At 47.8% G+C, this 57,671-nt stretch carries 47 protein-coding genes and 3 tRNA genes (2 of these 50 only partly in view); 22 read left to right on the top strand and 28 right to left on the bottom strand.

The window, feature by feature from the left end:
• Positions 1–424, top strand: partial view of a DnaJ C-terminal domain-containing protein gene (locus CYJ98_RS01535; protein ID WP_101755021.1) — the end only. Its footprint begins 536 nt before the window's first position; the window shows 424 of its 960 coding nt (coding positions 537–960); its start codon lies off the left edge, out of view; its stop codon occupies positions 422–424.
• A gap of 15 nt (positions 425–439) precedes the next feature.
• A complete protein-coding gene (locus CYJ98_RS01530; protein WP_003747441.1) occupies positions 440–730 on the top strand; it encodes a chaperone modulator CbpM in 291 nt (96 codons plus the stop codon).
• Between the two features lie 117 nt (positions 731–847).
• Here the strand turns inward: CYJ98_RS01530 and CYJ98_RS01525 are convergent, their stop codons facing one another.
• Together CYJ98_RS01525 and CYJ98_RS01520 are read right to left on the bottom strand one after the other, a co-directional pair.
• Positions 848–1,042 (bottom strand): YbdD/YjiX family protein, encoded by a 195-nt coding sequence (locus tag CYJ98_RS01525; RefSeq protein WP_003747442.1) that lies wholly within the window; start codon positions 1,040–1,042, stop codon positions 848–850.
• Positions 1,032–3,113, bottom strand: a complete 2,082-nt coding sequence (locus CYJ98_RS01520) for a carbon starvation CstA family protein (protein WP_101755020.1) — start codon at positions 3,111–3,113, stop codon at positions 1,032–1,034. Before CYJ98_RS01520 ends, CYJ98_RS01525 begins: the two co-directional genes overlap by 11 nt.
• A gap of 332 nt (positions 3,114–3,445) precedes the next feature.
• On the opposite strand from CYJ98_RS01520, the gene CYJ98_RS01515 reads away from it, so the two are divergent.
• On the top strand, positions 3,446–4,189 hold the full coding sequence (locus CYJ98_RS01515; protein ID WP_101755019.1) for a pseudouridine synthase: 744 nt from the start codon (positions 3,446–3,448) through the stop codon (positions 4,187–4,189).
• 59 nt (positions 4,190–4,248) lie between these two features.
• Here the strand turns inward: CYJ98_RS01515 and alr are convergent, their stop codons facing one another.
• Entirely contained in the window at positions 4,249–5,307 is a 1,059-nt protein-coding gene (alr, locus tag CYJ98_RS01510) for an alanine racemase (protein ID WP_003684912.1), read from the bottom strand.
• A gap of 216 nt (positions 5,308–5,523) precedes the next feature.
• Between alr and CYJ98_RS01505 the strand changes: the two genes are divergently transcribed.
• Both CYJ98_RS01505 and CYJ98_RS01500 read left to right on the top strand, forming a co-directional pair.
• The gene (locus tag CYJ98_RS01505) at positions 5,524–5,985 is read left to right on the top strand and encodes a winged helix-turn-helix transcriptional regulator (RefSeq protein WP_003747450.1); all 462 of its coding nucleotides are present in this window, start codon (positions 5,524–5,526) and stop codon (positions 5,983–5,985) included.
• Between the two features lie 574 nt (positions 5,986–6,559).
• Entirely contained in the window at positions 6,560–7,897 is a 1,338-nt protein-coding gene (locus CYJ98_RS01500; protein WP_101755017.1) for a GTPase/DUF3482 domain-containing protein, read from the top strand.
• Positions 7,898–7,967: 70 nt separating this feature from the next.
• On the opposite strand, the gene CYJ98_RS01495 is transcribed toward CYJ98_RS01500, so the two are convergent.
• From CYJ98_RS01495 to CYJ98_RS01485, 3 genes are read right to left on the bottom strand one after another with little or no spacing between them, the layout of a single operon-like run.
• Complete coding sequence (locus tag CYJ98_RS01495; RefSeq protein ID WP_141755478.1) at positions 7,968–9,374, bottom strand: efflux transporter outer membrane subunit; 1,407 nt, start codon at positions 9,372–9,374, stop codon at positions 7,968–7,970.
• 56 nt (positions 9,375–9,430) lie between these two features.
• A complete protein-coding gene (locus CYJ98_RS01490) occupies positions 9,431–12,643 on the bottom strand; it encodes an efflux RND transporter permease subunit (RefSeq protein ID WP_101755016.1) in 3,213 nt (1,070 codons plus the stop codon).
• A gap of 11 nt (positions 12,644–12,654) precedes the next feature.
• Positions 12,655–13,923 (bottom strand): efflux RND transporter periplasmic adaptor subunit, encoded by a 1,269-nt coding sequence (locus CYJ98_RS01485; protein ID WP_101755015.1) that lies wholly within the window; start codon positions 13,921–13,923, stop codon positions 12,655–12,657.
• A 226-nt stretch (positions 13,924–14,149) separates the two neighbouring features.
• Between CYJ98_RS01485 and CYJ98_RS01480 the strand changes: the two genes are divergently transcribed.
• Entirely contained in the window at positions 14,150–14,785 is a 636-nt protein-coding gene (locus CYJ98_RS01480) for a TetR family transcriptional regulator (protein WP_101755014.1), read from the top strand.
• Between the two features lie 65 nt (positions 14,786–14,850).
• Here CYJ98_RS01480 and ettA read toward each other — a convergent pair whose 3' ends face one another.
• Both ettA and CYJ98_RS01470 read right to left on the bottom strand, forming a co-directional pair.
• Positions 14,851–16,527 carry an energy-dependent translational throttle protein EttA gene (gene ettA, locus CYJ98_RS01475; protein WP_101755013.1) on the bottom strand — a complete coding sequence of 559 codons (1,677 nt, stop codon included), beginning with the start codon at positions 16,525–16,527 and terminating at the stop codon, positions 14,851–14,853.
• A 16-nt stretch (positions 16,528–16,543) separates the two neighbouring features.
• Complete coding sequence (locus CYJ98_RS01470) at positions 16,544–16,681, bottom strand: hypothetical protein (protein ID WP_210389879.1); 138 nt, start codon at positions 16,679–16,681, stop codon at positions 16,544–16,546.
• 187 nt (positions 16,682–16,868) lie between these two features.
• On the opposite strand from CYJ98_RS01470, the gene CYJ98_RS01465 reads away from it, so the two are divergent.
• The 3 genes from CYJ98_RS01465 to pgmB all read left to right on the top strand — a co-directional run bounded on the left by CYJ98_RS01465 (position 16,869) and on the right by pgmB (position 21,232).
• The gene (locus CYJ98_RS01465) at positions 16,869–18,221 is read left to right on the top strand and encodes an SLC45 family MFS transporter (RefSeq protein WP_101755012.1); all 1,353 of its coding nucleotides are present in this window, start codon (positions 16,869–16,871) and stop codon (positions 18,219–18,221) included.
• Positions 18,222–18,295: 74 nt separating this feature from the next.
• Complete coding sequence (locus CYJ98_RS01460; RefSeq protein WP_101755011.1) at positions 18,296–20,554, top strand: glycoside hydrolase family 65 protein; 2,259 nt, start codon at positions 18,296–18,298, stop codon at positions 20,552–20,554.
• A gap of 12 nt (positions 20,555–20,566) precedes the next feature.
• Positions 20,567–21,232, top strand: coding sequence for a beta-phosphoglucomutase (gene pgmB / locus CYJ98_RS01455; RefSeq protein ID WP_101755010.1), 666 nt, complete (start codon positions 20,567–20,569; stop codon positions 21,230–21,232).
• A gap of 129 nt (positions 21,233–21,361) precedes the next feature.
• Here the strand turns inward: pgmB and CYJ98_RS01450 are convergent, their stop codons facing one another.
• From CYJ98_RS01450 to CYJ98_RS01410, 9 genes are all read right to left on the bottom strand, one after another.
• Complete coding sequence (locus CYJ98_RS01450) at positions 21,362–22,492, bottom strand: hypothetical protein (protein ID WP_101755009.1); 1,131 nt, start codon at positions 22,490–22,492, stop codon at positions 21,362–21,364.
• Positions 22,489–23,421 (bottom strand): ABC transporter ATP-binding protein, encoded by a 933-nt coding sequence (locus CYJ98_RS01445; RefSeq protein ID WP_101755008.1) that lies wholly within the window; start codon positions 23,419–23,421, stop codon positions 22,489–22,491. Before CYJ98_RS01445 ends, CYJ98_RS01450 begins: the two co-directional genes overlap by 4 nt.
• Positions 23,422–23,835: 414 nt before the next feature.
• Complete coding sequence (locus CYJ98_RS01440; protein ID WP_143485303.1) at positions 23,836–25,758, bottom strand: T6SS phospholipase effector Tle1-like catalytic domain-containing protein; 1,923 nt, start codon at positions 25,756–25,758, stop codon at positions 23,836–23,838.
• The gene (locus CYJ98_RS01435) at positions 25,721–26,683 is read right to left on the bottom strand and encodes a hypothetical protein (protein WP_101755006.1); all 963 of its coding nucleotides are present in this window, start codon (positions 26,681–26,683) and stop codon (positions 25,721–25,723) included. The genes CYJ98_RS01440 and CYJ98_RS01435 overlap by 38 nt, the downstream gene beginning before the upstream one ends.
• A gap of 345 nt (positions 26,684–27,028) precedes the next feature.
• Positions 27,029–28,036, bottom strand: a complete 1,008-nt coding sequence (locus CYJ98_RS01430; RefSeq protein WP_317870012.1) for an IS5 family transposase — start codon at positions 28,034–28,036, stop codon at positions 27,029–27,031.
• A 266-nt stretch (positions 28,037–28,302) separates the two neighbouring features.
• Complete coding sequence (locus CYJ98_RS01425; protein ID WP_101756430.1) at positions 28,303–30,054, bottom strand: T6SS phospholipase effector Tle1-like catalytic domain-containing protein; 1,752 nt, start codon at positions 30,052–30,054, stop codon at positions 28,303–28,305.
• A 70-nt stretch (positions 30,055–30,124) separates the two neighbouring features.
• Positions 30,125–30,595, bottom strand: a complete 471-nt coding sequence (locus tag CYJ98_RS01420) for a hypothetical protein (RefSeq protein ID WP_101756429.1) — start codon at positions 30,593–30,595, stop codon at positions 30,125–30,127.
• A 41-nt stretch (positions 30,596–30,636) separates the two neighbouring features.
• A complete protein-coding gene (locus tag CYJ98_RS01415) occupies positions 30,637–31,512 on the bottom strand; it encodes a hypothetical protein (RefSeq protein WP_101756428.1) in 876 nt (291 codons plus the stop codon).
• Positions 31,513–31,517: 5 nt separating this feature from the next.
• Positions 31,518–33,875, bottom strand: a complete 2,358-nt coding sequence (locus tag CYJ98_RS01410; protein WP_317870011.1) for a type VI secretion system Vgr family protein — start codon at positions 33,873–33,875, stop codon at positions 31,518–31,520.
• 300 nt (positions 33,876–34,175) lie between these two features.
• On the opposite strand from CYJ98_RS01410, the gene CYJ98_RS01405 reads away from it, so the two are divergent.
• Positions 34,176–34,853 carry a TIGR02117 family protein gene (locus CYJ98_RS01405; RefSeq protein ID WP_101756378.1) on the top strand — a complete coding sequence of 226 codons (678 nt, stop codon included), beginning with the start codon at positions 34,176–34,178 and terminating at the stop codon, positions 34,851–34,853.
• Positions 34,854–35,131: 278 nt separating this feature from the next.
• Positions 35,132–36,175, top strand: coding sequence for a 3-deoxy-7-phosphoheptulonate synthase AroG (gene aroG / locus CYJ98_RS01400; protein ID WP_101756380.1), 1,044 nt, complete (start codon positions 35,132–35,134; stop codon positions 36,173–36,175).
• A 189-nt stretch (positions 36,176–36,364) separates the two neighbouring features.
• Here the strand turns inward: aroG and CYJ98_RS01395 are convergent, their stop codons facing one another.
• Both CYJ98_RS01395 and wrbA read right to left on the bottom strand, forming a co-directional pair.
• The gene (locus tag CYJ98_RS01395) at positions 36,365–38,542 is read right to left on the bottom strand and encodes a TonB-dependent siderophore receptor (protein WP_101756381.1); all 2,178 of its coding nucleotides are present in this window, start codon (positions 38,540–38,542) and stop codon (positions 36,365–36,367) included.
• A 211-nt stretch (positions 38,543–38,753) separates the two neighbouring features.
• A complete protein-coding gene (wrbA, locus tag CYJ98_RS01390; RefSeq protein ID WP_101756382.1) occupies positions 38,754–39,359 on the bottom strand; it encodes an NAD(P)H:quinone oxidoreductase in 606 nt (201 codons plus the stop codon).
• 99 nt (positions 39,360–39,458) lie between these two features.
• On the opposite strand from wrbA, the gene CYJ98_RS01385 reads away from it, so the two are divergent.
• The 5 genes from CYJ98_RS01385 (at position 39,459) to CYJ98_RS01365 (ending at position 44,860) form a co-directional block, all read left to right on the top strand.
• The gene (locus CYJ98_RS01385) at positions 39,459–40,661 is read left to right on the top strand and encodes a YihY family inner membrane protein (protein ID WP_101756383.1); all 1,203 of its coding nucleotides are present in this window, start codon (positions 39,459–39,461) and stop codon (positions 40,659–40,661) included.
• Positions 40,662–40,760: 99 nt separating this feature from the next.
• On the top strand, positions 40,761–42,542 hold the full coding sequence (locus tag CYJ98_RS01380; protein WP_101756384.1) for an extracellular solute-binding protein: 1,782 nt from the start codon (positions 40,761–40,763) through the stop codon (positions 42,540–42,542).
• Positions 42,543–42,956: 414 nt separating this feature from the next.
• Positions 42,957–43,235, top strand: a complete 279-nt coding sequence (locus CYJ98_RS01375) for an ArsR/SmtB family transcription factor (RefSeq protein WP_049331758.1) — start codon at positions 42,957–42,959, stop codon at positions 43,233–43,235.
• A 167-nt stretch (positions 43,236–43,402) separates the two neighbouring features.
• Positions 43,403–44,173 carry an exodeoxyribonuclease III gene (gene xth, locus CYJ98_RS01370; protein WP_101756386.1) on the top strand — a complete coding sequence of 257 codons (771 nt, stop codon included), beginning with the start codon at positions 43,403–43,405 and terminating at the stop codon, positions 44,171–44,173.
• A 147-nt stretch (positions 44,174–44,320) separates the two neighbouring features.
• Complete coding sequence (locus tag CYJ98_RS01365; RefSeq protein WP_101756387.1) at positions 44,321–44,860, top strand: hypothetical protein; 540 nt, start codon at positions 44,321–44,323, stop codon at positions 44,858–44,860.
• A 71-nt stretch (positions 44,861–44,931) separates the two neighbouring features.
• Here the strand turns inward: CYJ98_RS01365 and murI are convergent, their stop codons facing one another.
• Both murI and CYJ98_RS01355 read right to left on the bottom strand, forming a co-directional pair.
• Complete coding sequence (gene murI, locus CYJ98_RS01360) at positions 44,932–45,741, bottom strand: glutamate racemase (RefSeq protein ID WP_101756388.1); 810 nt, start codon at positions 45,739–45,741, stop codon at positions 44,932–44,934.
• A gap of 61 nt (positions 45,742–45,802) precedes the next feature.
• Positions 45,803–47,032 (bottom strand): multidrug effflux MFS transporter, encoded by a 1,230-nt coding sequence (locus CYJ98_RS01355; protein ID WP_101756389.1) that lies wholly within the window; start codon positions 47,030–47,032, stop codon positions 45,803–45,805.
• A gap of 241 nt (positions 47,033–47,273) precedes the next feature.
• Between CYJ98_RS01355 and CYJ98_RS01350 the strand changes: the two genes are divergently transcribed.
• The gene (locus CYJ98_RS01350) at positions 47,274–48,803 is read left to right on the top strand and encodes a helicase HerA-like domain-containing protein (RefSeq protein WP_101756390.1); all 1,530 of its coding nucleotides are present in this window, start codon (positions 47,274–47,276) and stop codon (positions 48,801–48,803) included.
• 130 nt (positions 48,804–48,933) lie between these two features.
• Entirely contained in the window at positions 48,934–49,422 is a 489-nt protein-coding gene (locus CYJ98_RS01345; RefSeq protein ID WP_101756391.1) for a GNAT family N-acetyltransferase, read from the top strand.
• A 49-nt stretch (positions 49,423–49,471) separates the two neighbouring features.
• Here the strand turns inward: CYJ98_RS01345 and CYJ98_RS01340 are convergent, their stop codons facing one another.
• From CYJ98_RS01340 to CYJ98_RS01330, 3 genes are all read right to left on the bottom strand, one after another.
• On the bottom strand, positions 49,472–50,827 hold the full coding sequence (locus CYJ98_RS01340; RefSeq protein ID WP_101756392.1) for a PFL family protein: 1,356 nt from the start codon (positions 50,825–50,827) through the stop codon (positions 49,472–49,474).
• 15 nt (positions 50,828–50,842) lie between these two features.
• Positions 50,843–51,115: an ACT domain-containing protein gene (locus CYJ98_RS01335; RefSeq protein ID WP_101756393.1), complete on the bottom strand. Its 273-nt coding sequence runs from the start codon at positions 51,113–51,115 to the stop codon at positions 50,843–50,845.
• Between the two features lie 107 nt (positions 51,116–51,222).
• The gene (locus CYJ98_RS01330; RefSeq protein WP_101756394.1) at positions 51,223–52,368 is read right to left on the bottom strand and encodes a polyamine ABC transporter substrate-binding protein; all 1,146 of its coding nucleotides are present in this window, start codon (positions 52,366–52,368) and stop codon (positions 51,223–51,225) included.
• 328 nt (positions 52,369–52,696) lie between these two features.
• Here CYJ98_RS01330 and CYJ98_RS01325 point away from each other — a divergent pair, with 328 nt between their 5' ends.
• Positions 52,697–53,233 (top strand): RNA pyrophosphohydrolase, encoded by a 537-nt coding sequence (locus CYJ98_RS01325; RefSeq protein ID WP_004520487.1) that lies wholly within the window; start codon positions 52,697–52,699, stop codon positions 53,231–53,233.
• A 68-nt stretch (positions 53,234–53,301) separates the two neighbouring features.
• Positions 53,302–55,287, top strand: coding sequence for a DNA topoisomerase IV subunit B (gene parE / locus CYJ98_RS01320; protein ID WP_101756395.1), 1,986 nt, complete (start codon positions 53,302–53,304; stop codon positions 55,285–55,287).
• A gap of 192 nt (positions 55,288–55,479) precedes the next feature.
• Here parE and CYJ98_RS01315 read toward each other — a convergent pair.
• The 4 genes from CYJ98_RS01315 to CYJ98_RS01300 all read right to left on the bottom strand — a co-directional run bounded on the left by CYJ98_RS01315 (position 55,480) and on the right by CYJ98_RS01300 (position 57,041).
• Positions 55,480–55,556: transfer RNA gene (locus tag CYJ98_RS01315), tRNA-Asp, on the bottom strand.
• Positions 55,557–55,588: 32 nt separating this feature from the next.
• Positions 55,589–55,664, bottom strand: a tRNA-Val gene (locus CYJ98_RS01310).
• Positions 55,665–55,789: 125 nt separating this feature from the next.
• The gene (gene ribA / locus CYJ98_RS01305) at positions 55,790–56,383 is read right to left on the bottom strand and encodes a GTP cyclohydrolase II (RefSeq protein ID WP_003685106.1); all 594 of its coding nucleotides are present in this window, start codon (positions 56,381–56,383) and stop codon (positions 55,790–55,792) included.
• Positions 56,376–57,041: a hypothetical protein gene (locus tag CYJ98_RS01300; protein WP_167382875.1), complete on the bottom strand. Its 666-nt coding sequence runs from the start codon at positions 57,039–57,041 to the stop codon at positions 56,376–56,378. The genes ribA and CYJ98_RS01300 overlap by 8 nt, the downstream gene beginning before the upstream one ends.
• Before the next feature lie 161 nt (positions 57,042–57,202).
• On the opposite strand from CYJ98_RS01300, the gene CYJ98_RS01295 reads away from it, so the two are divergent.
• Positions 57,203–57,287: transfer RNA gene (locus tag CYJ98_RS01295), tRNA-Leu, on the top strand.
• A 164-nt stretch (positions 57,288–57,451) separates the two neighbouring features.
• A protein-coding gene (locus CYJ98_RS01290; RefSeq protein WP_101756133.1) for a DUF2868 domain-containing protein crosses the window boundary here: on the top strand, positions 57,452–57,671 show its 5' portion. The gene runs 1,121 nt beyond the window's last position; only the first 220 of its 1,341 coding nucleotides appear in the window; its start codon is at positions 57,452–57,454; the stop codon falls past the right edge of the window.

Raw genomic sequence — 57,671 nt, 5'->3', positions numbered from 1 at the left:
CCTCAACGTCAAAATCCCCAAAGGCATTGCAGAAGGCCAACAAATCCGTTTGGCCGGTCAAGGTTTGCCGGGATATAACGGTGGAGAAAACGGTGACTTGTACTTAAAAATCAAGTTCCACGACCAACCTGATTTATACGTCAAAAACAGGAAAGACGTATATCAAACAATAGATGTCAAACCTTGGGAAGCCGTATTGGGCGGCAAAATCATCGTCCCTACCGCTTCAGGCCGCTTACAGGTCAATCTGCCTGCCAACAGCCAAAGCGGTAAAAGCATCCGCCTCAAAGGCAAAGGTATTCCTGCAAAAGAAGCCGGAGACCTTTATCTCAATATCCGCATTAATGTTCCGCCAGTAGAGAGCGAAGCCGACCGTGCCGCATGGGAAAAATTGGCCGAACACTTTGCCGCGAAACAAGCATAAGAGAAAGGATAAATTATGATTCAGTCCTCCGATGTTACCCTTACTTTTGAAGAAATTGTTGCCGCCAGCCGCTGCCGTCGCGATTGGCTGTTGGAACTTATAGCAGAAGACATCATCAGCATCGATGGTGCGCCCGAAAAAAGCACCTTCAGTGGTTTTCATCTTGCCCGCATCCGTCGCGCACAACGCTTAAGCCGTGATTTTGAAGCCGGCATTCCCGCATTGGGGCTGATTATGCGGCTGTTGGACGAGGTGGAAGAACTCAGAAAAATACAGCGTCCGCTGGTACTGCTCGAAGAAGAGTAAATATTAGCAAGTTGTTCGCTTAAATATTGATGGCAAGACAAAGTTTTTGATGTTTATTGATATTTCACAATAAAAGGCCGTCTGAAAATATTTTCAGACGGCCTTTTTATGCCTTCATTAACAACAGCGTCCGCCGTTGCCGCCGCAACGGCGTTTGCGGCAGTAGTCTTGGAATTGCAGCTCGGTCATGACCGGCGCGTTGGGATTATGTTTGCGCTGGCGGGCAACGTAGTTTTCATAATCTGGGACACCGGCCATCAAGTTCGCTGTCAACTTGATGGTTTTCCACCAAGATGCGAGCTTATGCTTCACTTTGAGCCTCCGGCTGTTTACCGTCGCGGTACACTGCTGGAATTTCTTTAGCAGTTGGCCAACCGACTTTGCGGGCTTTCATGGCGGTACGGAAACCGTACACGGCGACAATCACGACAACTGCCAAGAACAAAGCGGTCAAACCGGCATTGATTTGGTCGTTGAAGATGATTTGTGACATTTCGCCAATGTCTTTAGCTGGAGCAAGGACTTCGCCTGAAGCCAAGGCATCGCGGTATTTGCCTGCGTGAGCCAAGAAGCTGACGCGTGGGTCGCTGTGGAACAGTTTTTGCAAACCGGCATAGCAGGTTACGAACAATACGCCGACAGCAGGAACCAAGGTTACCCAAACATAGCGGTCGCGTTTCATTTTCACCAATACAACGGTACACATAATCAACGCTACGCCTGCCAGCATTTGGTTGGCGATACCGAACAGAGGCCAGAGCGAGTTGATGCCGCCCAGAGGGTCGGTTACGCCGGTATAGAGGAAGTAACCCCACAATGCCACTGCAAAGAATGTGGCAACCAGGTTGGCAGGGATAGAGTCGGTGTTACCGAATGGTTTGTAGAAGATACTGCCCAAGTCTTGAATCATGAAACGGGCAACGCGCGTACCGGCGTCAACGGCGGTCAGGATGAACAAGGCTTCAAACAGCAAGGCAAAGTGATACCAGAACGCCATCATGGCTTCGCCCGGAATCAGACGGCTCATGATGTGCGCCATACCGACTGCGAGGGTTGGCGCGCCGCCTGCGCGGGACAGAATGGTGTTTTCGCCCACTTCTTTAGCAGTGTGCAACAAGGTTGCGGCATCAACAGGGAAATTCAGTTTGGTGGTGATGACTTCGGCAGCAGTGTTGGCATCTGTACCAATCAGCGCAGCCGGGCTGTTCATCGCGAAGTACACGCCTGGATCAAGCGAAGCGGCGGCAGCCAGCGCCATAATGGCCACAAAGCTTTCCATAATCATGCCGCCGTAACCGATCATGCGGACGTGGGTTTCGTTTTCCACCATTTTTGGCGTAGTACCGGAAGAAATCAGCGCATGGAAGCCTGAAACCGCACCACAAGCAATGGTAATAAACAAGAATGGGAACAACGCACCAGAGAATACTGGGCCTGAACCGTCAATAAAGTGGGTAACTGCAGGCATTTGCAGAGTCGGGTTAACAATAACGATACCCAAAGCCAAAGCTGCAATCGTACCGATTTTCAGGAAGGTAGACAGATAGTCGCGCGGAGTCAGCAAGAGCCAAACCGGCAATACGGAAGCCACGAAACCGTAAATCATAATCGCCCAAGTCAGCTGAATGCCATCAAGGTCGAACCAGTGACCAAAGGAGCTGCGGGCAACATCTTCACCGTAAATCACGGCCAACATCAGCAAAATAAAGCCGACGATGGAAATCTCGCCGATTTTGCCCGGACGGATATAACGGGTATAAATACCCATAAACAGGGCAATCGGCATGGTTGCTGCGATGGTGAACGTACCCCAAGGGCTGTGAACCAATGCTTTCACAACGATCAGCGCCAACACTGCCATAATGATGACCATAATCATCAAAATACCGATGGACGCAATCACGCCGGGAACAGTACCGAGTTCTTGTTTCACGATATCGCCCAAAGACTTACCGTCACGGCGCATGGAGACGAACAAGACCATCATATCCTGTACGGCACCGGCAAACACCACGCCGAAGATAATCCACAAAGTACCGGGCAGATAACCCATTTGTGCTGCCAATACAGGACCGACCAAAGGACCTGCGCCGGCAATCGCGGCAAAGTGGTGGCCGAACAGTACGCCTTTATGTGTGGGCACATAGTCCAAGCCGTCATTGTGGCGTTCAGCCGGAGTCAGACGGTTAGGATCAAGCTGCATCACACGGTTGGCAATGTAAAGACTGTAAAAACGGTAGGCAATACAGTATACCGAAATGGCGGCCGTAACCATCCAAATCGCACTGACCTGCTCGCCGCGACTGAGGGCCAAAGTGGTAAAGGAGGCCAGGCCTACCAAAACCACAATGCCCCAAATCAAAAATGATTTGAGCGATTTCATTGATTTATCCTTAAAACGTGATACACGAAAGCTGGTTTTAGCAACAAACTGCCTTCATGCGCTTTAGAAAGACCAATCATTTTAGTCTTTATAGATTTTATGAGTGAAATGTCATTTCAACCCGAATTCGACAAAAAACAAAATGATTAGTTCGCCCGTAAGGTTAACACAAACAGACAATATACCCTTCATTTTTTACTTCAAATCCAAATATTCCTTAACATATAGCAAACGCAAGGCCGTCTGAAAACCCAAAAATTCAGTTTTCAGACGGCCTGATAAACGGTCAATGCTATAATCCGACATTCCCATTTCTTCTATATTGCCATACCATGCAAAACAACGATTCCGAAACCATGCGCCTCTCCAAACGCATGGCGCAATTAGGCTTATGCTCGCGCCGCGAGGCAGACAGCTACATCGAGCAAGGCTGGGTCAAAGTCAACGGCCAAACCGCCGTACTCGGTCAAAAAGTCACCGAGCGCGACCGCATCGACCTCGACAAACAAGCCCATGAAAAACAAGCCGCGCGCGTAACTATCCTGCTGAACAAGCCCGTCGGCTACGTCAGCGCGCAGGCAGAAAAAGGCTATAAATCCGCCGCCGAACTCATCACAGCCGACAACCATTGGGAAGGCGATGACAGCCATATCCCTTTCAGCGAAAAACACAAATTCGGCTTAGCCCCTGCCGGCCGCTTAGATATCGACTCCGTCGGATTGTTAGTACTCACTCAGGACGGCCGCATTGCCAAACAACTGATTGGTGAAAACAGCAGCAGCGAAAAAGAATACCTTGTCCGCGTCCGTGGCAAACTGGACGATAAAGGCCTCGCCCTACTCAACCACGGCTTGAGTTTGGACGGAGAAAAATTGCGCCCCGCCAAAGTCGAATGGCAAAACGAAGACCAGTTGCGCTTTATTTTGCGACAAGGCAAAAAACGCCAAATCCGCCGCATGTGCGAACTGGTCGGCCTGCGTGTCGTCGGTTTGAAACGCATCCGCATGGGTAAAGTCAAACTCGGCAGACTGCCGCCGGGCAAATGGCGTTATCTACGCGCTGACGAATCGTTTTAATTGCAGCTAATAAAAAGGCCGTCTGAAAACACATTTCAGACGGCCTCATCTTTTACTGCTTACTCGATATAAGTAAACTTCGCACGTTTGATATTGCAGAGAATTTCGTACGGAATCATACCGGCAACTTCGGAAACTTCATTGATATTAATCACATCGCCCCAAAGCTCGACTTCCGCGCCCAAGCCCTCTTTCGATGCTTCCAGCTCAACCGTAATCATATCCATAGATACCCTGCCGATAATACGGCTGCGTTTGCCATCCACTGCCACAGGGGAATTAGTGGAAGCGCGACGCGGATAACCGTCGGCATAGCCGCAGGCAATCAAACCGACACGGGTAGATTTGCTGGTGTAGAACGTTGCGCCGTAGCCAATCGGAGAATGCGGTTGCAACACGCGCTCGCCGAAAACACGGGAAGTCAGGCGCATAACAGGTTTCAAACGCTCATCCACGCCGCCGAAAGGCGAAATACCATACAAGGCCAGACCGGCACGTCCCCAATCGCGCCGCGCTTCAGGCACGTTCAAAATCGCGGCGGAATTCGCCAAGCTCTCTTCGCCTTCCAAACCCTCACACGCCAAATCAAACGCTTCAAGCTGCATTTCGGTCATGCCGTTTTCCGGTTCGTCCGCGCAGGCAAAATGGCTGAATTTCACAATGTTTTCAACCGATTCGGATTGTTTCAATGCAGTATAGGCGGCGGCATAGTTATGCGGAAAGAAACCGGCACGGTGCATACCCGAGTCCATTTTCAGCCATACGGTCGTCGGACGTTGCCACTCATGATGCACAAACGCCTCCAACTGCCATTGGCTACCGATTGCCGGCCACAAATCATAACGGTCAACATCCGCATATTCCGCAGCCTCAAACACGCCTTCCAACAAAACAATCGGATTTTTAATGCCGTTTTGACGCAATTCCACGCCTTCATCTACCGTTGCCACCGCAAAGCCGTCGGCAATATCCGCCAACGCGTGTGCACATCTGACCGCACCATGCCCGTAAGCATCGGCCTTAATCACGGCCAACAATTTATTGCCATGCAACTCTTTGAGAAAACGATAATTTTGACGTAAATTATCCAAACGGATTTGCGCATTGAGCGGACGCATAATGTATTCCTCTTATCGGCATTCCGTTTCAGACGGCCTGCCCTATTACTTTGAAGTAAATATTATAGGTCAAAAACTACACAGGATTCCATGAAATACACAAGAATAATCTATTCATATTTTAGAACTCATGCGCACCTTTAGGCATTTATGCTTCTTCTCAGGCTGTTTTAAGGTTATGATTCAATCCAAATGAAAACGACAGACATCAAGGCCATGAAAGAACTCGACAAAACCGACTTAAAAATTCTCAAGCTCCTACAACAAAACGCACGTATCCCCATGACTGAATTGGCTGAAAAAGTCGGCCTCTCCACCACGCCGGTAACCGAACGCGTCCGTCGCTTGGAACGCGACAACCTCATTACCGGCTATCACGCCCATCTGAATCCTCATGCTTTAGGCCAAAGCCTCTTGGTCTTTGTCGAGCTAAAACTGCGCTCCAAATCCGGCAATATTTTTGAAGACTTCAAACGCGAAGTGCTGAAGATTCCGCAAATTCTAGAATGCCACTTGGTCTCTGGCGAATACGACTACCTTATCAAAGTCCGCCTGCCCAATATGTCCGCCTATCGCGATATGCTCGGCAATATCCTGCTGCAACTGCCGGCTGCAGCCGAAAGCCGCAGCTATGTTGTCATGGAAGAAGTCAAAGAAGAAGTAGTATTAGACATCTAATTCTATTCGATAAACAAAGGCCGTCTGAAAGATTACAACATTCAAACGGCCTTTATTTTAAATAGGCAAAAAAAATGCACACATCCGACAGAATGTGTGCCAAGTCTACAAAGGAGAAATAGAGGAGAAACTATTAACTGACTACTCGAACCAGCTAACGAAACGAATTATGCAACAAGAGCTTCAACCGCGCAAGTATTTTTCTTGTAAAGTTTCTTAATTATTCAATTAACAGATCTTAAATGTAATCATATTTCAATGTAGATAAAAAAATGCGCATACCGTTTTGATATGCGCCAAGTCTACAAAGGAGAAATAGAGGAGAAAAATCAAGCTGCATCAAGCAACTCAACGGCGCGAATTATCCTAGCCTTCTACCCTCCTGTCAACTGTTTTCCTGCCTATTTTCAAGCATTTTGCCAAAAAACAACAAATCCGCTATTCCCCTCTTTTTCTTGCTATTTTCGCCCATATATGAAAAAAATTTAGGGCCGTATGAAACATATATTGCCACTAAAGATAAACGGCTCCATACTCACACATTCATAGTCCATATCAACCCGACCCAAAGACCATGACCACCCCACTTTCCCTTGCTGTTGTCGGCCATACCAACACAGGCAAAACCTCGCTCTTACGTACGCTTTTGCGCGACAGTACCTTCGGCGAAGTGAAAAACGCGCCCTCTACCACGCGCCATGTCGAAGAAGCCCTTATCAACGACGGCGACGACAGCTTGGTTTACCTCTACGATACACCCGGCCTTGAAGATGCCGGCGGCGTGTTGGACTGGCTGGAAACCCATACATCCGCACGCGATGACGGTATCGAACGCATCCAGCAATTCCTCAGCAACCATGAAGCGCATCACGAGTTTAACCAAGAGGCCAAAGTGCTGCGCCAAGTCATGCAAAGCGATATGGCCATGTATGTCATCGATGCGCGGGAACCCGTCCTCGACAAATACAAAGATGAGCTGACTATTTTGTCTTGGTGCGCCAAGCCCATCATGCCCGTGTTCAACTTCACCCAAAATCAAGACCTGACCGCTTGGACCAATATGCTCGCCCGCAGAAACCTGCATGTTTACGCCGGTTTCGATACCGTTGCCTTCGACTTTGAAGGCGAAATCCGATTGTGGGACAACCTCGCCACCATGTTACCCAAGCGCGACATCCTCGACCGCCTCATCAATATGCGCCGTCGCGAGTGGCAACGGCTGGATACGGAAGCGCGCCGTGAAATTGCCGATTTTCTACTGGATGCCGCCGCATTCACCCAAGAAATTGCCGAAAACGACGACCCGGCCTCGACTTTGGAAGTCATGCAATCGGAAATCCGCCAACTTGAGCGGCAAATGCAACAACGCCTGTTCACACTTTACCGCTTCTATCACGACGAAGTCGGCAGTGACAGCACATGGATGCCCAAAGCCTTCAAACAAGATCCGTTTGACAGCGAATTGCTCAAACATTACGGCATCCGTACCGGTACCGGTGCAACCGCAGGTGCACTCATCGGCTTAGGCTTGGATATTGCCACGCTTGGCGGCTCGCTTGGTTTGGGCACAGCCATCGGCGGACTGTTGGGCGGCATTTTGCCCAATGCCCAAGACATCACGGACAAAATCAACGGCCGACAAACCCTGCATACTGATCCGGAAACCCTTACCCTGCTCGCCGCACGCGCACTGGATTTGTTGCACGTCTTGCAAACGCGCGGCCACGCGGCTCAATCGCATATCGAGCTAAAAGAACGCAAAGCGCCATGGAATGCGGCAAAATTACCAAGCGAACTCAACAAAGCGCGCAGTAACCGCAAATGGTCTTCGCTTAACACACGCCAGCCCGAAACCAGCCGTAACGAACGCGCAGCCTATGCCGCCACTTTAAGCGAGAAATTAAAAGCTTAGAATTGCCGCATAACAAAAAGGCCGTCTGAAATCCAAATGTTTCAGACGGCCTTTTAATCTTAGCAAATACTTATTCAGCAGCTTTGGTCTCTCGTTTCAAACCGCCGCCAAGTGCTTTATACAAGTCGGCAAGGTTTTCCAAACGGGTCAGCTGATTAGCCAAAAGAGCAGTTTCTGCGCCGTAACTGCTGCGCTCGGCATCCAGCAAATCCAATGCGCTGGATACGCCATGTTTGTAACGCAGGCTGATGAGGCGCAGGCTGTCGTTGTAGGCACGGCTTTGTTTGCTCAAAGCGGCATAGCTTTTATCCAGCTGTTCGCGTGCAACCAAAGCATTAGAAACGTCTTTAAATGCGGATTGAACAGCAGCTTCATAAGCAACGATTTGTGCCTGTTGGCGCAGTTTGGCTACGTCAAGATTGGCTTTGTTGGTACCCCAGTCAAAGATAGGCAGAGTGATTGACGGTGCAAAAGCCCAAATACCCGTGCCGCTCTTAAACAGGCCGCTCAACTCGCCGGAAGCGGTACCGACAGAACCGGTCAGGCTGATGCGTGGGAAAAACGCCGCACGTGCCGCGCCGATATTGGCATTGGCTTGTTTGAGCGCGTGTTCGGCCGCACGGATATCCGGACGATTGAGCAACACGTCCGAACTCAAACCGGCAGGCAGTTTGGTCAATTTGAACTGCTTGCTCAAAGGTAGACCGGCAGGCAAATCTTCAGGCAAAGGTTGATTAATCAGCATAGCCAAGGAATTGCGCGCTTGCTCGCGGTTTTTTACCGCGGATGCGTAATCGGCTTTGGCCGATTCAATCAGCGCTTCCTGTTGGCGCAAATCAACGGCAGAAATCACACCGGCCTTATGGCGTAATTGCGAGAGCTTGTAAGTCGCTTCACGGGTTTGCAATACGCGTTGTGCCAATGCCATGGTTTCTTCGGCGTAGCGTTCGTTAAAATAGGCTTTGGCAACGGTAGAAATCAGGGTCAGATGGGCGGCATCGCGGTTGGCAGCCACATTGAAATAACCTTGCAACGCGGCTTCACTGGTACTGCGGACACGGCCGAAGAGGTCAAGCTCATAAGAGGCTGCGCCCAAACCCACGCTGTATTGGCTGCTAACGCTGCCGCCACTCAAACTGCCTTGACGCGAACCTGTACCGCTGGCATTGACGGTTGGCAACAAATTATTACGCGCAATCATATATTGCTTGCGGTAGATTTCCGCATTCAGCGCGGCTGTACGCAAATCGGTATTGCGTTCCAATGCGATGTCGATTAGACGGTGAAGGCGCGGATCGGCAAAGTAATCTTGCCAACCCAATTCAGCGGCACGGATACCGTCGTCAACAGTATCGTATTTAAACGTATCGGCCACGGCAACTTGAGGCTGCTCATATTTCGGCATCATGGTACAGGCCGACAAAGCCACAGCGGCGGCAACGGCGGTCAGTACAGGTTTGAATGTAATCTTCTTCATTTTAGAATCCTTTAGCATTTTGAGGCCGTCTGAAAATTTTTCAGACGGCCTTTGCTTTAATACTTGTCTGAATCGTGTTTACCGTCTTCAATCATGCCGGCTTCAGCGGCGTGTTTGGCGGCCATCTCATGCTCGTGTGCGGTTTCTTTAAAGAATTTGCGCACAACCACATAGAACAAAGGCACAAGGAACACAGACAGAATCGTACCGATCAACATACCCCAGACCACGGTCGTACCAATCGCACGTTGGCTGGCGGAGCTGGCACCGCTGGCAACATAAAGCGGTACCACGCCCAAGATGAAGGCAAACGAAGTCATGATAATCGGACGGAAACGCAAGTGTGCGGCGGCAAGCGCAGCTTCAAGCGCGCTCTTGCCTTGCGCTTGCAGGTCTTTGGCAAACTCGATAATCAAAATCGCGTTTTTCGCACTCAAACCCATCACCGTAACGAAACCGACTTGGAAGTAGATATCGTTGGCGTATGCCGGAATACTGCCCAGCAGCGCTTCAAACATGTTGCGGCCGGTCACGCCCAATGCCGCGCCAATCAAGCCCAACGGAATCACAAGGATAACCGCCAACGGGATAGACCAGCTTTCGTACAAAGCAGCCAATACCAAGAATACAGCGGCAGCGGCCAATGCGTACAACATGACTGTTTGCGAGCTGCCTTTGGCCTCTTCACGAGACTGACCGCCCCATTCCAAACTGTAACCGCCGCCCATTTCATCAACCATTTGCTGTACCGCAGCCATGGCTTGACCGGAAGACACGCCATTAACAGGCGAGCCGGAAAGCTCCATTGCAGGATAACCATTGAAGCGGACGCTTTGTTCCATACCGTTTTCCCAAGAAACAGTAGCAATGGTAGAAAGCGGTACGGCAACACCGGATTTATTCGGCACGGTCAAGTTCAGAATATCGGCAGGCTGCATACGGGCACTCGCATCAGCTTGTACCATCACGCGTTGCAGACGGCCTTGATTCGGGAAGTCGTTTACATAAGACGAACCCAAAGAAGAAGCCAAAGCAGTACGGATGTCAGAGAACGAAATACCTTGTGCAGCTGCGGCAGAGCGATTGATGTCGATTTTCAACTGCGGCGCATCTTCCAAACCGCTCGCACGAACGGTACTTGGGTTAAACAAACCGCTTTTGCGCATTTTGTCAATCAACTCATTGCGCTTGGCCAATAATGCGGCATGGCCGCTGTTGTTACGGTCTTGCAGGTAAATCGTCAAGCCGGAGCCTGTACCCAATTCCATAATGGCAGGAGGCACAATCGCCAAACCGAAACCGTCTTTCAGCGTAGCCATCATCATGCCGGTCAACTTACCGGAAATAGAAGTCGCATCGCTGCCCGGAGCAGTACGTTCGCTCCAGTCTTTCAGAATGACAAAGCCCAAAGCCATGTTTTGGCCGGAACCGCTAAAACTAAAGCCGGAAACGGTAACAATGTTCTCGATCTCAGGTACAGATTTCGCCAGTTGAGTGATTTGAGCCAAAGTTGCATCGGTACGCTCTTTGGTCGCGCCGGCAGGCAGCTGTACGCTCAACATCAAGTTACCTTGGTCTTCAGTCGGCAAGAAGGAAGTCGGCAGACGCATAAACAGGAATACGCCCACAACAGTCAAACCGATATAGACAACCATCATGCGCAAAGTCTTGCGCAAGACTTTGGCTACCCAGCCTTCGTAGCCGTGTGTCCAGTTGTCGAATTTCTTGTTAAACCAACCGAAGAAACCTTTTTTCTCTTCGTGATGACCATTCTGAATCGGCTTGAGCATGGTGGCACACAATGCCGGAGTCAGCGTCAAAGCAAGGAATGCGGAGAAGCCGATCGATGCCACCATGGTCAGGGCAAACTGTTTGTAAATGTTACCGGTTGCACCGCTAAACATTGCCAGCGGCACAAATACGGACATCAACACGGCAGTAATACCGATCACCGCGCCGGAAATCTGACTCATCGCTTTTTTGGTTGCAGCCTTAGGCGACAGACCTTCACTCGCCATAATACGCTCAACGTTTTCAACGACCACAATCGCGTCATCGACCACAATACCGATCACCAATACCATCGCAAACATGGTCAATACGTTAATCGACATACCCATGTATGAGATAAAGGCAAAACCGCCCAACAGGGAAATCGGTACAACAATGGTCGGAATCAGCGTATAGCGGATGTTTTGCAGGAAGAGATACATCACTAAGAATACCAATACGATGGCTTCCAAAAGCGTATGGATCACTTTCTCAATCGAAATTTCCACAAATTTGGAAGTATCGTAAGGAACTTTCCAGCTCATGCCGTCTGGAAAATACTTCTGCAAAACTGCCATTTTTTCTTTCACGGCAGTCGCCGTTGCCAAAGCGTTACCGCTGTTGGACAGCATCACTGCCATACCGGTGGTATTCACGCCGTTCAAACGTGTGGAAGTAGAATAGTCCTGCATACCCAAGCTGACTTTGGCAACGTCTTTCAGATAGACATTAGAACCATCGGTATTGGATACCAAAATGATGTTGCCAAACTCTTCAGCAGTGCTCAGCTGACCTTGCGCCGTCACAGTTGCTGAAATAGTCTGACCTGCAGCCGCCGGCAAAGAACCGATAGAGCCTGCAGAAATTTGGATATTTTGTGTCGCAAGCGCATTGGTTACCGTTGCAAAAGACAGGTTGTAGTTTTGCAGTTTTTTCGGGTCAACCCAAATACGCATGGCGCGTTGCGCACCAAACAATTGTACCTGCCCTACGCCGTCGATACGCTGCAGTTCAGGAATGATATTGCGCTGGGCGTAATCGTTCATTTCCTCAATGGATTGCTTTTCAGAAGAAAGCATGACCACTTGCAAGAAGTTGGAACGCGCTTTAGATACGGTTACACCATATTGCTGTACGGTAGACGGCAATGTGGACAACACTTCCGACAATTTGTTCTGCACGTCTACCTGCGCCAAATCTTCATTGGTTTCCGGTGCAAACGTCAGACTGACGCTGCCGCTGCCACTGGAATTGGCAGAAGTCGTCATATAGTCCAAACCTTCCACACCGTACATATTACGTTCGATAACGGCCAGTACGCTGTCTTCCATTACCTGAGCCGAAGCGCCCGGATAAGTAGCGCGCAAAGTAATGGTCGGTGCAGCAACGGACGGATATTGGGAAATCGGCAGTTTTTGAATGCCGAAAATACCCGCTGCGATGATAAAAATCGCAATCACCCATGCAAAAATGGGGCGGTCAATAAAAAACTTAGACATTCACGCGTTCCTTATTTGGCTTCAGATGCAGCTTTAGCTTCAGGCTTGGTCTCGGATGCAGCCTTGCCGTCTGAAACTGCTGGTGTTGCTGCCGCAGCGTTTGCAGGCGGCGTCCATTCTTTCGGCGTTACCTGTTTAGCACCCGACATAGCGGCGATACTGATGCCTTCAACAATCACTTTGTCGCCGTCTTTCAGGCCGTCTGTAATAACCCAATTGGTACCTTGCTGTTGGGCTACGGTCACGACACGCGCTTCCATTTCGCTCTTGTCATTCACCACCATCACAGTATCTTGCGAACCGCGGGTAACTGCTTGTTGCGGTACCACAAATGCATTATCCACTGCCACTTGCTCCATCAACACGCGCACATACAAGCCCGGCATCAAGATATTTCTGTCGTTAGGAATGGCGGCGCGCAAGGTAATTTGACCGGTCGTTTCGTTGACAGTCGGATCTGCAAACAGCAGACGGCCTTTTTCAGGATAAACCGTACCGTCATCAAATTTGATGTCTACTGCAATCGCGCCGTTTGCCGCCAACAATTTGCCTTCGGCAACCTGTTGACGCAGTTTCATGACCTCACTCGCAGACTGGGTAACATTGACATACATCGGATTGGTTTGTTGGATCGTAGCTAAAACAGTAGTATCACCGGAATTCAGCAGCGTACCTTCAGAAACTTTAGATTGACCGATAAAGCCGGAAATCGGCGCAGTAATACGGGATCGGTTCAGGCTGATACCGGCAGATTTGATGGCTGCTTGAGCGGATTTGACGCTTGCCTCTGCTGAACGCTTGGCCGTTACGGCCGCATCATATTCTTGTTGGCTGATGGCATCGGCGGCAACCAGCGGTTTGTAGCGGGCCAGGTCGGCGTTCGCTTTGGCCAAAGTCGCTTGCGCACTCGCCAACTGGGCGCGTGCGCTTTCTAAATTTGCTTCATAAGTTGAGCTGTCGATTTGGTACAAAGGCTGACCGGCTTGCACATAGCTGCCCTCTTGGAACAGGCGTTTTTGCAGAATACCGCCGACTTGGGCGCGAACTTCCGCAGTACGCAATGATTCCAGACGGCCCGGCAACTCGGTTGTCAACGCAACGGTTTCCGGATGTACAGTGACCACGCGAACTTCAGGCGCAGGTTGTTTTTGCTGTTGCTGACTGCCTTGCGCCTGTTGGCCGGCTGCCTTCTCATCGCCTTTGCCGCAAGCAGAAAGCGCCAATGCAGTAGCCGCCGCAATCGCCGCGACACGCATCATTTTAGAAGCATAAAGAGCCATAATTTTCCTATCTCTATGATAAATAAGGGTTTGACTAATTAAAAATTGATTACTTTAATTTCATATTTCATAAGCAGAAATTGCCTGCTTTTGTGAAAAACAGGCTGATTATATAGTGTTGAGAAACACTATATAATATTAAATTGAATTATACATACATTCTTGCATGTTCAGAAGTAATTTTTTATAATCCGAACCATAAATTTACATTTCCTACAAAACAACTATGAGAAGAACCAAAACCGAAGCCTTAAAAACCAAAGAATATCTCATGCTTGCCGCATTGGATACGTTTTATCAGAAAGGCATTGCCCGCACCTCGCTTAACGAAATTGCCCAAGCCGCAGGCGTAACGCGCGGCGCGCTGTATTGGCATTTCAAAAACAAAGAAGATTTGTTTGACGCCTTGTTTCAACGGATTTGCGACGACATCGAAAGCTGCATGAAAGAAGACTCGAACAACAATAACGAACAGGCTTGGTCAAGCTTCCGACTGACCCTGACCCGTTTTTTCGAGCGCCTGCAACACAACGAGCTTCACTATAAATTCCACAGCATTTTGTTTTTAAAATGCGAACACACCGAGCAAAACAAGGCGGTTATTGCCATCGCTAAAAAACACCAATCACTATGGCGTGAAAAAAACGTTGCTGTCCTGACTGATGCAGTACAACAAAAAGCGTTGGCGGATAATTTAGATATCGATATGGCAGTCATCTTCATCAAGTCTTCATTAGACGGCTTGATTTGGCGCTGGCTTTCTTCAGGTCAAGGCTTCGATTTGGCACAAACTGCCCCACGCATGATTGAAATCATCATTAATACATTGGAAAACCATCCGCAATTAAGAAAACAATCATAAACATCAAAAATAAAAGGCCGTCTGAAACATTAAAAGTTTCAGACGGCCTTTTGGTTCAAACCTAATTAACGTGTTACCGGTTTGTAACGGATACGTTTCGGTTTGGCACCCTCTTCGCCCAAACGGCGTTTCTTGTCGGCTTCGTATTCCTGATAGTTGCCGTCGAAGAACACCCATTTAGAGTCGCCTTCACAAGCCAAAATATGCGTAGCGATACGGTCGAGGAACCAGCGGTCGTGCGAAATCACCATTACGCTGCCGGCAAATTCCAGCAATGCGTCTTCCAACGCGCGCAAGGTTTCCACGTCGAGGTCGTTGGACGGTTCGTCCAGCAGCAACACATTGCCGCCGCTCAATAAGGTTTTTGCTAAGTGCAAACGTCCGCGTTCGCCGCCTGACAATTGACCTGCGATTTTGCTTTGGTCGCTGCCTTTGAAGTTGAAACGTCCCAAATATTGGCGGGCGGGAATTTCAAACTGTCCGACCTGCAAAATATCGCGACCTTCGGCGATGTTGTCGAACACGGTTTTGTCGTTTTGCAAACCTTCGCGGCTTTGATCAATCAGGCTCATTTTCACAGTTTGCCCGATTTTCACTTCGCCGGAATCGGGCTGCTCTTTGCCCGCAATCATTTTGAACAGCGTCGATTTACCCGCACCGTTCGGGCCGATGATGCCGACAATCGCGCCCGCAGGCACTTTGAAGCTCAAATCGTCAATCAACACTTTATCGCCAAACGATTTGGAAACGTTCACAAATTCAATCACTTCGTTACCCAAACGCTCGGCGACGGGAATGAAGATTTCCTGCGTTTCATTGCGTTTTTGGTATTCGTAGTTACTCATTTCTTCAAAACGCGCCAAACGCGCTTTGGACTTGGCTTGACGGCCTTTGGCATTTTGGCGCACCCATTCCAATTCCTGCTTCATCGCTTTCACGCGCGCGGCTTCGGATTTCGCCTCGTTTTCCAAGCGTTTTTCTTTCTGCTCCAGCCAAGACGAGTAATTGCCTTTCCACGGGATACCGTGTCCGCGGTCGAGTTCCAAAATCCATTCGGCGGCATTGTCCAAGAAGTAGCGGTCATGCGTTACCGCAACGACTGTACCGGGGAAGCGCACCAAGAATTGCTCCAGCCATTCGACCGATTCCGCATCCAAGTGGTTGGTCGGCTCGTCCAGCAAAAGCATATCGGGCTTGCTCAACAAGAGTTTGCACAAAGCGACGCGGCGTTTCTCACCACCGGACAGATTGCCGATTTTGGCATCCCAATCAGGCAGACGCAGCGCGTCGGCAGCGATGTCCAATTCGTGTTCCGCACCGCCGCCCGTGGACGAACCAGCCGCAATAATCGCTTCCAAGCGGCCCTGTTCTTCCGCTAACGCGTCAAAATCCGCATCAGGATTGGCGTACTCGGCATACACTTCTTCCAAGCGTTTCTGCGCCGCAGCTACTTCGCCCAAACCGCTTTCCACTTCCTCGCGCACGGTTTTTTCAGGATCAAGCTCAGGCTCTTGCGGCAGGTAGCCGATTTTAATGCCGCCCATCGGCACGGCTTCGCCCTCAAATTCCTTATCCACACCAGCCATAATCCGCAGTACAGTAGATTTACCCGCACCGTTCAAACCGAGCAAACCAATTTTTGCACCAGGGAAAAATGAAAGGGAAATGTCTTTAATAATGGTTTTTTGCGGCGGCACAACCTTACTCACGCGCAGCATAGAATAGACGTATTGTTGGGACATAGTTTTCTCGTTTCCGTCAAACAAATTTCAGACGGCCCATTTTAACCGATTGCTCAAATACTTGCTTGTTCAAATGCCGTCTGAAAATAGAAATCAGCATCACAATATGCAGCAAAGCCGAACCAATGCTTTCATTCTCCAAAATTTTCAACACGAAACCGTAAAAAATTTGATTTAAGCCAGTTTATCTTTGAACAAACGTTGCCAATATTCGATACGCTCCATAAAATGCGCCTATATCCTTGAAAGTACATAAACAAATAATAACGACAAAGAAACACCGCGCTAAAAACAATTTCAGATTTCCCAATACAAATACTTTTAAAATAAGGATTTACCTCATGTCAGAACATACGCAAAAAACAGCAAAACAAGGTTTGCCGTCACTGGCAAAAAGTACGATTTGGATGCTGAGCTTCGGCTATCTCGGCGTTCAGACGGCCTTTACCCTGCAAAGCTCACAAATGAGCCGAATTTTTCAAACTTTAGGCGCTGACCCGCACAGTTTGGGCTGGTTTTTCATTCTGCCCCCATTGGCCGGTATGTTGGTTCAGCCGATTGTGGGCTACTACTCAGACCGCACTTGGATGCCGCGCTTGGGCGGTCGTCGTCTGCCCTATCTACTTTACGGTACGCTGATTGCGGTTATCGTCATGATTCTGATGCCGAACTCGGGCAGCTTCGGTTTTGGCTACGCTTCCTTGGCGGCTTTGTCATTTGGCGCACTGATGATTGCGCTGTTGGACGTATCCTCCAATATGGCAATGCAGCCGTTTAAAATGATGGTCGGCGACATGGTCAACGAGGAGCAGAAAAGCTACGCCTACGGCATTCAAAGTTTCTTAGCCAATACAGGTGCTGTCGTCGCCGCCATCTTGCCATTCGTCTTTGCCTATATCGGTTTGGAAAACACGGCAGAAAAAGGCGTTATTCCGCAAACCGTAGTCGTAGCATTCTATGTGGGTGCAGCCTTACTGATTATTACCAGTGCGTTCACCATCTTCAAAGTCAAAGAATATGATCCGGAAACCTACGCCCGCTACCACGGCATCGACGTCGCTGCGAATCAGGAAAAAGCCAACTGGTTTGAACTCTTAAAAACCGCACCTAAAGCGTTTTGGACGGTCACTTTGGTGCAATTCTTCTGCTGGTTCGCCTTCCAATATATGTGGACTTACTCGGCAGGCGCGATTGCAGAAAACGTTTGGCAGACAACCGATGCCTCTTCCGTAGGCTACCAAGAAGCAGGCAACTGGTACGGCGTTTTGGCGGCGGTACAATCCATTGCTGCCGTTATCTGCTCGTTTATTCTGGCAAAAGTACCGAATCAATACCATAAAGTCGGTTATTTCGGTTGCTTGGCTTTGGGTGCGCTCGGTTTCTTCTCCGTTTTCTTCATCAGCAATCAATACGCCTTGGTGTTGTCTTATACCTTAATCGGCATCGCGTGGGCAGGCATCATTACCTATCCTTTGACGATTGTAACCAATGCCCTCTCAGGCAAACACATGGGTACTTATTTGGGTCTGTTTAACGGCTCTATCTGTATGCCTCAGATCGTCGCCTCTCTGCTGAGCTTTATCCTCTTCCCTATGCTGGGCAGCCATCAGGCAACCATGTTCTTGGTTGCAGGCGCAGTCTTGCTGCTTGGAGCCTTCTCAGTATGTCTGATTAAAGAGACCCACGGCGAATAATCCATCAATACCATCGGCAAAGGCCATCTGAAACCTTTGCCGAACTTACAATTTTAATAACAGGAGCTTCATAAATGTACACAAGAATCATGGAAATCAGCCCTTGGACGCTGCGTTCGGCAAAACTGGAAAAAGAACACAAACGGCTGCAAGAGAGCCTGACCAGCTTGGGCAACGGCTATATGGGTATGCGCGGCAGCTTTGAGGAAACCTACTCCGCCGACAGCCACTTGGGCACCTACATCGCCGGCGTGTGGTTCCCCGACAAAACCCGTGTCGGCTGGTGGAAAAACGGCTATCCCAAATATTTCGGCAAAGCCATCAATGCGCTCAATTTCAGCAAAGTCAAAATCTTTATTGACGGGCAGGAAGTGGACTTGGCGAAAAACGACGTTACCGGCTTCTCCGTCGAACTCGATATGCAGCACGGCGTGTTGCGCCGCTCGTTCACCGTGTTCGGCGTGCGTTTCGATGTGTGCAAATTCCTGTCCGTCGCGCAAAAAGAGCTGGCGGTTATCCGCTGGGAAGCCGTATCCGTTGACGGCAAAACCCACCAAGTCCGCATCGATTCCATCATCGACGCCGACGTGAAAAACGAAGACTCCAACTACGAAGAAAAATTCTGGCAGGTATTGGACAAAGGCGTTTCAGACGACCGCTCATACATTGCCACCCAAACCGTCGCCAATCCTTTCGGCGTGGAACAATTCATCGTCAACGCCGAGCAAACCTTCGCCGGCGGCTTCAAAGCCCTCGACGGCAGCCAAACCGACTGGCAGGTCTCCAATTCTTTTGAAGCCGAAGTCGGCGGCACGCCCGAAACCTTTGAAAAACGCGTGATTATTACCACCAGCCGCGATTATCAGGGCTTGGAAGCAGTGAAAGCCGCCGGTCGCGCCTTATCGGAAAAAATCGCAGGCGTTGCGTTTGAAAACTTGCTGGACGCGCACAAAGCAGGCTGGCTGCACCGTTGGGAAATCGCCGACGTGGTCATCGAAGGCAGCGACGAAGCACAGCAGGGCATCCGCTTCAACCTGTTCCAACTGTTCTCCACCTACTACGGCGAAGACGCGCGACTGAACATCGGCCCCAAAGGCTTTACCGGCGAAAAATACGGCGGCGCAACCTATTGGGATACCGAAGCCTACGCCGTGCCGCTCTACCTCGCACTGGCAGAACCCGAAGTTACCCGCAACCTACTGCAATACCGCCGCAACCAACTGCCGCAGGCGCAACATAACGCGCGCGAACAAGGCTTGGCGGGCGCACTCTATCCGATGGTGACGTTTACGGGCATTGAGTGCCACAACGAATGGGAAATCACCTTCGAGGAAATCCACCGCAACGGCGCGATTCCTTACGCCATCTACAACTACACCAACTACACCGGCGACGAAAGCTATCTTGCCAAAGAAGGCTTGGAAGTCTTGGTCGAAGTATCCCGCTTCTGGGCGGACCGCGTCCACTTCTCCAAACGCAACGGCAAATACATGATTCACGGCGTAACCGGCCCGAACGAATACGAAAACAACATCAACAACAACTGGTACACCAACACCCTCGCTGCATGGGTATTGGACTACACCCGCGAAGCCCTAGCGAAATACCCGCGTCCGGATTTGAACGTGAGTGCCGCCGAGTTGGAAAAATGGGCAGACATCAGCGCGAATATGTACCGTCCGCATGACGAAGAACTCGGCGTATTCGTGCAGCACGACGGCTTCCTCGACAAAGACATCCGCCCCGTGTCCGCGCTTTCGCCTGACGATTTGCCGCTCAACCAGAAATGGTCGTGGGACAAAATCCTGCGTTCGCCCTTCATCAAACAGGCGGACGTATTGCAAGGCATCTACTTCTTCGGCGACCGTTTCAATATCGACGAAAAACGCCGCAACTTCGACTTCTACGAACCGATGACCGTGCACGAAAGCTCGCTGTCGCCTTGTATCCACGCCATCCTCGCCGCCGAACTGGGCAAAGAAGAAAAAGCCGTGGAAATGTACCAGCGCACCGCCCGACTGGACTTGGACAACTACAACAACGACACCGAAGACGGCCTGCACATTACTTCTATGACCGGATCGTGGCTCGCCATCGTCCAAGGTTTCGCCCAAATGAAAACCTGGGGCGGCAAACTCAGCTTTGCACCGTTCCTGCCGAGCGCATGGACCGGCTACGCCTTCCATATCAACTACCGAGGCCGTCTGATTAAAGTCGCCGTCGGCAAAGAAAACGTCGTCTTCACCCTGCTCAAAGGCGAGCCGCTAGATTTGCAGGTGTACGGTAAAGACATCACGCTCAACGGCAGCCACACTGTCGCGTTGGAAAAATAAGGAGGGCACAAAATGACTTTTACCGCAGTCCTATTTGACCTCGACGGCGTCATTACCGACACCGCCGAATACCACTACCGCGCATGGAAAAAGCTTGCCGAAGAACTGGGCATCAGCATCGACCGCAAGTTTAACGAGCAGCTCAAAGGCGTATCGCGCGACGATTCGCTCAAACGCATCCTCGCGCACGGCGGCAAAACCGTCAGCGAAGTCGAGTTTGCCGAACTGACCCGCCGTAAAAACGACAACTACGTCGAGATGATTCAGGCAGTCAAACCCGAAGACGTATACCCCGGCATTTTGCCCCTGCTGGAAACATTGAAAGCAAACGGCAAAAAAATCGCCCTCGCGTCCGCCAGTAAAAACGGCCCGTTCCTGCTCGAACGCATGGGGCTGACCCACTTCTTCGACGCCATTGCCGACCCTGCCGCCGTCGCGCATTCCAAACCCGCCCCCGACATCTTCCTCGCCGCCGCCGAGGGCGTGGGCGCGGACATCCGCCGCTGCATCGGCATTGAAGACGCCGCAGCCGGCGTCGCCGCCATCAAAGCCGCCGACGCCTTACCCATCGGCGTGGGCAAAGCCGAAGACTTGGGCAGCGACATCGCGCTGGTGTCCGATACCGCCGAGCTGACCTACGCCTACTTGCAAAACGTGTGGGAACAGTCGGGCAGATAAAATTCTAAGGAAGTAAAAAGGCCGTCTGAAAACCTGAATCAGGTTTTCAGACGGCCTAAGATCTTTCTACAATCCCCTAAACTTCTACCAAGATACTTAGAGAATTTTGCAAAGCTCTTGTCAGTATTTCTAAAATGCAAGTGCCCACAGCGAACGGGCCAACAAAAACACAGATAACCCCAGTGTAATACTATTAAAGCGAGTTGCTCTCATATTGCAGCAAATTAATAGTATACAAACCAAACAACCGATTTGTATAAACGGTATCAACAGTACACCACCAGCCAACATAAACGAGGATATGATCGCCAGGGGCAACAATACCCACCAGGCAGGGATGTCATACCATCGAGCTTTCTTACTTAACGATTGAAACCGAAAATCCTGTACAACCAAAGAAACTAAAGCCAAACCTGAATAATTGACGGATGCCATCCACCAAAATACATTTTTATCTGCTAAAGCCCACCAATATAAAATAGGCGATAAAACTGTCAAAATCAGGAACACGCGCCTTGGAGATTGCAAGTAAAGTTTCCATGCCATAGCGGCATATACTGCTATCGCTGAGAAAACTGCACCCATGCCTGCTGAAATTAAAAGTTCCAAAGGCATGTTTGTAATATCATAATTCATAAGGGCACTGTGAAATTCGCTACGATTTCCCTCAGAGTAAAATGCCTCTGATGCTTCGCTTGAAAAATCAGAGAAGAAAACCATGCATACGATATACAGTAGGATTAGCTGCAGTATTGAGCCTGTATATTGCCGTGGACCGCGCCCAAACTGTAACGCGTTGACAACGATCAAACAGGCAACCGTCCATGCAGTAAATGGGATAGTTGCAAAGGAATACAGTAATTGAGGAGTTTCTCCACTATCGAGTAGTACTCCCAAACCCAATACCAACCATCCTATCGCAAACCCCACCCATGCCAAAATGGGCGCAGCCAAAACTCGTGAATAAGCCATTTGCCATGCCGATAAAGAAGACATTCGTAACTGGTCAAATGCATTGGAAGATATATCTTGTTTAAAACTCCTTTCTATCAAAATATAACCGGCCAAAGCTGACAGAGCCAAACCAAACCCACTCGTTATGATTAAATACTCTGACCATTCAGTACCTTCTCGTTTGGTTATAGCAAACAGTCCATACAAAATAAATATACCGGCAGCCATACCCCAGTTTAAATTCAACCATAGCAATCGTTGGAACTCTGCGTTTACCATGATTTTTGGCGGTTTGATACGATTCATGCAGCCTCTCCCTGTTTTTTGACCTGCAAACTGTTTTGATAACTTTGCAGCAAAGTAGTTTTCACAATATCAGCCCCACTCAACGCCAAATCCCTCAACACAACATCACGGATAAGCCGTACACGTGCCTCATCGCCTGAATCAATTAATACCAACAATGCAGAATCATCTACTTTTACATCATAAACGTAATCCAATCCTTGCAATACACCTGCCGCACCACTGATTTCCTCAGTTGCAAAACACAGGCGCACAGTTTGACGATCAGTATTTTCATCCTGCAACGCCTGGAACGCCTGAATTCTGCCTTGCTTAATAACAAGCATATGACTGCAATATTCGTCCAATTCAGACAAAATGTGGCTGGATACCAATATCGTCATACCTTCCTTCTGCAATTTAAGCAGCAATAACGACAACTCATGCCGTGCTTCAGGATCCAGGCCGCTAGCAGGTTCATCCAACAATAAAAATTTCGGCTTGTGAATAATGACCTGCCCAATACCTACGCGTTGCTTTTGACCTCGCGAAAGCTCACTGATAAAACTACCAAGCTTATCCTCCAAACCCAAAAGTTGGACAGTTTCACTCAAAATTTCAGGCAAATTTTTCTCTGGAACCCCGCGCGAACTGGCAGCATAAGTCAAACATTCCAAAACAGTAAGATCCTGCGGCAATCCAAAAATATCAGGCAAATAGCCTAATTTGGCATAACTCTCTCGAGGATTTTCTAAAACAGGTTGCCCATCTAAAAGAACCTTCCCACTACTTGGATTCTCCAAACCAGCCATACATCGCATCAGCGTCGATTTGCCCGCGCCATTCGGCCCAATTAGCCCTGTAATACTGCCTTGAGGAAGCTGTACCGAGATATCATGCAGCACTTGCTGTTCATCGTAATGAAAATACAGATTTTCAATGTTTATCATCAGTTGTCCTTATATTTCAGACGGTCTTATAGCCGCTGACATATTCAATAATGCATCATCATAACATTGAATGCCACCAAAAATATTTTCTAGATAGCATCAAAATTATAAAAAGACCTAGACCTTTGTAAAATTTCCCTAAATTCCCCCCAAGACATTTAGGGGATTTTCCATGACCACCTTCTTTCAGCAAACCGCCCAAGCCATGATTGCCAAATACATCGACCGTTTCCCTCTGTTGTCGTCTGGAAGGTAGTTTAGATACCCGATTATCAGGTATCTAAAGAAAATAAAAGAGGGAAATGTGTAACGGAAACAGCCGAAACCTATGTTTGTGGTTCTGCTGTTAATTGAAGAGAGTATTTAAAAAGGTTTCGACCTCTACTACTCTTATCTTTTTAATTCTACATTGATTTAGTTGAAAGTTGCTTGACGAATAATATCGTTTACATTCACATTATTCGGAAAATTATTCTGCATATTTTTTATTCGTTGGTCTTTCTCTTTTTGTGCCTGTTTCATTGCTTCTGCTTCGGCTCTTTCAATATGCGACAATGGCAGTACCGTCCGCCATCTCAGATACCCCCACGATGTGGCAGGCTCCACTCTAAACCAACCGATAGAATCATGTACATACTGCTCAAACATTTTGATGGCCGCCTGCGGAGGTGCTTTGTCGTTCCAAATTTCTTTGATACCTTCTTTTTCCCACTGCTCGATCTTTTCCTTCATCTGGATGGTTCCTCCTAATAATGCATTTTCACCGCTCAATTTTTCCTTTGCGAAATATCCTAGCGTATGATCTCGGAGGCCGTTTAAAAATCGCAATTCCAGCTCCAACCTTTTTTCTGCATCCCTCAAGTCATCAATATCCCTTTTCTTCATCCTTTTGGTTTCAACTTTGGACAAATTTGCACTCATGACTTTTTCTAGCATCCCATACCGCATTTTCCGCCAGCGGATATAGAATGCATACTGTTTGCGGATCATATCTCTCAAGTTTTTTCCACTTATATCGGTATTCTCACGGTAATTGTTAAAATCCCTAATTAAAATAGGATCAACTTTCATTATGTTTTTAATTGCTTGACTTTTACATTCCGAAGGAAGCAAAAATGGGACACCTGCTATGATAGCTTTCCGATACATAACAGATAAGGGAATTTGTGATAATTTGCCTGTATCAGGATCTACATTTACAGATTTCCCCTGTTCTGTTTTAGCATAACCACCACCCACATCCGAATGCACTCCAGGAAAAACGATTTCTTCACCTTTCATTCCTGCTATCGACGTAATTGGAAACGATCCGCGCGCTTCATGGGCTGCAACCAAATGTACTGTTTTATCTATTCCCGAAGGAAACATCAAATTCATTGCAGCCCAAGAATGATGACCGTCTTCTCCGCCAGATATAGTCAGTAAACGAGATGAACGCGCGCTTCCTACCGAAGCAACAGTATCAAATAAACCAAGAAATTTGATATTTATTCGAAATTTGATACTTAGTCCTGCCAAATAAGTATTCATACGTGTACAAAATGAACGTGCAGCCGTTGCCCCTCGAGAGAAACCAAATACATAAAGATTAACTGCTTCAATTCTGGGTTGCTTATTATTTTGTAATCTATCAGTGTAAGGGTACAGCTCTTGGAGAAATTTTGTTTTACTTCCATCTACTCTTCGCGCCATAAGATTCAGTGTATTTGCAGGGATTTCTGAATTACCACTCATTACCATCAAAAGATTTAACACTTGTAACATTGCCCAGATAATACGTGCATCGCCAAGGTTTGCTAAAGCCTCCCCCATTTGATTACTATTTTTATCAGCATTATTATCTCCAACTTGCCTAAAAGGCGTACCAACCCCAGGTATATAAATTTTTCGATACATACTTTGATATGCAAGAGCCTCAGGAAAATATTCTGGATCTTTATCAATAGCAAATTTCATTTGTGATACAGGAATAGCTCTATTTTCCCATTCACTGTCATAATAAACCGTTGCTGTTTGCCTAATCTGTTCTGGAGTTAAAATACCCTGTCCAGGAAATATGTCATATAACCTTGCTACATTATTATGACTTTGACTCGCTATATCAAAGTATTTATTGTTATTGGTCCCATCAAAAAAAATCCCAATATGAGCATACTTCGCACAAGTTGGGCAAGCTCGACCTTTGTTATCTTTACCTCCCGGCTGTAGTTTTTTACGAGATTTAATAATATTGATTTGTTCTTTAGACAAATCAAATGGGTCCTTAGAACAATTATCTGCAAATTTGAAAATTGCAATTTCATTCTCCATACTCTGGCGAGCGCCAATTAATTTCACACATTTTTTTGTTACTTACATTCCATTTCCAATTTTGACTAAGACATTCTTTCTGCCAGTTTAAACAGTCTTGATAAGTCCATAAATCATAATATTTATTGTTTTTTTCTTTCATATTTTGCAATACTCGGCATCTTATTCTATTTTGTTTTGCAATATTGTCATCATTATTAACATAATGTGGTAAATTCTTATAACAAAATGCCTTATTATGTCGACTCAAGCATACCATTAGGGGATTATCATATGACAATGAATGATCTTCCTTATTCCTTCTTATCCTTAATTCTGTTCTATGACCTTCTAAAAAAACCATATATATATCATCATACTGAAGATTATCAGATAGAATAAATTCTTGACTATAATATTGACTAGGGATATTTTCTGAAACCTTTTTTTCTTCCCATTTTAATAAAAAATGATTTTTTTTACTGTTATCTTTAAAGACTTGTATACAACATTTTTTTCCTTCTATCTGCAAAGGTTTAATATTATGCCCAGCATCAACTGCAAAATAGCCTTTTAATTCTAACGGCTCATAAGCTGAAATATTAGAAGAAGGTTTATCACTTATATTATATAATTTATAATTAATATAACGATCCGCATAATAATTAATAGGGGTAATTGATACGTTAACACTTTCTTTATTTTTAATTTCTTGTACAGCTACATTCTTTAATTCTTGATAACCATCCTCCCACACAGTTCTTCCGTTTGGCCCGGATAGTGATGCGCTATAAGTATCAAGGAAGAAAATAGGAACAAAAAACAGTACACCACCTATTAAGAGTATAGCCAGAAAAATTCTAGACTTTTTACGAATACGAGCAAATTTAGGTAGGATTACAATAACAATCAAAATTAAAAGCATTAAAATAAAAACATGAAACAAAGCAAATGAAAAAAGATAAATGTTCATTGTTATCCTTTAAAATATTCTAAACAATTTCTGATATTAAAATCTATCTAAAAAAATTCTTCTATTATTCCAACTTATTTGGTAATGACTGAGAATATCGCTAATAAATTCATTTATTAAAAATAATGAGGAACTAATATCTTCTTTTCCTAATTCATTATTGATATCTTTTCACAGCTTAGACTTAATATTTCCACTTGAGACCTTTGCAAAATTCCTTTTTCCCGACAGCCGAAACCTAAACATAGGTTTTCGGCTATTTTTATTTCAAATATCCACTGATTCTACCCAAATCCCCCCTTAATCCCCCTTAGATACCTGATTAATCAGGCATCCGGCCGCCTTTTAGGCAGCAACAGGCGCACTTAGCCTGTTGGCGGCTTTCAAAAGGTTCAAACACATCGCCTTCAGATGGCTTTGCGCACTCACTTTAATCAGTCCGAAATAGGCTGCCCGCGCATAGCGGAATTTACGGTGCAGCGTACCGAAGCTTTGTTCGACCACATAACGAGTCTTCGACAAATATCGGTTACGTTTGGTTTGGGCTTCCGTCAGCGGACGGTTGCGGTGTGCTTTGCGCATAATGCCGTCCAGCAACCGATGTTCTTTCAGATGTTGCCGGTTTTCCTTGCTGTCATAGCCTTTATCGGCATAGACGGTCGTACCTTTGGCTATCCCTTCCAGCAAAGGCGACAGGTGTTTGCACTCATGGGTATTGGCGGGGGTAATGTGCAGTTTCTCGATATAGCCTTCCGCATCGGTACGGGTATGTTGTTTGTAACCGAGTTTGTAGAGGCCGTTTTTCTTTATCCAACGGGCATCGCTGTCTTTACTCGGTGTGGTTTGGCCGCTGACTTGTCCTTCTTCATCGACTTCTATGGCCTGGCGCTGTTTGCTGCCGGCGGTCTGAATAATGGTGGCGTCAATGATGGCGGCGGATGCTTTCTCTACTTTTAGGCCTTTTTCGGTCAATTGTCGGTTGATCAGTTCCAGCAATTCGGACAGGGTGTCGTCTTGCACCAGCCAGTTGCGGTAGCGGCATAAGGTGCTGTAATCGGGAATGCTCAGTTCGTCAAAACGGCAAAACAGGTTGAAATCGATGCGGGTGATGAGGCTGTGTTCGAGTTCGGGATCGGAGAGGCTGTGCCATTGTCCGAGCAGGACGGCTTTGAACATGGACAACAGGGGATAGGCAGGACGGCCGCGGTGGTCTCGGAGGTAACGGGTTTTTTGACGATTCAGGTATTGTTCGATCGGTTGCCAATCAATCACCTGATCCAACTTCAATAGTGGGAAACGGTCGATGTGTTTGGCGATCATGGCTTGGGCGGTTTGCTGGAAGAAGGTGGTCATGGAAAATCCCCTAAATGTCTTAGTGGTAATTTAGGGGATTTTGCAAAGGTATCCGTCTGTTTAAACTTGAAACGACTATTTTATATTTCAAAATATATTGAAATCTATTAATTTCTATTTTATATTTTTATATTTTAAGAAATTATTTATAATATTCAAGTATAAAACATTAGCGATACTGAAAATTCTATCTACTATACCCAGGAAACGTTATATTTTTATTAAGACATAAAGGAATTTTTATATAAACTAAAAATTAAAACATCTTAATAATTATAGATTTTTCTAAATTTTAAAATACCCATACCATTAACCACTGTTTCATTTACTCCCATTCCAATAAAAGAAGCAACAGAATCATGAACGTAGTCACTAAAAAATTTATGGAATACTACTTCACTAGGTTTTAAATCATGTTGTTTTTTCTTAGAATACTCACTCACTAAATTAAGTAAAGGATTTATATTACTCAAAAAAACTTCTTCTGATATAAATTTTCTTGTTTTCCATATACTATCGTTTGCAGTCTTTGCACGAACATATGCGCTTTTATGATTAAATAAAAGTGTTCTTATATGATTATTAACTGTTGATAATTGCTGTTGTTGCTCACGTGAGGAGCAATGCTTATAAAAGTCACGAGTTTCGAAATCATTTAAGATGATACCACGATGTTTCAAATATTCAATATGGGCGAGATTACTAAGTGCAATTAAACTATGCGGTTTTCCTTGAGGAAATCCATTTTTTGATATCTCTAAAAGAAATTTATCAAATGCTGAATCATATTTTGTATCCAAATAAGCATCTGCTGCATCCCTTACTAGAAAAGACTGATGATTCTTTGCCTTACTTAAATTCAAAAGAGGTACTCCAGCCTTTCTTGCCAAAAAGTACATATGCCTACCTGGAATAATTGATATGTCGTATTTACCTTGAGTCCCATTATACATATTGACCCCAGTATTAAACCGTTTGCAATCTCCATACCCTCCTCCAATATCTGAATGTGCTCCAGGATAAGCATATTGTGTAGGGAAGCCTGAAAGAGAAGTTAAAGGAAAACAAGCTCGTACTTCGTTTAGTGCAACAAAATGATATAGTTTTTTTACATGTTTAGGTGTCACCTCTGCCTTTTTTGCCCAAGAATAGAAGCCATCCAAGCTCTTGGTATTACTATCAAAAATATCAACTAGACCCACTGAAGATACAGTATCAAAAAGACCTGCAAAATAGATATTTACAAAGAAGTCTCCAATTTTATTATTAGGAAAAACTGACTGAAAATGATTAAGAAACGCACGGGCTTCTGCCGCTCCGCGAGAGAAACCAAATACGGCCAAATTAATTGTTCCTAATTTTGCCTTTTTATCCCCAATAGTTTTCTTTAATCTTTCTACTATAATAGAAGCATTCCTAGCATCTAAAAAATTATTCTCTAAGTCAATTGTTATATTCTGATCAAGGAATTTTTTAGAATCTTTTTTCAATTTATCAAACTCTTCCTTACTTCTTACTCCATAGGCCGTATTTATAGTACTGCTCGAGTGGCGTCTAATATTGTTCTTCCCTTCATTCATAACTTTCATAAACTCTACTACATTCACTCCCGCAACAAAACGTGAAATGCGATTTATGATTTCAACATAGGCGTAATTTATTCGCCTCATACCTCCTCGTCCCAATGCAGCTCCACGTAATAAATCAAATGGACCATCATCATCAATTTCTTTAAAAGGAGTTCCAACTCCTTGCAGATATATTGAGAAAAAGCCTTCTGTTTCTTTAGAATTATGTAATGCATGTAGCCGCGCAACATTAGTATGTGCCCCCTTAGAAAAATCTCTTTCCTTATGATTCCCTGTGCCATCAAAAAAGATACTGATCATGATGTTCTTTGCACAGGTTTGCCGAGGGTTAGTACATTTAAGCAACTCTTTTAAAGCATCTTCATGATTTTTATTTTCAATATTATCTTGTTTCCATTTTTGTGCATTATTTGCTAAATATGCTTGCATTATTTTTTTATCCTATTCTCTATTAAGAAATTAATCATACATATAGACTAATCATACTTTACAATTCTTCTCACTTTTCATAAGTATCTTGTTTAGCAAGAATATGTTCATAATATGCATTCATAGGGTGCTTAGGATGCATTCGTGAATATCCTGTGACAAAAACTCTAACCTTATGCCCAGGTAAAATATGTGCCTGTATATAAGCTTCACTATCTCCAACATATTCAATAGGAACCTCCATATTTATATGCTCCCATTTATCTGGTTCTTCTCTTAGAATAGTTAATGTTACAGGAACTGGTTTACCAACCTTGATAGATACACAACAAACGACTGCTCCTCCTCCATTATATGGCAATGCATCCATTATAACTCTATCATCCGCCTCTCCTAACATTACCGTAGCAGCCTCTTTCGTATAACTATATACCTCCATTGAATAAGTTTTAGTTAAAGGCTTATTATAATATAAACCAATGATCAAGATAGATATTATACAAGCTACTATAATTAATAATCCTTTAGTTCTTTGTTTCACTTAAGATCATCCTTTTTAACACAATAAACTAAATCGCTTACTTAAGACCAATTTAAAATACTTTCTATATCATCTTTACTAGATATTAACGGCAATTTTCTTCTAACTTCATTATTATCAAAAATAGCAGGAGAATATTCAATAAACTTTTCAATAAAAAATAACTTATCTATATAATTTTCTATCTTTGTTTCAATAATTATTCTAATTAATATATTTATATGCTCATATATCTTAGAAGCAAGAGAGAAGTGCATTTTTAGTTCTCTATTTTTACTTAATTCAGCATATATCATATCTACTTCACTTAGATCGAATAAATTATCAGCCTGTTGTTCTGATAGAATAAGGGCAGTTTCGATTTCTTTATTAGTTTTTTCATTATCAAAAAATAAAATTTTCCAGTTTCCATCTCTATCTTTAATTCCCCACTCAACAATATATTTACCAATATGACTTCTCTGAAAATTATTTAGAATTTTATAAAAATTAGCCAAAGTGTGAGTATCAGCAAAACGATTAATATAACGTTGAGAATCATTTTCTATATAAATATCTAATAACCATAACCAAAAATCTATATTAAATGAATTATTTAATTTTACTATACTGAAAGTTGGTTTTCTATTACTAATTTTAACATAATACTTAATAGCCCTATTAAGATCTTCCTCCTGACACTCATCCAGTTTAAAATATAATACCTGAATTCCATAACTTCCCATTGTTTCAAAATCAGTATTTTTATATAAATTTGTAAGGCTAAAATCTTGGTACTTTAAATATTCACTATAGTTAAGTACCGCGCCATCTAATATGAGCAAGAAGGATGAATCTTTTGAAAAAGTACCTAGCCAATTTTTGATTTCCTGTTGTAAATCTGGCTGATTCTGAGATTGGAGATAATGGATACCCATTAGAGTTATTCCTTAATATTAATTGCTATTGGACTACGCGATTGTGCAGCCCGTTTCAAACAATCTAAACAAATTTTATTTTTAAAAAATACCGGTAGTGGCTTATCTAAACTATTCGCCCCATTCACCACCATCGGCGCCCTCACCCGTACCACCTTCGGACTCCCGATCTCGACCTCCCCGTTGCTCAACTTGATATACGCCCCCTTGCAGGTAATCAGTATCTCTTCCTTCGCCGCTATGGTGATTTTCCCTGCGCTGCTGGTTAACGTTGCGTCCTTTAAGGCATTCAGCTGCAATTCGTCATTCTGTGCCTGCACTTCCACTTTGCCCTGATTGGCCTGCATCTTGATGCCGCTGCTTTGCGCAAACAGGTTAACGCTCTCTGCCGCATGGGCGGTCAGGCTTTGGCCGGCGGTAATGTCGGTATGGTTGCCGCTGACCAGGTGGATGTTTTCATTGGCGGTGTGAAGTTGGCTTTGTTCTGTTGCGGTGGCAATGCCGGCGGGAGCGGTTTGGATTAAACCGGCCTCTTTCAGGTCTTTAAGGGCGTCTTTCAGACGGCCTCTTTGGGTTTCTTCATCGGTGTTGTGGTTGTTGGCGGTTTGGGCGGCTTTGTTCAGGCTTTTGGCCAGGGAGAGTGCCTGTTCGATCTGTGCGATGGCATCGTCCATATCCAGTACTTTGCCGTTGGCATCCTGGTTTTGTGCGCTGACGAGTATGCCCTTACCTGCCCGTACGGCACCCCAACCGTCGGTTCTGAGTTCGAAGCCTTCGCCATTCTCTCCGCGTTTGTTGCGGTTTGAGTCGACGATGTGGCCGAGGTTGAGTTGGGATTTCTGATAGTCGGTGGCGAGTTTGATGTGTTCCTGTCCCTGCAGGTCTTCCATCCTGAGTTTGTTGTTCGCCCAGGTACGGATGACGTTTCTTGTGTTCCAGTCTGCAGGAATGTGGTCGGTATGGGCACTGTCGTGCATGACGCCGGAGATATACGGACGGTCGGGATTACCCTGTACGAAGGACAGCATCACTTCGGTGCCTTCGTGTAAGGGGAAGTGGATGCCGTATTCGGGACCGGCATAGGGTTTGGCCAGTCGGACGGGACGGCTTTCCCCGCCCGGACTCCATTCGTCCAAATCAAACGGTAATTTGACGCGGTAACGGCCCATATCGTCTATATAGGCGTAGGTGCAGTTCTCAGCCGCGGTTACCCGTGCCGGTAAGGTACCGTCGATATGCGGACGCGGGGTGATGCGTTCGGGACGGTAGGCGAGTTGGGCGGGGATGGTGGTAAAGGTATGGCTGTAGGCGGTATCTCGGCTGCCGCTGTGTTCCATGGAAAGTACCAGCCAGCCGTCGGGTGCTTCGGGGAAGGCAGTATCGGTTTGGAACACTTTCATCGGTGCCATGGAGACGACGTTGCCGCTACCGTTGGCGATGGTTTGGCGGCAGAGGTTGGCTTCGTTCAACAGGGTCGTCTGAACTTGGGCTTCGTCGGTTGTTTTGGGATGAAGGCCCCAGTGCTGCTGTTTGCCCAATAAGACGGTATTGTCGGCTGATTCTTCGGACTGTTTGTTGTCGGTTTCGGCAAAAAGGTCGGTATCGGCACTGCGGTAGTTGTAGTCGGCCGTGCGTATGCCTTCGACGATGGGGTTGTGGCGGATGCTTAAGTTGAAGAGTGCTTCGGTACCGACACTCTCCAATCCGGCATGGGGTCGGTAGGAAACGGGTAAGCCTTGGCTGCGCCAATAGTGTGCGGGACTGTCGCCGAAGACGACTACGTCGCCATGTTGTTCATGCTGTTCGAAGGCATACCAGATGCCTTCTTCTTCACACAGACGGTTGATAAAGTCGAAGTCGCTTTCGAGATATTGGGTGACATACTCGCGTACGGTGTAGTTGCGGCTCTTTTGGAAACGGTAGTCGACACCGGAGAAGCCGTGATGTTTGAAGACGGCGGCAACGATGTCGGGGACGGTTTGGTATTGGAACAGCCGGGAAGTCTGGAAATGTTTTAAAGCCGCGAAGCGCGGCTCTAAAACAAAGCGGTAAACGGTTTCATCCTTGGAAACCGACAACTTCTCGCATGAGGTGATAATGCCCTGCCATTGCTTCGCCGGGGGATCGTCTGAAGCAGACCCGAATGCCCCGGCCACTTCCGACAGTAAGCCTTCCTGCGGACGAATCTCAAATGCTGCGCGCTGGTTGAGGTAGGAAGACAGCGGCAGTGTGGAATCGGTCGAGGTAGCGGTGATTTCAACACGGTAGGCGGTATTGACCGCTTCGGATGCGCTGAAAGAGCGAACTGAAAGTGAGGGGGAGAAACGGGCAAAGGTAAGGTGGTAGGATTGGCGGGCGGTCATGACGAGACAATTTTAGAATAACAATGAATTTGATATATTAACTTGAATTATGCCGATGGTAAAGCGAATGGGATAAATGGAAAAAAGGCCGTCTGAAAGGTAATAAATCCAGTTGATTTTAATCCCCTTATCAACAAACCTTAAAACTCTCTCCAATTAAATTTTTAAGAAATTTGCGTGAATCAACTTCTAAATCTAACTATTTTTTAATAACTATACCGCCCACTCATTTCTAATGAAAAAAGTACAAATTTAATGGAAAATACACACCTTCAAACTTAATTGCCTTTAAAAAAACGAATGCGTTCCTTCCTTCACATCCTCAAAAAAATCGTCAAAATAGCGCTGATCATCCCTATTTTTGCCCTATTGTATTTTTTGTCTGCTTGGATGATGGCTTCATTGCCGCTTAATGAAGAGCAGCCCAAAGGGGAAATTACTTTATTTTTAGTCAGTAACGGCGTGCATACTGATGTAGTCATGCCACTGAAGAATGATATTTTTGATTGGTCGGATGTCGTCAATCCAAAAGACACGCTCACTGCTGATCCTCAGATAACGCATATTGGTTTAGGCTGGGGGGAGCGCAATTTTTATTTATACACGCCTGAGTGGAAAGATTTGACTTTCTCCAATGCTTTAAGTGCATTAAGCGGGCTGAACCGTACGTTGATTCATGTTACTTATTATCCTTTTGAACCACGAGAAAATAGCTACGTCGTCAAATTTTTGGTCACGCCTGAGCAATACAGAAATTTAACAAAATCGCTCTTGGCCGGTTTTCAACAAAAAAATGGGCACCCCATCTTGCTAAAAGGAATCCATCATCAGTCTAACGATGCTTTTTACGAAGCCAAAGGACGCTATCATTTATTCAATACTTGTAACACTTGGCTGAATGACAAATTGGTTGAAAGCGGCCTTAAAGGCGTGTATTGGACTCCTTTCTCTTCGCCCTTGCTGGAACAATACCGATAGCCTTCACGCTTCTCAATTTATGGGTCTATGTAAAACTTCAGGCCGTCTGAAATTTTCAGACGGCCTGTATTTTGATAAAAACTCAAAGCCCTTTATTATATGAATGAAATTTTCTAATAGCATTAAATATTAATTTTTATAAACAAACTGATTTTAAATTCTATAAAATAATTAAAATAAAGAAATTTTAGAATAAAATTGCTAAAACAAAAAACTAAGCCTTGTTTAATTCTGCTAAAACCTGTAATCTGTATCAAAAATAAACAAGAGAGTTCATCATGTCCCAACACCACCCTACCGATGACATTAAAATCAAAGAAGTCAAAGAGTTACTCCCTCCAATCGCACATTTGTATGAGCTGCCTGTTACGCCTCACGTTGCCAATTTGGTTTATAAAACACGTCATGAGATTTCGGATTTGGTTCACGGCCGCGACAACCGTTTGCTGGTTATCATCGGCCCATGCTCGATTCACGATACTAAGGCGGCGGTAGAATATGCGCAAAAATTGCTGCCTTTGCGCAAAAAATATGAGAAAGAGCTGCTGATTGTGATGCGCGTGTATTTTGAAAAACCGCGTACAACCGTTGGCTGGAAAGGTCTGATTAACGATCCGCACTTGGACGGTACGTTTGACATCAACTACGGCCTGCGCCAAGCGCGTCAGTTGTTGCTGACTTTGAACGAAATGGGCATGCCTGCTTCGACTGAATTCTTGGACATGATTACGCCGCAATACTACGCCGACCTGATTTCTTGGGGCGCGATTGGTGCGCGCACGACTGAAAGCCAGGTACACCGCGAATTGGCCAGCGGACTCTCCTGCCCTGTCGGTTTTAAAAACGGTACGGACGGTAATCTGAAAATCGCCATCGACGCCATCGGCGCCGCCAATCATCCGCACCACTTCCTGTCTGTAACCAAAGCCGGTCATTCCGCAATTGTCCACACCAGCGGCAACCCTGACTGCCATGCAATTTTGCGTGGCGGTAAAGAGCCTAATTACAGCGCAGAACACGTTAAAGACGCGGTTGCGCAGCTTCAAAAAGCCGGCGTGAGCAGCAAACTGATGGTAGACTGCAGCCATGCCAACAGCCGTAAAGACTTCCGCAAACAAATGGATGTAGCGCGCGATGTTGCGGAGCAGCTGAAAGCCGGTGAAGAAAATATCATGGGCGTGATGGTGGAAAGCCACTTGGTTGAAGGCCGCCAAGACAAGCCTGAAATTTACGGTCAAAGTATTACGGATGCCTGCATCGGTTGGGATACGACTGAAGAATTGCTGGCCCTTCTTGCCGAAGCGAAAGGTTACCAAGCGTAAGTGCGAAACCATTAAAAAGACCGGATATGTTCCGGTCTTTTTTGCGTTTGTCATTTTGATTTCTTTGCTCAAGATCCCGAGCAATTTTTAGTCAGGTTCGACATAAAAACAATATGTTAGAAATATTCAGGCCGTCTGAAAACCCGATCATTCAGGTTTTCAGACGGCCTGTCCTACTTTTCTTTTCAATTAAAACGTGTGTTTAACCGTTGCAGTCACACTACGCGGCGTGCCGTAAACGTGAATATCCGGCATGGTGCGATAGCGTTTGTTAAAGACGTTTTCAAAGTCCAAACTGATGCGGGTGGATTTGCCGATTTTGTAATGACCGGTCAAATCCAGCGTTGCGTACGGACGTTGGGTCAACGCGGCCGCGGCAGCTGGATTGATGTCTGCAGGGTATTCGTCCAGCGTGTGGCTTCGGCTTTGCCAGTTGACGTTGGCACCCAGGTTCAAACGGTCGGTTACGTCATACGCGGTAAAGAGTTTGAACAGATGAACCGGATAAGACGGATGCAGTTGAACACCTTCGCTGTCTTTGATTTTGGAACGTGCATAAGACGCATTCAGCAGCCATTTATCGCTCAGGCGGCCGCCGACAGAGAGTTCCACGCCTTTTGTTGTGGTGTTGTCGGCTGCGCGGTAGTATTCCTCGCCATTCGCGAATTTGCCTGCGACAACGCCCAAATGGTCGCGTTTGTTCATAAAAACGGAAGCGGAAGCATTCAGACGGCCTTCAAACCATGACGCTTTCAAACCGGTCTCGTAGGTTTTGCCGCGCTGCGGTTTGAGCGCCGCGCCGTCTTTGGTCAGGTAACGTACTTGCGGACGGAAAATGGTGGTGTAAGATGCATAGGCGGTCAGATTGTCGCCGATGTCGTAGGTTACGCCCAAATAAGGAATGAAAACATTTTGTTTGTGGCTGCTGTGTGCGAATTTGTTACGGCTGGTGCTGTAACGGTAACGCCAATCCACAAAACGGCTGCCGCCGATAAAGGCGAGTTTGTCGGTCAGTTTGAAACGGGTCGAGCCGTAAACCGACAGGTTTTTCATGCGTGAAAAACCATCGCGCAGATACGGCATATCGGGTTTGGCGATATTGCCGTTAAAGAGGCGCAAATCAGGAATCGTCGATTCGCCTTCTTCATAGAAAGACAGGTTTTCTTTGTTTTCCTGATAGCTGATGCCCGCATTGAACTCATGCGAACGGCCCAACGCTGGATAATTGCCGTCCAAGGTCAATGAAAAATTCTGGTCGCGGTATTTGCTGCGGTCGCGGTCTGAAGTGAAAAGTGCAGAGTAATCGGAATTGATTTCAAATGTACCGGCAATGCCTGAAACGATGTCGTTTTTACCCGAAACATGGCTGTAATCGCCTGTCAGTTTCCAGCCATTGTCAAACTCATGGCTGAGGGAAGTGAATACTTCGGCACTGGTGTCTTTGCCGTATGCCCAGCGTGCGGACGAATTGCTACGCGGCGAAGACTCAAACGGTATGAATCCAGTACGGCGCGAACCTGCTGCGGTCAGATAGCTGAAACGCGAGCTACCGGTATTGCGGAAACGGTGTATTTCCGTACCGAGGCGCCATTGGGTTTGCGGCGTGATATCGTAAGACAAAGTGCCGTAGAAAGTGTGATTGTGGCGCGAAGTGTTCGGCAGGTAATCGCCGCCATGGTCGCTGACCAAAATAGCGCGGCCGCGCAAGGTATTGTCTGCATTCAAAGGCTGATTGGCATCAAGGACGAAGCGGTAGTGGTTCCACGAACCGACTCCGGCTTCTACGCTGACGGCAGGTTTGGCAGTCGGTTTTTTGCGTTCCAAAGCAACCGTACCGCCCGGCTCGCCCATACCGCCGTTGGACAAACCGCTTGCGCCGCGTACGACGACGACTTGTTCGTACAATGTGCTGTCCAGATTGTTGGTGCCGCGGCGGATGGCTTTACCGTCGTAAAGGAATTTGGGCGCGCCGTCCACGGAAATGCTGTCAATCGCCTGACTGCGCGAAATAAATTGGCTGTGGCCGGATACGTTGTTGCCCATTTTGCTGTGGAATACGCCCGGTGTTTGTTTCAATACGTCCTGCAGGCTGTCCAAGCCTTGGTCTTCGATTTGTTTTGCCGTTACGACAGACAGGGACTGCGGCGTTTCGCGCTGGGTCAGGCGGATGCCTGTCGCGGCGGAGGAAGCGGGAATGGTGTAGTTGGAAGTAGTCTGTTTACCGACACCTTGGACGGTAACTGTCGGTAAATCGACATGTTCTTGCGGCTGGGTATTTTCTACTTCGGTCGCAAAAGAATACGCCGAACACAGCGCCAGACTGACGGCAAAGCTTAATTTGCCATAGGGGAATACAGGTAGTGACATAGCCTCTCCAATTAGCTTATCTTTACAATTTGGTCGCAGATTCTATCAAAAAGATGTAGTCCGATGAAACTATGTTCTAATCACTATTTTCTAAGTCATTTGTTTCATTAAAAATATTTCTTTAAGACTAATCATAATTAACTAGAAAGGCCGTCTGAAAACCCGCATCATCAGGTTTTCAGACGGCCTTAATCTTTTTATTACAAGGTAATCAGTCTGCCAATTTTCGTGCCAATTCTGCCAAACGTTTACCTTGTGCGAAGGCAATATCGTTTTCTTCAGCAGTCAATGCCGGCTTGCTGTCGTGGCCGGAAACATGGCTTGCGCCGTAAGGCGTGCCGCCGCTTTGGGTATTGCTGAGCGCGGACTCGGTATATGGAATGCCGCTGATGACCATGCCGTGGTGCAGCAGGGGCAGCATCATGGTCAGCAGGGTGCTTTCTTGGCCGCCGTGCAGCGAAGATGTGCTGGTGAATACGGTGGCAGGCTTGCCGACGAGTTCTGCGCCGAGCCAAAGGGGAATGGTGCCGTCGATAAAGTATTTCATCGCGGCGGCCATATTGCCGAAACGTGTCGGGCTGCCGAGCGCGAGGCCGGCGCAGTTTTTGAGGTCGTCGGCAGTCGCGTATGGCGCGCCTTCGTCGGGAATGTCTTTTTCAACGGCTTCGCAAACGGTGGAAACTTTGGGAACGGTACGCAATACGGCTTCGCAACCGTCCACGCTTTCGATACCGCGTGCGATTTGGCGGGCAAGGTTGCGCGTGCTGCCATTTTGGGAATAAAAGAGGACGAGGATTTTCAGGGGATTTGGGTTCATTTGGGATTTCCGTTACAATGCTGTCAGGTTTCAGACGGCCTTTTAAATACTCGGGCCGTCTGAAAAGAAGAAATTTCAATTTAAAAGTGGGAAAAGGTTATGCCGTTTTCGCAATGGTGGCAAGGTTTTTTAAAGAGTAAAGGCGTGGCGTTCGCTTGGTTTGTCGTGCGCCGTTTTGATGAGGAGCGTGTGCCGCAGGTGGCGGCAAGCATGACGTTTACAACGCTTTTGGCTTTGGTGCCCGTGTTGACGGTGATGGTCGTCATCGCTTCTGCCTTCCCCGTTTTCGACCAATGGTCGGGGGAATTTGTCTCTTTTATCAACCGCACCATTGTGCCGCAGGGCGCGGACATGGTGTTTGACTACATCAATGCGTTCCGCGATAAGGCCACCAACCTGACGGCGATCGGCAGTGTGATGTTGGTCGTAACCTCGCTGATGCTGATTCGGACGATAGACAATGCGTTCAACCGGATTTGGCGCGTCAATTCGCAACGGCCTTGGATGATGCAGTTTTTGGTGTATTGGGCGTTGCTGACGTTTGGGCCTTTGTCTTTGGGCGTGGGCTTGTCGGTCGTGATCGGTCAGGTGCAAGTAGTGGGCGGCTCGGAATGGTTGAGGGGCATAACCACGGTTTCATTTATTACGCTGCTGCTGTGGGGCTTATACCGCTTTGTACCCAACCGTTTCGTGCCTGCCAGCCATGCTTTGGTCGGCGCGGCCGTAACGGCGTTTTGCTTGGAAACGGCACGCTTTTTGTTCGCTTGGTACATGGGCAACTTTGACGGCTACAAATCGATTTACGGCGCATTTGCCGCTGTACCGTTTTTCCTGTTGTGGCTCAACCTGTTATGGACGTTGGTATTGGGCGGCGCAGTTTTGACCTCGTCCCTGTCCTATTGGCGCGGCGAAGCGTTCCGCCGCAGTCTGGATGCGCGCGGCCGCTTTGACGATGTATTGAAAATCCTGCTGCTGCTCGACTCTGCCCAACAAAGCGGCAAGGCATTGCCGGTGCAGGAGTTCAGACGGCATATCAATATGGGCTACGATGAATTGGGCGAGCTTTTAGAAAAACTGGCGCAACACGGTTATGTCTATTTCGGCCGTCAGGGATGGGTCTTGAAAATGGGAGCGGAGTCCATCGACTTGGCGGAGCTGTTCAAACTTTTTGTCTACCGTCCGCAAACGCTTAATAAAGACAAGGTCAATCAAACGGTTGACCACATCATGCAGCCCTGCTTGGAAACCTTGAACATGACGCTTGCCGAGTTCGGCGCCCATACAAAAAAACAATCCTCTTAAACCTGATGCCGTCTGAAAGCAAAAATATCAAGTTTCAGACGGCCTTTGCTATAATCGGCACACTACTGAATACAATATTCAACCTACAAGGAAAAATAGATGAAAACACCAGCCCTACTCTCTCTGCTCGGTTTGATTCCATCTGCCGCCTTTGCCGCCCACGGCGTAGGCCTTGGCCAACCACCCAAATATCCGGCCAACTTCACCGCTTTCGAATACGTCAATCCCAACGCCCCCAAAGGCGGCACGTTTACCACGCCTTTCCTCGGTGCTTTTGACACGCTCAACCCCTTTACCCTCAAAGGCAACCACGAATACGGCATCAGCATGCTGACGCTCGACACCCTGACCGAGCAAAGCATGGACGAACCTTACGCCGTTTACGGCCTGATTGCCGAAGACATCGCCCTGGCGCCGGACGGTCTTTCCGTTACCTTCAAAATCAACCCCAAAGCCAAATTCCACAACGGCGACCCCGTTTTGGCCAAAGACGTTGCCGCTTCATTTAACATCCTGACCAAAGACAAAGCCGCCGCCCCCATGTACCACTTCTACTGGAGCGACGTAGCCAAAGTAGAAACGCCCAACGACCGCACCGTCGTATTCCGCTTCAAGCAGCGTAACTCAGAATTGCACATGATTCTCGGCAGCCTGCCCGTCTTCTCGCATAAAAGCTATCCCAAAGGTCTGGCAGCCGCACCCAACAGCCTGCCGATCGGTTCCGGCCCCTACCGTTTTGCCAAAGCCGAAAACGGCCGCATCAGCGAGTTTGTCCGCGACAAAAACTACTGGGCTCAAAACCTGCCCGTGCGCAAAGGCCGCTACAACTACGACCACATCCGCATCAAATACGTCAAAGACGAAGTTGTCCGCATCGAAGGGTTAAAAGGCGGCCAATATGACTTCGTACAAGAAAACGTTGCCCGCAACTGGGCGCGCGCCTACTCCGACGAAGTCCTCAAAAAACGCAATCTGTCCAAACACGAATGGGTACAAAACAGCACAGCCGGCATGCAAGGCTTCGTCATCAATATGCGCCACAAGCCCTTGGACAATATTTACGTCCGCCGTGCCTTGATTGAAAGCTTCGACTACGAAAGCGTCAACAGCCGCATCTTCTACGGCGCATACCGCCGCACCGACAGCTTCTTCACAAACAGCACCATGGCCGCAACCGGCAAGCCTGACAGCGCGGAAACCGTATTGCTCAAATCATTGGGTACCAAGCTGCCCGACGGCGTATTGGATCAAGACGTCCCTATGCCGCCGGTTACCGACCCCAAACTGGGCGTGCGCCCGAACCTGCTCAAAGCACGCGCCCTGCTTGAAAAAGGCGGCTATCAATACAAAAACGGCAAAGCAGTCGACAAACAAGGCAAACCGCTGACCTTTGAATTCCTCGCCCCAAGCAAAAACTACGAACGCATTACCGCCAAATGGCAGCGTGACCTCGCCAAAATCGGCATTACCATGAACGTGCGCACCGCCGACTCCGCCGTGTACCAAAAACGCATGAACGACTTCGATTTTGACGTGACCACAGGCTACTACGGCAACAGCGAAAGCCCCGGCAACGAGCAATACGACTACTTCAGCTGCGCCGCCGCCAAAACCGAAGGCAGCCGCAACCTATCCGGCGTCTGTCATCCTGCGGTTGAAAAACTGCTGACCCATTTCAACAGCTTTACCAACCGCAAAGAGCTGCAAACCACCTCGCGCGCGCTCGACCGACTGATCCGCCACCAATACACCATCGTTCCAAACTGGTTCGCCGACCGCTATCGCGTCGTGTACCGTAACGATGTCGGCATTCCGTCCAAGCTGCCGAAATACTACGACCCCATCACCTTCGCCATGACCGCAGGCTGGAAGAAAAAGTAGTCGCATTTCGACAACACGTCCAAACGGCTGACAAGCCCTTGGCGTGTAGTCCTAAGCATAGAATCATAAAACCTAGTTGTTTGTTTAAAAAAAATCAATCGACTGATTCCAAACAAACATAAAAGAAAAAACAACTTAAAGCCAAATCAAAGGCCGTCTGAAACATCCGTCAGCAAAATCATCTGCAACGGAACATTTCAGACGGCCTTTTCGTCTCTTTCCAATCCATTTTCGCAACCGAAGCAAAATCTCGAAAATGAACAAAAAATTGCAAAATAATGCCCTCAAATTTTACAAAACCGTGTACACTGCAAGGTAAGATTTTGAATTATAAGGTTAATCTTAATAAAAACTACAATCATCCAAATTTAACCCAAATCAAGCATTCATATAACAAACAAAAGGAACAATAATATGGAAATCAAGCGTCTCTCTACCATTCTCAAACTGATTGCCAACCCCGAACGTATGGCCATTCTTTTTCTACTGCTTGACGGCGACCGCAGCATTACCGAACTGGCACAGGCACTCGACTCCTCCCCGACCGGCATCGCCAACCACCTCGCACGCCTGCGCACCGAAGGCATCATCGATTTCACGCGCTACCACCGCATCATCGAATACCGCATCATCTCCGAAGAAGCCACCACCATCCTCAATACCCTACGCACGCTCAAAGACCAAGCCGAATAAACAAATTATTCCACATCACAACATCAAGGCCGTCTGAAACATCAGCTTTCAGACGGCCTGCCCCTTTCAGCCCATATCGAAAAATAAACCAATCCGCTATACAATACCGCCCATTCCCACAGGCGCAATCCGCCGCCTTCCCACCCAACAGCACACACGGAAACATCATGAAAATCGCCACTTGGAACGTCAATTCCCTCAACGTCCGCCTGCCCCAAGTACAAAACTGGCTGGCCGACCACCAAGCCGACATACTCGCCTTACAAGAACTCAAACTCGACCAAGACAAATTCCCGGCCGCCGCCCTGCAAATGATGGGCTGGCACTGCGTCTGGAGCGGCCAAAAAACCTATAACGGCGTCGCCATCATCAGCCGCCACGAGCCACAAGACGTACATTGCGGCCTTCCCGCCCTCCCCGATGACCCGCAACGCCGCGTCATCGCCGCCACCATCAACGGCGTACGCGTCATCAACGTCTATTGCGTCAACGGAGAAGCCCTGGACAGCCCCAAATTCCAATACAAAGAACAATGGTTTGCTGCATTGACCGAGTTCGTCCGCACCGAAATGGCCACCCACCCCAAACTCGTACTGCTCGGCGACTTCAACATCGCCCCGGCCGATGCCGACTGCTACGACCCCGAAAAATGGCATGAAAAAATCCATTGCTCCTCCATCGAAAGACAATGGTTTAAAAACCTGCTCGACCTCGGCCTGACCGACAGCCTGCGCAAAGTCCACCCCGAAGGCGCGTTCTACACATGGTTCGACTACCGCGGCGCCATGTTCCAACGCAAACTCGGCCTGCGCATCGACCACATCCTCACCAGCCCCGAACTCGCCGCCACCCTCACCGACGTCACTGTCGACCTAGAAACCCGCGCCCAAGAACGCCCCAGCGACCATGCGCCGGTGATTGCCGAGTTTGACTGTTAGATTTTGAGTAAATAAATAATAAGGCCGTCTGAAAACTGGATTTCAGACGGCCTTGGTATTGTGCACAATAAAATATAGATTGAATTCTCAAATCTATTTGTTTTTGAGATTACAATAAGAACAAAGTTTGAAAATTTAGGAGTACATATGTTACTAGATATTAATGAGGATTTTAAATTAGTCTATGATCTTTCTATTGAAATAGAAAGAGATCCAAGCTTTATGCATCTGGTTCAACAAGTAACCCTAGACCCCAATAAACCGCATGTTGGTTTAAAAGGGAATTTAGGGTTATATGGATCTGAACTCTGGTGGGAAAATATAAAAAACAAAGTGATGAAAACAAATATTATTAGAGGAGTAATAAAAAGATGCTATAAAGCAGGCCAAGATAGCCAAGACTCAGTTAATTCATTCGAACTGATATTGCCTGATGGCCGAACATGGAATGAAAGTATCTATACAAATAACAGAAAAGATATTAACCTTTTTAAAATTGGTCATGAAGTTATTATATTTTATGCACATGATGAAATAAAATCATCTAATGGTATTAATGAACAAATAAGATATGCTGATACAGTTATTGAAATGGCTATATCAAAAAATGTTGTTATGGGCTACGCTGATAAATCTAGGTTTGTAAGATTTTTAATGTCTTTACGTCTATTGAAAACCAAAATATGAAAAAAGGTCGTCTGTTAATATTCAGACGACCTTCTTATTTTTACCTTTCAGACGGCCTTTAATATTTCCCATCAACCCAACGTTACCATCTCAATCTGCTCCATACTTCTGCCTAAGAAGCGTTCGCCGATGGTGCGGAAACGCAGTGGGATGTCGCTGACGTAGAAGCGGTAATCCGGATTGTCGTTCTCTGTATTCAGCAAACCTGCTTGCGCTAAGGCTTTGGCGGTGGCTTCAGCGGTGGTGATTGCGGAATCGACCAAGGTGACGTTTTGTGCTTCGCGGCCGATAAGCGGTTTGAGCAGTGGGAAGTGGGTACAACCCAACACCAGCGTGTCGATGTCGTCGGCCAAGAGTGGCTTCAGGTACTCGCATACGGTCAGGCGGGTGACTTCGTGATCGAGCCAGCCCTCTTCCACCAATGGCACAAGCAGGGGCGCGGCTTGTGTACGCACCAGCGTGTCGTTGTTTTGCGAATGGATAGCGCGTGCGTAGGCGTTGCTGTTGACGGTGGTATTGGTCGCGATAATGCCGATTCGGTTGTTTTTGGTGGTTTGCAAAGCAGCTTCCGCGCCGGCTGAGATAACGTCCAATACGGGCATATTGCCTGCTTTTTGACGGATTTTTTGTCCGGCAACAGCGGCGATAGTGTTACACGCGATGACGAGTGCTTTGACATCGTTTTCCAGCAGGAAATCGACAATCTGCATGGCGAAGGTTTCGATGGTGGCGCGGGATTTGGTGCCGTAGGGAACGCGTGCGGTATCGCCGAAATAGATGATGTTTTCCATCGGCAGGCGTTCCATCAGGGCGCGGACATTGGTCAAGCCGCCGACGCCGGAATCAAATACGCCGATGGGGCGTTGTTTGCTGGTACTCATGGTTAATTTCTTCAATATAAAGTCGAGGCCGTCTGAAACCGTTTTTCAGACGGCATGAAGGTTAAACATATTCTTTTTTATCGTTTTCCATCCAAGCCTGATGCGAGCAAACCCACAACAGTACGATACCGCACACGGTCGAACTCAACATCATACCGGCCATTACCAAGGCAGAACCATTGTGCAGCCAAGTCGTGGCCATGCCGACCGATGCGCCGATGAGGGATTGGAACACGCCCAAAACGGCATTTGCGCTGCCGCCCTCTTCGCTGAAATAGCCCATAAAGCAGGCTTGAGTGTTCGCACCGACCAAGCCTTGCGTACCGACTGAAAACATCACGCACAGCACCAAAGCCCACAAAGGCGGCAAAGACAGCAACAACACCAAAACCGCCATCAGCAAATTGGCGACGAATTGGACGATAATGCCCCATTTGAGGATGTTTTGCGGATGCGTACCGGTTTTCAAACGCCATGCGGTAACGCGGTTAAACGACATCATGGTAATGATATTGAGCGCAAATATCCAAGCATATTGATTTGGCGAAGCATGATACAGTTGTTGGTACACAAACGACGATTCGGTCAAAAAGGCAAACATCGAACCGAAACTGAAAGCTTGGAAAAACAGATAGCCCATCGCGGCGCGTGTTCTCAAAACACGTTTAAACCTGCCGGCTACCACGCCGAACACGTCCATGCTGATTTTGCCTTTTTGGTGCGGCTTGGGCAGGAAATACCACATCAATCCCCAAAGCAGCAGCGAATAGCAGGCCAGAAAACCGAAAATCATGCGCCAGCCGCCCAAATTCTGCAAGCCCGCACCAATCATCGGCGCCATCAGCGGCACAATCATCAGAATGATGCCGATTAAGGCAAACATCTGTGCGGCTTTGCGTCCGGAATAATAATCGCGCACCATCGCGCCGGAAATCACCACGGTCATCCCCGCACCAAACGCCTGCACGGCACGCAAGTTCAGCAGCTGCTCGACATTATTCACTATCGTTAAACCGATAACGGCGGCAAAGTAAATGCTCAAGCCCACCAAGGCGACAGGTTTGCGGCCTTTAATATCCGAAATCGAACCGCCGACCACCTGACCAAACGCCACGCCAAACATAAAAAAGCTCAGGCTTTGCTCAATGCGGTGGATATCCGAACCCAGCGACTTCGCCATTTCGGGAATCGCAGGCAGATAGGCATCGACAGAAAACGGCATCAGCGCGACCAACATCGCCATCAGCACGGCCATGGTTTTTTCGCCCAAAGGGGCTTGTTGTGCAGTCATTCCGATTTTCGCTTTCGTAACAAATATTCAAAAAACAAAGAAAACAACCGCCTTGTCAGACGGTTGCGGATTGGATGGAATTATAGCAGATTTCAACCCTATCCAATCACTGCACAAAAACCTTTGCAAAACTTAAGGCCGTCTGAAACTTTACTTGGTTGAATCCCCCCGCCGCAAACGTTAAAATGCTTGTTTTTTAAGACAACACATTGTTTCACATCACGGATTCTAAGGAATAATCATGACTACATTTCAAATTGCGCGTGCCGACGGGAAAACGCTCGAAATCCAAGGCAAAATGGCCAACCGCCACGGCTTGATCGCCGGCGCGACCGGTACGGGTAAAACCGTTACCCTGCGCCGCATGGCGGAAGCCTTCAGCAGCGAAGGCGTCCCTGTATTCTTGGTCGATGTCAAAGGCGATTTGTCGGGCATCGCGCAAGCCGGTGCCAACAGCGGCAAAGTGGGCGAACGCATCGCCGAGTTTGATTTGGGCGAGCAATGGCTGCAAAGTTTCCCCGTGCGCTTTTGGGATGTTTACGGCGAAACCGGTATTCCGGTGCGCGTGACTGTTTCCGAAATGGGCCCTATGCTTTTGGCTCGCCTGATGAATCTGAACGACACGCAGGAAGGCCTGCTCAACCTCGTGTTCAAAGTCGCCGACGACAGAGGCTGGCACATTCTGGACTTGAAAGACCTGCGCAGCATGCTGAAACACGTTTCCGACCACGCTTCGGAATACCGCACGCAATACGGCAACGTTTCCGCCGCCAGTATTGGCGCGATTCAACGCCAACTGCTGACTTTGGAAAACGAAGGCGCAGAAAAATTCTTCGGCGAACCTTCCCTCAACCTGCAAGACTGGATGCAAACCGACAACGGCAAAGGCATCATCAACATCCTCAATTCCGAAAAACTGATGCGCTCGCCGCGTATGTACAGCGCGTTTTTACTGTGGATGCTGGCAGAATTGTTTGAAACCCTGCCTGAAGTCGGCGATTTGGACAAACCAAAATTCGTGATGTTCTTCGATGAAGCGCATTTAATGTTCGACAATGCCGCCAATGCACTGGTCGAACAAATCGAACAAGTCGTGCGCCTGATCCGCTCCAAAGGCGTGGGCGTCTATTTCGTCACCCAAAACCCGCTCGACTTACCCGACACCATTCTCGGCCAACTGGGTAACCGCGTACAACACGCCCTGCGCGCCTTCACACCGCGCGACCAAAAAGCAGTCAAAGCTGCTGCCGAAACCTTCCGCAGCAACCCAAACATCAAAGTTGCCGAAGCGATTGCCGAACTCGGCGTCGGCGAAGCCCTCGTTTCCTTCCTTGATGAAAAAGGTATGCCCGAGCCGGTAGAACGCGCTCTCATCCTGCCGCCGCAATCTTCCTTAACCCCGCTTGCCGCAGAGGAACGCAACCGCTTGTTCCAAAACGACGATTTGTATCCAACCTACAAAGACATGGTGGACAACTACTCCGCTTTTGAAGCATTGGCCGAAGCAGACAGCCAGGCTGCCGCTGAAAAAGAAGCCGCAAATGCCGCTAAAGAGCAGGAAAAAGCACAAAAAGCCGCAGAAAAAGAAGCTGCCAATGCCGATCCCGGCATCCTCGGCGGACTGATCGGCGGTTTGAGCGGCGGACGTAAAAAATCCGGCCAAGGTTTGGGCTACAACGTTGTCGACGCCATCGGCAGCCAAATCAACCGCCAAGTAACCAACGCCATTTCACGCAGCGTAATGGGCATTATTAAAAATATGTTCAAATAATCAGCCTGCAAACATACTGCCTTTATTGCAATAGCCGCAAGTCGGATACTTGTATCCGACACCTTGCTTTCAGACGGCCTCAAAGCAGCCTGAAAACAAGCCAAGTGCCCGCCAAACAGGAAAACACGCCATGCCCCAAACCGTTACCCTTGTGCTGTACGACCCCGCACACGCCGCCGATTTGGACTACCGTCTGCACGGAGAGCAAGCACAATACTCGGTTTCGCCCCAAGAGCGGCTGCAAAACGGCCGGTTCGCCGCGCCCGACTGTTTGGCCGTAACCATTTTGTGCCAAAACCGCCCCATCGGATTTTTCATCCTTGATAAAGGCAGCGACCGCCTTACTTACAGCGCCAACCCCCGCGCCGTATTGCTGCGCTCGATGTCGGTCAACCCCGCATATCAGGGTCAAGGCTGCGCCCGCGCGGCGCTGGCTGACGATAAATTGGCGCCGCTCATCCGCAGCATATTGCCCGACTGCGACGAAATCGTGTTCGGCGTACACCACGCCAACCGCGCCGCCATCGGCCTGTACCAAAGCTGCGGATTTGCCGATACGGAGCGAACCTTTATGGGCACAAAGGGGCTGCAATATATTTACAGCAAAACGATTCGGTAAAAGGCCGTCTGAAAATCAATTTCAGACGGCCTTTTATTTATCAATCCAATCAGTTTTTCATCGATTGAACCGGCGCAGGAATTCTGCCGCCTCGGTTGACGAATACTTCGCACGAACCTTCTTTAACCGGCATTACAGGCGCGTAGCCCAACAGGCCGCCGAACTCGACGCTGTCGCCGACGGTTTTGCCGGTTACCGGAATAATGCGCACGGCAGTGGTTTTGCTGTTGATCATGCCGATGGCGGCTTCGTCGGCGATGATACCGGAAATGGTATGAGCAGGCGTGTCGCCGGGTACGGCAATCATATCCAAACCAACGGAGCAGACAGCGGTCATAGCTTCGAGTTTATCCAGTGTCAACACACCAGCTTCGGCAGCGGCAATCATGCCTTCGTCTTCGGAAACGGGGATAAACGCGCCGCTCAAACCGCCGACCGCGCTGGAAGCCATCATGCCGCCTTTTTTCACGGCATCGTTCAGCAAGGCCAAGGCAGCCGTCGTGCCGTGCGTACCGCAGACGCTCAAACCCATTTCTTCAAGAATGCGTGCCACCGAGTCGCCGACGGCAGGGGTTGGGGCCAACGATAAATCAAGAATACCGAATGGGATATTGAGCATTTTTGAGGCTTCGCGGCCGATAAGTTCGCCCACACGGGTAATTTTGAAAGCGGTTTTCTTCACAACTTCCGCAACTTCAGTCAATGTCGTTGCATCTGAATTTTCCAACGCGGCTTTTACAACACCCGGGCCGGATACGCCGACATTGATGACGGCATCCGCTTCGCCCGAACCATGAAACGCGCCCGCCATAAACGGATTGTCTTCCACTGCGTTGCAGAACACGACGATTTTCGCGCAGCCGAAACCTTCGGGCGTAATTTCAGCCGTGCGTTTGATGGTTTCGCCTGCCAGCTTGACCGCATCCATATTGATACCGGCGCGCGTGCTGCCGATATTGATGGAGCTGCACACGATGTCGGTAGTCTTCATCGCTTCGGGAATAGAACGGATCAGCACTTCGTCCGAAGGCGACATGCCTTTTTGCACCAGCGCGGAAAAGCCGCCGATAAAAGACACGCCGATGGCTTTGGCTGCCTTGTCCAAAGTTTGCGCCACACTAACATAAGAATCGGCTTTGGTTGCCGCCGCGATTTGAGCAATCGGCGTGACGGAAATACGCTGATTCACAATCGGCACGCCGTATTTGGCAGACAGATATTTTGCCGTTGCCACCAAGTCTTTGCCGACCGTAGTGATTTTGTTGTAAATGTTTTGGTTCAATACATCGATGTCGCTGCTGATGCAGTCGTGCAAATCAATGCCAATGGTAATGGTGCGCACGTCAAAATTCTGGTCGGCCACCATTTTGACGGTTTCTAAAATCTCGCCGGATTGAATACTCATGACTCTCCCTCCGACTTAAATACGGTGCATGGCTTGGAAAATTTCTTCGTTTTGCATACGGATATCAAGCGCGAGTTTTTTGCTCTCTTCCGCAAACAAATCCAAAACCTCTTGACGCGATTTGGTGGATTTTGAAGTGTCCACCAAAATAATCATGGTAAAAAAATCGTCCATCAGCTGTTGGCTGATGTTGAGAATATTGATTTGGTTTTCCGCTAAAATTTTGGAAACGTCGTACACAATGCCCACACGGTCTTTACCGATGACGGTGATGACTGAATTGTTCATAACGCTGTTTCTCCTGATAGGATATTTGAAAAGTGTTGACAATTATAACACTCAGGCCGTCTGAAAAACTGTTTCAGACGGCCTGAGTATTCAAATTTCAATTTTGATCATCGCCCTGCTTTCAAAGCCTGCCACAGGCGAACGCTGAGTTTGCTCGCATCGGTTGACTTAGGAGAGACAATGAAGCTTTTTTCCATCAATTCTTTACTTGGGAAAATCGATTCGTCAGATGTGTATTTTTCATCCATCAAATCACGCGCCGGACGACTGGCCGGAGCATAAGTCACATAGTTGCCGTTTTTAGCCGCTGTTTCCGGATTGAGCGTGTGATTGATGTATTTGTGTGCATTGGCCACATTTTGCGCATCACGCGGAATCATCAGCGAATCCACCCAAATACCGACGCCGCTTTTCGGCGCCAATACTTCGACTTCGACGCCGTTTCCGGCTTCTTTGGCACGGGTTTTGGCAATATTGAGGTCGCCGCCGTAGCCTACCGATACGCAAAGATTACCAGCAGCCATATCGTCGATATAGCCCGACGAGGTAAAGCGTTTGATGTCGGGACGCACTTTTTTCATCATATCGACGGCGGCTTTGATGTCGTCAGGGTTTTCGCTGTTCGGATCTTTGCCCAAATAATGCAAAGCCAAAGGAATCTGCTCGATGGCGCTGTCGAAATAGCTGATGCCGCAGGATTTCAATTTTTGGGTGTATTCAGGGTTAAACACCAAATCCCATTCGTTTTCAGGCAGCTTATCCGTACCCAAAGCCTTTTGAACCTGCTGTTTGTTGATCGCCAGCGTATTGATGCCCCAGAAATAAGGGACGGCATATTCGTTGCCCGGATCGACGGTTTCCATCATTTTCAACAAATCGGGATCGATATTGGCGTAATCGGGAATTTGCGATTTGTCGATTTTTTGATACGCGCCGGCTTTAATCTGGCGGCCGACATTGGCAATAGACGGCGCAACCAGGTCATAACCCGACTTGCCGGTCAGCAGCTTGGCTTCCAGCGCTTCGTTGCTGTCGTAGTAATCGTAGCGGACGTTGATATTCGTATTTTTTTCAAACGCAGACAGCGTGGCAGGATCGACATAATCCGACCAGTTGTAGATATTGAGTTTATCCGTTTGAGAGGAAGAAGTTTGAGTTTGAGATGCGGAAGATTCTGCGGCGGTTTCTTTTCCACCGCTACACGCAGTCAAGACGAGGCTCAAGATTGCCGCCGCCATCAAAGATTTTTTCATGGTTTCAGACCTTTTGTTCGGGGGGTAAAAATATTGCAGCGGTGGCAGATGCCACTTACAAAAGGGAAACTGTGGGGGCGGCCGGCATGTGTCCTTTGCCCTTAATTCAGCAAGGTTTGCATTAAACGGCAAAAAGCTTTTGAATGCAAGACCTTAAAGCAGAAAAAATTTTTATTTTTCAGACGGCCTGAAGCTATGGTTTTATTCATAAACAACATTTTTTCAGAAACGGTTTCATGCCGTCTGGAAAAAACTGTGGGCTTATTCAGACGGCCTCAAGATTTGTCAAAACCGCCCAATTTGTGGGAAAATTGCACGATTGAATTTAATGAAGGGCGACACCGTGTTAGACAGAGAAGGCTATCGCCCCAATGTCGGTATTATCCTGATTAACGAACGTAACGAAGTCTTTTGGGGCAAACGCGTACGCGAACATTCATGGCAGTTTCCACAAGGCGGCATCAAGCCGGGCGAAAGTCCTGAGACCGCCATGTACCGGGAATTGTACGAAGAAGTCGGCCTGTTGCCGCAACACATCAAAATCGTTGGCCGTACGCGCGACTGGTTGCGTTATGACGTTCCCAGTCATTGGGTGCGCCGCGAATGGCGCGGTTCGTATCGCGGACAAAAACAGATTTGGTATCTTTTGCGTTTGGTCGGCCGCGACAGCGACGTCAACCTCCGTGCCTGCCATCATCCTGAATTTGACGGCTGGCGCTGGCACCAATACTGGGCGCCGGTTGACGAAGTCATCGACTTCAAGCGCGGCGTGTATTTGGACGCATTGACCGAACTCTCCCGTTTCTTGCGCGGCATAGAAAGCTATGAAGACTTTATCCGTCGCAATCCAATAGAAAACCTATAACCCAAACGCTTTCAGGCCGTCTGAAAGCGTTGTTTTTCATCCTTTCAGACGGCCTTTACATTATTCCTATGGCTAAAAACAATCAATACAGTGAATCCAGCATTACCGTCCTCAAAGGCTTGGAGCCGGTCAAAGAACGTCCCGGTATGTACACCCGCACCGACAGCCCGACCCATATCTGTCAGGAAGTGATTGATAATGCGGCGGACGAGGCGTTGGGTGGTTTCGCGACTGCAATCGACGTGCAAATTCATGAAGACGGTTCGCTTTCCGTGCGTGATAACGGCCGCGGCATTCCCGTCGGCCTGCACCCTGAAGAAGGCGTACCCGTAGTCGAACTCGTGTTCACCCGTCTGCACGCAGGCGGCAAGTTCAACAAAAAAGACGGCGGCAGCGCCTATGCCTTTTCAGGCGGTCTGCACGGCGTCGGCGTATCTGTTACTAACGCCCTTTCCACCCGCCTTGAAGTAACGGTCAAACGCGAAGGCAAAGTCCACCGTATCGTCTTTTCCGGTGGCGACGTCATTGAGCCATTGACCGAAGTGGGCAAATGCGCCGTCAAAGACAGCGGTACCGAAGTGCGCGTGTGGCCGGACGGCAAATATTTTGAAAGCCCGAATTACAGCATTCCCGAACTCGAGCGATTATTGCGCGCCAAAGCTGTATTACTACCCGGCGTACGCGTTTCCCTGACCCGTCCGGTCAAAGGTGAAGACGAAGCATACACCCAAACCTGGCACTATCCAGACGGCCTGAAAAGCTATTTGACCGATCTGATTGCCGACGCTCAGGAAGCCGTACCTATCTTCTCTTGTGAAAACTACATTTCAGACGGCCACAACGGCGATTTCAGCATTGGCGAGGGAGCCGCGTTTGCCCTGACTTGGCTGGAGGAAGGCTCATGCGCCAACGAAAGCTACGTCAATCTGATTCCCACCCCATTGGGCGGTACGCACGAAGCAGGCTTGAAACAAGCCGTGTTCAACGCCGTCAACACCTTCATCAATCTGCATAACCTCTTGCCGCGCGGCGTGAAAGTGCAAAGCGACGACGTGTTCAGCAAAACCGCCTTCGTCCTCTCCGCCCGTGTCCTCGACCCGCAGTTCCAAGGTCAGACCAAAGACAAACTGACCAACCGCGACGCACTGAAACTCGTTGCCACCGTATCGGGCGATCCTTTGGAATTGTGGCTGAACCAAAACGTGGACTACGGCAAAAAAATCGCCGAACTCGCTATCCGTCAGGCACAAGCACGGATGCGTTCGGTTAAAAAGATTGAAAAGAAAAAAGGTAGCGGCGTCGCCGTCCTGCCCGGTAAGCTGACCGACTGCGAAAGCGAAGACATCCGCGAAAACGAACTCTTCCTCGTCGAAGGCGATTCTGCCGGCGGCTCTGCCAAACTTGCCCGCGACAAAGCCACACAGGCCATCCTGCCCCTGCGCGGCAAAGTGCTCAACAGCTTTGAAGTCCACCCCGACCAACTCTTCGGTAACGCCGAAATCCATGATATTTCCGTCGCCATCGGCGTTGATCCGCATGGAATCAATGACAATCCTGACTTAAGCGGCCTGCGCTACGGCAAAATCGCCATCCTGTCCGATGCCGACGTGGACGGCTCGCATATTCAAGTTTTGCTGCTGACCCTGTTCTACCGCCACTTCCCGAAACTGATTGCCGACGGACACATTTACGTCGCCCAGCCGCCGCTGTTCCGCGTCGATGTCAACGCACAAGGCAAGAGCAAACCCGCCCGCAAATTCTACGCCCTCGACCAAAACGAACTCGACAGCATTTTAGAGCGACTGCAAAAAGAAGGCGTTAAAGAAACTGCTTATTCCATCAGCCGTTTCAAAGGCTTGGGCGAGATGAACCCCGACCAGCTCAAAGACACCACCATGCACCCTGACACCCGCCGTCTGTTGCAGGTACAAATCCCAGAAGGCGCAGATGACGAAACACGCGATATCTTCGTCAAACTGATGGGCAAAGGCGAAGCCGCCGCCCGCCGCGCATGGATGGAAAAAGAGGGCGATACGGCAGAATTGGATATCTAATCTATTGTTTCAATAGACTAAAGGCCGTCTGAAACTTTTAAAGTTTCAGACGGCCTTTTTTAAAATCATCAGAAATTAAGATTAAACAGTATTTCAATATCCTGTTACTTACCTGTTTCTATTTTCGCGGCTTAATTATGCCTTTATAAGACAAACAAAAAAGCACTGATATAATCAGTGCTTTTTAAATAATGGCGCGGCGGACGGGGCTCGAACCCGCGACCCCCGGCGTGACAGGCCGGTACTCTAACCAACTGAGCTACCACCGCGCATCCACTGTCAAAGACAATGAAAAGGAAAGTGGTGGGTGATGACGGAGTCGAACCGCCGACATTCTGCTTGTAAGGCAGACGCTCTACCAACTGAGCTAATCACCCGATAAGCCGACATTAAATCAAAAAATCAGATTATGCGCAAGGTTTTTATTTAAATAAAAATATATCCCATTGAAAGAATATAGAATATTTTATTTGCCCGCAAAAATTACTGTTATACCGTTCTATCAATCGAAAATCAAATGTCCTAATTTATCCGCTTTAGTATGCAGATAACGCTCATTTTCCACATTTTCGCCGACATGTAATGCAATTCGTTCGACCACATTAATGCCGGAATCTTTCAACGTTTGGATTTTTTCAGGATTATTGGTCAACAATCTGACCTCACGAATATGCAGATAATCATAAATCTGCTTAGCCAAAGTGAAGTCGCGCGCATCAACAGGAAGGCCGAGTGCAACATTGGCCTCAACCGTATCCAAGCCCTGATCTTGTAGACGATAAGCACGGATTTTGTTTATCAAACCAATGCCCCTACCCTCTTGGCGCAAATATACGATAACGCCACGCCCTTCTTTCTGAACGGCTTGCATCGCCGCCTGAAGCTGAGGGCCACAATCACATTTCACTGAAAATAAAGCATCACCGGTCAAGCACTCGGAATGGATACGTGACAACACAGGCAGGCCGTCTGAAACATCGCCCATCGTCAATGCGACATGTTCCTGCCCGCCCTCTTCTTCGAAGCCGTGCATGGTAAATTCGCCCCATTCCGTAGGCAAACGGCATGACGCGACAAACTTCAACGCGTTACTCATTTTCTGCTTCCTCGTTTTCAGCCACGCCCAAGAGGTTTTTCAAAGGTTCCGCCAAGGCTAATGCAAGGGCAATCCAAGCCACCAATACTTCGTCAGGCGCACCGTCTTTGACATCAAATTCAGCATGTACCACGCCTAAAACCGCACCGCTGGGCATACAGACAGGAACAGAAATCTGACTCAAGCCGGGATGATTGCGTTCGTCCGACAATTCACCGATTTCCTGCCAATACGCTACATTCTGGCAAACATTCATCCAACCGCTTTGCGCCGTACGCACAGCCAAAAAAGCCTGTCCGGCCTGTTCGTCGATTGAAATCACATTTTCCAACGGCACGCCCCAACGGCTCAGACGGACCAGCGACAACGCGCCATCTTTCGGAAATGCTGTATAAACCGCTGCGCTTTTCAAATGCTCGGTGCGCTCGGCAACCGAATCCAAAGCCATAAAAATCTGTTTCAGCAACAATTCATGTTCGGCATCAACATAATCCGCCAACTGCCAACCGTCTTCAGACGGCCACAAAATCGAACGCTCAACCGAAGCATTGCCCATTTTAATCACAGCCTGGGCAGTCAAATAAGCAACATGTATCTCATCCGCAGGCAACTTCAAACCTTGCGTCTGCAAAAAATCTTTAATCAATAAAGCAGGCATCTGCCCTTCCTCACCAATAGTAAAGTTGAGGCCGTCTGAAAACAAACCCTGCTTTCAGACGGCCGGAATGAATCATTATATAAGGGATAAACCGAAAAATTCAAGCAAACAAGACTTTGCGCCCCCATTAATCTTGTGTATAATCCACGATTCAAATTAGTGCGGACGTGGCGAAATTGGTAGACGCACCAGATTTAGGTTCTGGCGCCGCGAGGTGTGAGAGTTCGAGTCTCTCCGTCCGCACCACACTCAAAATGAGCAGCTTTCGGGCTGCTTTTTTTACATCTATTCCACTATATACCCTATTCAAAATCAAAACTGCTTTTAATTTTTTGACCTTTGCAAAAAAAGGGGTTTATTTGGGGGTATAACAGACGTTTCCATTTTATCTTTCAGACGGCCTATCATTTATGTTGAATCAATCGCAAAAACTTGTCGAATTGGTCCGTATCCTTGAAGAACGTGCCTATATTTTTCCGGGAGATCCTGTGCAGGCGACGGAAGCGTTGCGACATATTGATGGCGGCAATGAGGAAAAACTGATACGCCGCGCTCAAATTATTGACCGCGACAAGCATTTGAAATATGTGTTGCAACAGGTGGAGACAGGCTCGTTTTGGCTTTGGATTG

The sequence above is a fragment of the Neisseria perflava genome, from assembly GCF_002863305.2.
Taxonomy (GTDB): domain Bacteria; phylum Pseudomonadota; class Gammaproteobacteria; order Burkholderiales; family Neisseriaceae; genus Neisseria; species Neisseria perflava_A.
This window is presented reverse-complemented; position numbering and strand designations above follow the sequence as displayed.

Excerpts from the sequence above, each read along its gene's own strand:
- CYJ98_RS01530 (WP_003747441.1), top strand. The coding sequence starts at position 440 with ATGATTCAGTCCTCCGATGTTACCCTTACTTTTGAAGAAATTGTTGCC.
- CYJ98_RS01520 (WP_101755020.1), bottom strand. The coding sequence starts at position 3,113 with ATGAAATCGCTCAAATCATTTTTGATTTGGGGCATTGTGGTTTTGGTA.
- CYJ98_RS01515 (WP_101755019.1), top strand. The coding sequence starts at position 3,446 with ATGCAAAACAACGATTCCGAAACCATGCGCCTCTCCAAACGCATGGCG.
- alr (WP_003684912.1), bottom strand. The coding sequence starts at position 5,307 with ATGCGTCCGCTCAATGCGCAAATCCGTTTGGATAATTTACGTCAAAAT.
- CYJ98_RS01505 (WP_003747450.1), top strand. The coding sequence starts at position 5,524 with ATGAAAGAACTCGACAAAACCGACTTAAAAATTCTCAAGCTCCTACAA.
- CYJ98_RS01500 (WP_101755017.1), top strand. The coding sequence starts at position 6,560 with ATGACCACCCCACTTTCCCTTGCTGTTGTCGGCCATACCAACACAGGC.
- CYJ98_RS01495 (WP_141755478.1), bottom strand. The coding sequence starts at position 9,374 with ATGAAGAAGATTACATTCAAACCTGTACTGACCGCCGTTGCCGCCGCT.
- CYJ98_RS01490 (WP_101755016.1), bottom strand. The coding sequence starts at position 12,643 with ATGTCTAAGTTTTTTATTGACCGCCCCATTTTTGCATGGGTGATTGCG.
- CYJ98_RS01485 (WP_101755015.1), bottom strand. The coding sequence starts at position 13,923 with ATGGCTCTTTATGCTTCTAAAATGATGCGTGTCGCGGCGATTGCGGCG.
- CYJ98_RS01480 (WP_101755014.1), top strand. The coding sequence starts at position 14,150 with ATGAGAAGAACCAAAACCGAAGCCTTAAAAACCAAAGAATATCTCATG.
- ettA (WP_101755013.1), bottom strand. The coding sequence starts at position 16,527 with ATGTCCCAACAATACGTCTATTCTATGCTGCGCGTGAGTAAGGTTGTG.
- CYJ98_RS01465 (WP_101755012.1), top strand. The coding sequence starts at position 16,869 with ATGTCAGAACATACGCAAAAAACAGCAAAACAAGGTTTGCCGTCACTG.
- CYJ98_RS01460 (WP_101755011.1), top strand. The coding sequence starts at position 18,296 with ATGTACACAAGAATCATGGAAATCAGCCCTTGGACGCTGCGTTCGGCA.
- pgmB (WP_101755010.1), top strand. The coding sequence starts at position 20,567 with ATGACTTTTACCGCAGTCCTATTTGACCTCGACGGCGTCATTACCGAC.
- CYJ98_RS01450 (WP_101755009.1), bottom strand. The coding sequence starts at position 22,492 with ATGAATCGTATCAAACCGCCAAAAATCATGGTAAACGCAGAGTTCCAA.
- CYJ98_RS01445 (WP_101755008.1), bottom strand. The coding sequence starts at position 23,421 with ATGATAAACATTGAAAATCTGTATTTTCATTACGATGAACAGCAAGTG.
- CYJ98_RS01435 (WP_101755006.1), bottom strand. The coding sequence starts at position 26,683 with ATGAACATTTATCTTTTTTCATTTGCTTTGTTTCATGTTTTTATTTTA.
- CYJ98_RS01430 (WP_317870012.1), bottom strand. The coding sequence starts at position 28,036 with ATGACCACCTTCTTCCAGCAAACCGCCCAAGCCATGATCGCCAAACAC.
- CYJ98_RS01425 (WP_101756430.1), bottom strand. The coding sequence starts at position 30,054 with ATGCAAGCATATTTAGCAAATAATGCACAAAAATGGAAACAAGATAAT.
- CYJ98_RS01415 (WP_101756428.1), bottom strand. The coding sequence starts at position 31,512 with ATGGGTATCCATTATCTCCAATCTCAGAATCAGCCAGATTTACAACAG.
- CYJ98_RS01410 (WP_317870011.1), bottom strand. The coding sequence starts at position 33,875 with ATGACCGCCCGCCAATCCTACCACCTTACCTTTGCCCGTTTCTCCCCC.
- CYJ98_RS01405 (WP_101756378.1), top strand. The coding sequence starts at position 34,176 with ATGCGTTCCTTCCTTCACATCCTCAAAAAAATCGTCAAAATAGCGCTG.
- aroG (WP_101756380.1), top strand. The coding sequence starts at position 35,132 with ATGTCCCAACACCACCCTACCGATGACATTAAAATCAAAGAAGTCAAA.
- CYJ98_RS01395 (WP_101756381.1), bottom strand. The coding sequence starts at position 38,542 with ATGTCACTACCTGTATTCCCCTATGGCAAATTAAGCTTTGCCGTCAGT.
- wrbA (WP_101756382.1), bottom strand. The coding sequence starts at position 39,359 with ATGAACCCAAATCCCCTGAAAATCCTCGTCCTCTTTTATTCCCAAAAT.
- CYJ98_RS01385 (WP_101756383.1), top strand. The coding sequence starts at position 39,459 with ATGCCGTTTTCGCAATGGTGGCAAGGTTTTTTAAAGAGTAAAGGCGTG.
- CYJ98_RS01380 (WP_101756384.1), top strand. The coding sequence starts at position 40,761 with ATGAAAACACCAGCCCTACTCTCTCTGCTCGGTTTGATTCCATCTGCC.
- CYJ98_RS01375 (WP_049331758.1), top strand. The coding sequence starts at position 42,957 with ATGGAAATCAAGCGTCTCTCTACCATTCTCAAACTGATTGCCAACCCC.
- xth (WP_101756386.1), top strand. The coding sequence starts at position 43,403 with ATGAAAATCGCCACTTGGAACGTCAATTCCCTCAACGTCCGCCTGCCC.
- CYJ98_RS01365 (WP_101756387.1), top strand. The coding sequence starts at position 44,321 with ATGTTACTAGATATTAATGAGGATTTTAAATTAGTCTATGATCTTTCT.
- murI (WP_101756388.1), bottom strand. The coding sequence starts at position 45,741 with ATGAGTACCAGCAAACAACGCCCCATCGGCGTATTTGATTCCGGCGTC.
- CYJ98_RS01355 (WP_101756389.1), bottom strand. The coding sequence starts at position 47,032 with ATGACTGCACAACAAGCCCCTTTGGGCGAAAAAACCATGGCCGTGCTG.
- CYJ98_RS01350 (WP_101756390.1), top strand. The coding sequence starts at position 47,274 with ATGACTACATTTCAAATTGCGCGTGCCGACGGGAAAACGCTCGAAATC.
- CYJ98_RS01345 (WP_101756391.1), top strand. The coding sequence starts at position 48,934 with ATGCCCCAAACCGTTACCCTTGTGCTGTACGACCCCGCACACGCCGCC.
- CYJ98_RS01340 (WP_101756392.1), bottom strand. The coding sequence starts at position 50,827 with ATGAGTATTCAATCCGGCGAGATTTTAGAAACCGTCAAAATGGTGGCC.
- CYJ98_RS01335 (WP_101756393.1), bottom strand. The coding sequence starts at position 51,115 with ATGAACAATTCAGTCATCACCGTCATCGGTAAAGACCGTGTGGGCATT.
- CYJ98_RS01330 (WP_101756394.1), bottom strand. The coding sequence starts at position 52,368 with ATGAAAAAATCTTTGATGGCGGCGGCAATCTTGAGCCTCGTCTTGACT.
- CYJ98_RS01325 (WP_004520487.1), top strand. The coding sequence starts at position 52,697 with ATGAAGGGCGACACCGTGTTAGACAGAGAAGGCTATCGCCCCAATGTC.
- parE (WP_101756395.1), top strand. The coding sequence starts at position 53,302 with ATGGCTAAAAACAATCAATACAGTGAATCCAGCATTACCGTCCTCAAA.
- ribA (WP_003685106.1), bottom strand. The coding sequence starts at position 56,383 with ATGAGTAACGCGTTGAAGTTTGTCGCGTCATGCCGTTTGCCTACGGAA.
- CYJ98_RS01300 (WP_167382875.1), bottom strand. The coding sequence starts at position 57,041 with ATGCCTGCTTTATTGATTAAAGATTTTTTGCAGACGCAAGGTTTGAAG.